At 44.3% G+C, this 57671-nt stretch carries 53 protein-coding genes (2 of these 53 cut by a window edge); 22 read left to right on the forward strand and 31 right to left on the reverse strand.

The features are described from left to right. On the reverse strand, positions 1-994 hold the 5' portion of the coding sequence (locus tag PHEP_RS14375) for an HD family phosphohydrolase (protein ID WP_086003148.1). It extends 1016 nt beyond the left edge of the window; 994 of the gene's 2010 nt are visible here — the first part of the coding sequence; the start codon lies at positions 992-994; its stop codon lies off the left edge, out of view. A gap of 450 nt (positions 995-1444) precedes the next feature. Between PHEP_RS14375 and PHEP_RS14380 the strand changes: the two genes are divergently transcribed. From PHEP_RS14380 to PHEP_RS14400, 5 genes are all read left to right on the forward strand, one after another. Then, positions 1445-2632, forward strand: a complete 1188-nt coding sequence (locus PHEP_RS14380) for an acetyl-CoA C-acyltransferase (RefSeq protein ID WP_015808709.1) — start codon at positions 1445-1447, stop codon at positions 2630-2632. Next, positions 2625-3551, forward strand: a complete 927-nt coding sequence (locus tag PHEP_RS14385) for a hypothetical protein (RefSeq protein ID WP_015808710.1) — start codon at positions 2625-2627, stop codon at positions 3549-3551. The genes PHEP_RS14380 and PHEP_RS14385 overlap by 8 nt, the downstream gene beginning before the upstream one ends. 128 nt (positions 3552-3679) lie before the next feature. After that, positions 3680-5434, forward strand: a complete 1755-nt coding sequence (locus PHEP_RS14390; RefSeq protein ID WP_015808711.1) for a peptide MFS transporter — start codon at positions 3680-3682, stop codon at positions 5432-5434. Between the two features lie 12 nt (positions 5435-5446). Beyond that, a complete protein-coding gene (locus PHEP_RS14395; RefSeq protein ID WP_015808712.1) occupies positions 5447-6940 on the forward strand; it encodes a peptide MFS transporter in 1494 nt (497 codons plus the stop codon). A 95-nt stretch (positions 6941-7035) separates the two neighbouring features. Then, positions 7036-7767 (forward strand): polyprenol monophosphomannose synthase, encoded by a 732-nt coding sequence (locus PHEP_RS14400; RefSeq protein ID WP_015808713.1) that lies wholly within the window; start codon positions 7036-7038, stop codon positions 7765-7767. A 1-nt stretch (position 7768) separates the two neighbouring features. On the opposite strand, the gene PHEP_RS14405 is transcribed toward PHEP_RS14400, so the two are convergent. From PHEP_RS14405 to proS, 5 genes are read right to left on the reverse strand one after another with little or no spacing between them, the layout of a single operon-like run. Continuing rightward, positions 7769-8284 carry a YdeI/OmpD-associated family protein gene (locus PHEP_RS14405; RefSeq protein ID WP_015808714.1) on the reverse strand — a complete coding sequence of 172 codons (516 nt, stop codon included), beginning with the start codon at positions 8282-8284 and terminating at the stop codon, positions 7769-7771. Between the two features lie 33 nt (positions 8285-8317). Further along, on the reverse strand, positions 8318-9187 hold the full coding sequence (locus PHEP_RS14410) for a TIGR02757 family protein (RefSeq protein ID WP_015808715.1): 870 nt from the start codon (positions 9185-9187) through the stop codon (positions 8318-8320). 32 nt (positions 9188-9219) lie between these two features. Beyond that, complete coding sequence (locus PHEP_RS14415) at positions 9220-10359, reverse strand: cystathionine gamma-synthase (protein ID WP_015808716.1); 1140 nt, start codon at positions 10357-10359, stop codon at positions 9220-9222. Next, positions 10343-11050, reverse strand: a complete 708-nt coding sequence (locus tag PHEP_RS14420) for a hypothetical protein (RefSeq protein ID WP_015808717.1) — start codon at positions 11048-11050, stop codon at positions 10343-10345. The genes PHEP_RS14415 and PHEP_RS14420 overlap by 17 nt, the downstream gene beginning before the upstream one ends. A gap of 18 nt (positions 11051-11068) precedes the next feature. Beyond that, positions 11069-12541 carry a proline--tRNA ligase gene (proS, locus tag PHEP_RS14425; protein ID WP_015808718.1) on the reverse strand — a complete coding sequence of 491 codons (1473 nt, stop codon included), beginning with the start codon at positions 12539-12541 and terminating at the stop codon, positions 11069-11071. A gap of 104 nt (positions 12542-12645) precedes the next feature. Here proS and PHEP_RS14430 point away from each other — a divergent pair, with 104 nt between their 5' ends. Further along, positions 12646-13527: a hypothetical protein gene (locus PHEP_RS14430; protein WP_015808719.1), complete on the forward strand. Its 882-nt coding sequence runs from the start codon at positions 12646-12648 to the stop codon at positions 13525-13527. 18 nt (positions 13528-13545) lie between these two features. After that, entirely contained in the window at positions 13546-15060 is a 1515-nt protein-coding gene (locus PHEP_RS14435; RefSeq protein WP_015808720.1) for an OmpP1/FadL family transporter, read from the forward strand. 51 nt (positions 15061-15111) lie between these two features. Here PHEP_RS14435 and PHEP_RS14440 read toward each other — a convergent pair whose 3' ends face one another. Next, positions 15112-16944, reverse strand: coding sequence for a UbiD family decarboxylase (locus tag PHEP_RS14440; protein ID WP_015808721.1), 1833 nt, complete (start codon positions 16942-16944; stop codon positions 15112-15114). Positions 16945-17037: 93 nt separating this feature from the next. Then, positions 17038-17517 carry a Dps family protein gene (locus tag PHEP_RS14445; protein WP_015808722.1) on the reverse strand — a complete coding sequence of 160 codons (480 nt, stop codon included), beginning with the start codon at positions 17515-17517 and terminating at the stop codon, positions 17038-17040. Between the two features lie 184 nt (positions 17518-17701). Here PHEP_RS14445 and PHEP_RS14450 point away from each other — a divergent pair, with 184 nt between their 5' ends. Beyond that, positions 17702-18883, forward strand: a complete 1182-nt coding sequence (locus tag PHEP_RS14450; RefSeq protein ID WP_015808723.1) for a LysM peptidoglycan-binding domain-containing protein — start codon at positions 17702-17704, stop codon at positions 18881-18883. Next, positions 18873-19514 carry a uridine kinase family protein gene (locus tag PHEP_RS14455; protein ID WP_015808724.1) on the forward strand — a complete coding sequence of 214 codons (642 nt, stop codon included), beginning with the start codon at positions 18873-18875 and terminating at the stop codon, positions 19512-19514. The genes PHEP_RS14450 and PHEP_RS14455 overlap by 11 nt, the downstream gene beginning before the upstream one ends. On the opposite strand, the gene PHEP_RS14460 is transcribed toward PHEP_RS14455, so the two are convergent. The 5 genes from PHEP_RS14460 to PHEP_RS14480 form a co-directional block, all read right to left on the reverse strand. Next, positions 19511-20170: a CoA transferase subunit B gene (locus PHEP_RS14460; RefSeq protein ID WP_015808725.1), complete on the reverse strand. Its 660-nt coding sequence runs from the start codon at positions 20168-20170 to the stop codon at positions 19511-19513. The two genes, PHEP_RS14455 and PHEP_RS14460, sit on opposite strands and share 4 nt — an antisense overlap. 11 nt (positions 20171-20181) lie before the next feature. Next, the gene (locus PHEP_RS14465; protein ID WP_015808726.1) at positions 20182-20883 is read right to left on the reverse strand and encodes a CoA transferase subunit A; all 702 of its coding nucleotides are present in this window, start codon (positions 20881-20883) and stop codon (positions 20182-20184) included. Between the two features lie 53 nt (positions 20884-20936). Beyond that, positions 20937-22034: a PQQ-dependent sugar dehydrogenase gene (locus PHEP_RS14470; protein WP_015808727.1), complete on the reverse strand. Its 1098-nt coding sequence runs from the start codon at positions 22032-22034 to the stop codon at positions 20937-20939. Between the two features lie 63 nt (positions 22035-22097). Next, positions 22098-24476: an endonuclease MutS2 gene (locus tag PHEP_RS14475; protein ID WP_015808728.1), complete on the reverse strand. Its 2379-nt coding sequence runs from the start codon at positions 24474-24476 to the stop codon at positions 22098-22100. A gap of 2 nt (positions 24477-24478) precedes the next feature. Continuing rightward, positions 24479-25006, reverse strand: a complete 528-nt coding sequence (locus tag PHEP_RS14480) for a DUF4296 domain-containing protein (protein ID WP_015808729.1) — start codon at positions 25004-25006, stop codon at positions 24479-24481. A gap of 70 nt (positions 25007-25076) precedes the next feature. Between PHEP_RS14480 and PHEP_RS14485 the strand changes: the two genes are divergently transcribed. From PHEP_RS14485 to PHEP_RS14510, 6 genes are all read left to right on the forward strand, one after another. Further along, complete coding sequence (locus tag PHEP_RS14485) at positions 25077-25766, forward strand: YggS family pyridoxal phosphate-dependent enzyme (RefSeq protein WP_015808730.1); 690 nt, start codon at positions 25077-25079, stop codon at positions 25764-25766. After that, positions 25763-26239: a GNAT family N-acetyltransferase gene (locus tag PHEP_RS14490; protein ID WP_015808731.1), complete on the forward strand. Its 477-nt coding sequence runs from the start codon at positions 25763-25765 to the stop codon at positions 26237-26239. The genes PHEP_RS14485 and PHEP_RS14490 overlap by 4 nt, the downstream gene beginning before the upstream one ends. A gap of 11 nt (positions 26240-26250) precedes the next feature. Continuing rightward, on the forward strand, positions 26251-27054 hold the full coding sequence (locus PHEP_RS14495; protein WP_238326484.1) for a DUF3298 and DUF4163 domain-containing protein: 804 nt from the start codon (positions 26251-26253) through the stop codon (positions 27052-27054). Between the two features lie 3 nt (positions 27055-27057). Further along, entirely contained in the window at positions 27058-28332 is a 1275-nt protein-coding gene (locus PHEP_RS14500) for an aspartate kinase (RefSeq protein ID WP_015808733.1), read from the forward strand. 8 nt (positions 28333-28340) lie between these two features. Next, positions 28341-29525: a THUMP-like domain-containing protein gene (locus PHEP_RS14505; RefSeq protein ID WP_015808734.1), complete on the forward strand. Its 1185-nt coding sequence runs from the start codon at positions 28341-28343 to the stop codon at positions 29523-29525. Positions 29526-29675: 150 nt separating this feature from the next. After that, on the forward strand, positions 29676-32681 hold the full coding sequence (locus tag PHEP_RS14510) for a glycosyltransferase family 117 protein (RefSeq protein ID WP_015808735.1): 3006 nt from the start codon (positions 29676-29678) through the stop codon (positions 32679-32681). Between the two features lie 52 nt (positions 32682-32733). Here PHEP_RS14510 and PHEP_RS14515 read toward each other — a convergent pair whose 3' ends face one another. The 4 genes from PHEP_RS14515 to PHEP_RS14530 all read right to left on the reverse strand — a co-directional run bounded on the left by PHEP_RS14515 (position 32734) and on the right by PHEP_RS14530 (position 36132). Continuing rightward, positions 32734-33369 (reverse strand): peroxiredoxin, encoded by a 636-nt coding sequence (locus PHEP_RS14515; RefSeq protein WP_015808736.1) that lies wholly within the window; start codon positions 33367-33369, stop codon positions 32734-32736. A gap of 74 nt (positions 33370-33443) precedes the next feature. Continuing rightward, positions 33444-34388 carry a DUF72 domain-containing protein gene (locus PHEP_RS14520; RefSeq protein WP_015808737.1) on the reverse strand — a complete coding sequence of 315 codons (945 nt, stop codon included), beginning with the start codon at positions 34386-34388 and terminating at the stop codon, positions 33444-33446. Between the two features lie 79 nt (positions 34389-34467). Continuing rightward, positions 34468-35559: a S1C family serine protease gene (locus tag PHEP_RS14525; RefSeq protein ID WP_015808738.1), complete on the reverse strand. Its 1092-nt coding sequence runs from the start codon at positions 35557-35559 to the stop codon at positions 34468-34470. Between the two features lie 6 nt (positions 35560-35565). Further along, positions 35566-36132: an RNA polymerase sigma factor gene (locus tag PHEP_RS14530; RefSeq protein ID WP_015808739.1), complete on the reverse strand. Its 567-nt coding sequence runs from the start codon at positions 36130-36132 to the stop codon at positions 35566-35568. 545 nt (positions 36133-36677) lie between these two features. Between PHEP_RS14530 and PHEP_RS14535 the strand changes: the two genes are divergently transcribed. The 3 genes from PHEP_RS14535 (at position 36678) to PHEP_RS14545 (ending at position 38984) form a co-directional block, all read left to right on the forward strand. Continuing rightward, the gene (locus PHEP_RS14535) at positions 36678-36890 is read left to right on the forward strand and encodes a hypothetical protein (RefSeq protein ID WP_015808740.1); all 213 of its coding nucleotides are present in this window, start codon (positions 36678-36680) and stop codon (positions 36888-36890) included. Positions 36891-36985: 95 nt separating this feature from the next. After that, positions 36986-38332, forward strand: coding sequence for an adenylosuccinate lyase (gene purB / locus PHEP_RS14540; RefSeq protein ID WP_015808741.1), 1347 nt, complete (start codon positions 36986-36988; stop codon positions 38330-38332). 100 nt (positions 38333-38432) lie between these two features. Next, positions 38433-38984: a NifU family protein gene (locus PHEP_RS14545; protein ID WP_015808742.1), complete on the forward strand. Its 552-nt coding sequence runs from the start codon at positions 38433-38435 to the stop codon at positions 38982-38984. Between the two features lie 59 nt (positions 38985-39043). Here the strand turns inward: PHEP_RS14545 and PHEP_RS14550 are convergent, their stop codons facing one another. The 4 genes from PHEP_RS14550 to PHEP_RS14565 form a co-directional block, all read right to left on the reverse strand. Beyond that, positions 39044-39835, reverse strand: a complete 792-nt coding sequence (locus PHEP_RS14550) for an inositol monophosphatase family protein (RefSeq protein WP_015808743.1) — start codon at positions 39833-39835, stop codon at positions 39044-39046. A 12-nt stretch (positions 39836-39847) separates the two neighbouring features. Further along, positions 39848-41002, reverse strand: coding sequence for a prolipoprotein diacylglyceryl transferase (locus PHEP_RS14555; protein ID WP_015808744.1), 1155 nt, complete (start codon positions 41000-41002; stop codon positions 39848-39850). A gap of 31 nt (positions 41003-41033) precedes the next feature. After that, positions 41034-42353, reverse strand: coding sequence for a tRNA (N(6)-L-threonylcarbamoyladenosine(37)-C(2))-methylthiotransferase MtaB (mtaB, locus tag PHEP_RS14560; protein WP_015808745.1), 1320 nt, complete (start codon positions 42351-42353; stop codon positions 41034-41036). Positions 42354-42419: 66 nt separating this feature from the next. Continuing rightward, entirely contained in the window at positions 42420-42986 is a 567-nt protein-coding gene (locus PHEP_RS14565) for a UbiX family flavin prenyltransferase (RefSeq protein WP_015808746.1), read from the reverse strand. Between the two features lie 380 nt (positions 42987-43366). Here PHEP_RS14565 and PHEP_RS14570 point away from each other — a divergent pair, with 380 nt between their 5' ends. Continuing rightward, the gene (locus PHEP_RS14570; RefSeq protein ID WP_015808747.1) at positions 43367-44236 is read left to right on the forward strand and encodes an AraC family transcriptional regulator; all 870 of its coding nucleotides are present in this window, start codon (positions 43367-43369) and stop codon (positions 44234-44236) included. A gap of 2 nt (positions 44237-44238) precedes the next feature. On the opposite strand, the gene PHEP_RS14575 is transcribed toward PHEP_RS14570, so the two are convergent. The 6 genes from PHEP_RS14575 to PHEP_RS14600 all read right to left on the reverse strand — a co-directional run bounded on the left by PHEP_RS14575 (position 44239) and on the right by PHEP_RS14600 (position 50708). After that, positions 44239-45345, reverse strand: coding sequence for an SGNH/GDSL hydrolase family protein (locus PHEP_RS14575; protein WP_015808748.1), 1107 nt, complete (start codon positions 45343-45345; stop codon positions 44239-44241). A 21-nt stretch (positions 45346-45366) separates the two neighbouring features. Further along, positions 45367-46809 (reverse strand): sulfatase family protein, encoded by a 1443-nt coding sequence (locus tag PHEP_RS14580; protein ID WP_015808749.1) that lies wholly within the window; start codon positions 46807-46809, stop codon positions 45367-45369. 2 nt (positions 46810-46811) lie between these two features. Beyond that, positions 46812-47582, reverse strand: coding sequence for an SDR family NAD(P)-dependent oxidoreductase (locus PHEP_RS14585; protein ID WP_015808750.1), 771 nt, complete (start codon positions 47580-47582; stop codon positions 46812-46814). A 17-nt stretch (positions 47583-47599) separates the two neighbouring features. Further along, positions 47600-48736, reverse strand: a complete 1137-nt coding sequence (locus tag PHEP_RS14590; RefSeq protein WP_015808751.1) for a DUF4861 family protein — start codon at positions 48734-48736, stop codon at positions 47600-47602. An 18-nt stretch (positions 48737-48754) separates the two neighbouring features. Further along, entirely contained in the window at positions 48755-49597 is an 843-nt protein-coding gene (gene kduI / locus PHEP_RS14595; protein ID WP_015808752.1) for a 5-dehydro-4-deoxy-D-glucuronate isomerase, read from the reverse strand. A 67-nt stretch (positions 49598-49664) separates the two neighbouring features. After that, positions 49665-50708 carry a LacI family DNA-binding transcriptional regulator gene (locus PHEP_RS14600; protein ID WP_015808753.1) on the reverse strand — a complete coding sequence of 348 codons (1044 nt, stop codon included), beginning with the start codon at positions 50706-50708 and terminating at the stop codon, positions 49665-49667. Between the two features lie 148 nt (positions 50709-50856). Here PHEP_RS14600 and PHEP_RS14605 point away from each other — a divergent pair, with 148 nt between their 5' ends. From PHEP_RS14605 to PHEP_RS14615, 3 genes are read left to right on the forward strand one after another with little or no spacing between them, the layout of a single operon-like run. Further along, positions 50857-51591: a (Fe-S)-binding protein gene (locus PHEP_RS14605; protein WP_015808754.1), complete on the forward strand. Its 735-nt coding sequence runs from the start codon at positions 50857-50859 to the stop codon at positions 51589-51591. Between the two features lie 11 nt (positions 51592-51602). Then, complete coding sequence (locus PHEP_RS14610) at positions 51603-52979, forward strand: lactate utilization protein B (RefSeq protein ID WP_015808755.1); 1377 nt, start codon at positions 51603-51605, stop codon at positions 52977-52979. Beyond that, positions 52976-53557, forward strand: coding sequence for a LutC/YkgG family protein (locus PHEP_RS14615; protein ID WP_015808756.1), 582 nt, complete (start codon positions 52976-52978; stop codon positions 53555-53557). Before PHEP_RS14610 ends, PHEP_RS14615 begins: the two co-directional genes overlap by 4 nt. A gap of 3 nt (positions 53558-53560) precedes the next feature. On the opposite strand, the gene PHEP_RS14620 is transcribed toward PHEP_RS14615, so the two are convergent. The 4 genes from PHEP_RS14620 to PHEP_RS14635 all read right to left on the reverse strand — a co-directional run. Continuing rightward, positions 53561-54802 carry an MFS transporter gene (locus tag PHEP_RS14620; RefSeq protein WP_015808757.1) on the reverse strand — a complete coding sequence of 414 codons (1242 nt, stop codon included), beginning with the start codon at positions 54800-54802 and terminating at the stop codon, positions 53561-53563. A 209-nt stretch (positions 54803-55011) separates the two neighbouring features. After that, a complete protein-coding gene (locus tag PHEP_RS14625) occupies positions 55012-55899 on the reverse strand; it encodes a dienelactone hydrolase family protein (protein WP_015808758.1) in 888 nt (295 codons plus the stop codon). A 58-nt stretch (positions 55900-55957) separates the two neighbouring features. Further along, positions 55958-57391, reverse strand: coding sequence for a TolC family protein (locus tag PHEP_RS14630; RefSeq protein WP_015808759.1), 1434 nt, complete (start codon positions 57389-57391; stop codon positions 55958-55960). Further along, positions 57384-57671, reverse strand: partial view of an efflux RND transporter permease subunit gene (locus tag PHEP_RS14635; protein WP_015808760.1) — the final stretch only. 2880 nt of this gene lie beyond the right edge of the window; 288 of the gene's 3168 nt are visible here — the last part of the coding sequence; its start codon lies beyond the right edge, outside the window — the gene reads right to left on this strand; it ends in the stop codon at positions 57384-57386. The genes PHEP_RS14630 and PHEP_RS14635 overlap by 8 nt, the downstream gene beginning before the upstream one ends.

The following is a 57671-nucleotide window of genomic DNA, read 5'->3' on the forward strand; positions in this document are numbered from 1 at the left end:
GGTAAAGCGCAAGCCGGGTATCAAACAGGATACGGATAATGATGGGGACAATACAGAACGGTATATAATAAATACTCGGCAGATTGAGTTTAATGGCCCAGGTTAAGGCCAAAAGCATCGTGGTAATCACCAGCAGGATCAGTGACAGCTGCCGGTTATCGGCAAAAATATCCTTTCTGAACAGCTTAAGAAACACCATCAGCAGGCTCACGATAAAGCCCACCAGCAAGATCTGGCCCAGATAAACCAGTTTACTGTCGCCTATAGTTTTGGTCTGGGCCTCATAGGCCTCTTTAAAGGAAAGCAGTTTTTGATATACCTCATCGTCAATCACATTGTCCTTGGAAATGATCAGCTCGCCCTTTTGCACCATCCCCCTGGTGGTAGACAGGCTGCTTACCGTGTTGTTCTGCACCACAGCAGTCAGCTTTTCATCAAAAACAATATTGGGCTGTAAATGATCCTCCGCCAGGTTCTCTACCACTTCCTCAATTTTCAGGTTAACCGATTTAAAGTTATTTTTAAAATAGGCCAGCGCGCTCTGTACCGTAAAAACGTCCTGGGTGTTTACCGTCTTGCTGATGTTGTTGTTCAGCAAAGAAAAATCGTAATTGGGGTTATTGCTTTTCTGGTGTTTTATGTTGATGGCAATAATCCCTTTGTTATAAATATCCTGTAACAGCTTCAAAGCGCTTTGCCTGTAGCCTGGTCTTTCATTTTCAGGGAAGGCATTGGTCCTCCATTTCACATCAAATTCATTCAGATACGCCTCTTCTACCGCGTTAAAAAGTTCTCTGTTTAACTTATAAATTGGCAAAACATTGTCCAATGCATCCTGTTTATCAATGGTAACCTGTGGATTTGTTTTTAAAATGGCAAAACTAAAGGGCGATACCAGGTCTTTGTTCTTCCAGATCGTACCTTTCTCAAACTCATACCTGAAACGCGGTTGTTTAGGCAAAAAAACCGTTATGATGAGCACTGAAAGCACCATCATAATGTATTTTATGTTAGATGAATACTTGCGGTACAATACCTTATGGGAATTCTTTCTGATTTTAGCCAAAGCGATATAAATTGATTATTACTCAAAAATAACACAAATATTCGTCGTAATGTAATTGTTTTTAAATAGCCGGGTCATGATCATGCGTTTTGATAACGTAAAGCACCGGATTTGCTTTTCATATGCTCCATTTATTTTTAAAATTTTTTTTAAACATTTTTAGATCATTTAAATCTTATATAGGTCAAATCGACCTAGCAAGGTTCCAGTAAGGTCCTAATAAGGTTCTAATAAAATATAGCGCAGTTTTAACACATTTCATCAGGACCAGGCCCTGCGCTTGGCCCCCGGACATTGTAAAAGTTAAATTACCTGGTATTTAACCACCGATAGCCGGTAAATACTTAACTTTGTTCATAACTAACTTAAAAACATTAAATGAAAGAAGTAGTCATTGTTTCTGCTGTAAGAACCCCGATTGGAAGTTTTGGAGGCTCATTATCGGGCTTTTCTGCTACCCAGCTGGGTGCTTTTGCCATTAAAGCAGCTGTTGAAAGGGCAGGGATTAAGCCGGGAGACATCCAGGAGGTTTATATGGGCAATGTGTTATCTGCCGGACTGGGACAGGCGCCCGCCACGCAGGCAGCTAAATTTGCCGGTTTGCCGGATGTACCTTCAACAACAATCAATAAAGTATGTGCATCGGGTACCAAGGCCATTATGCTGGCCGCCCAAAGCATAGCCCTGGGCCAGAACGATATCGTTGTGGCGGGTGGTATGGAAAGCATGAGCAATGTGCCCTATTACCTGGACAAAGCCAGAAATGGTTACCGGCTGGGGCACGGACAAATTACAGACGGACTGGTAAAAGATGGGCTGTGGGACGTATATAACGATTATCACATGGGCGCTGCTGCTGAACTTTGTGCTGCTGAATGTGGCTTTAGCCGCGAAGAGCAAGATGCTTTTGCGATCGGTTCCTACAAAAAATCGCAGGCCGCACAAACAGAGGGCAGGTTTAACCAGGAAATTATTGCTGTAGAAGTGAAAGACCGCAAAGGCGATACTACAATGGTAGATAAGGACGAAGAGCCATTTGCCGTAAAATTTGATAAGATACCTGGCCTTAAACCTGTATTTAAAAAAGATGGTACTGTAACAGCGGCAAATGCGTCGACCTTAAATGATGGCGCTGCTGCACTGGTTTTAATGAGTGCCGATAAAGCTGCAGCACTGGGTTTAAAGCCCCTGGCTAAAATTTTAGCTTATGCCGATGCCCAGCAGGCACCGGAATGGTTTACCACCGCACCGGCAAAAGCCATCCCCCTGGCCTTAAAAAAAGCCGGAAAAAGCATCGCTGATGTTGATTATTTTGAAATCAATGAAGCTTTTTCTGTAGTTTCGTTAGCAAACAATAAAGAAATGGGTTTAAATGCAGAAAAAGTGAACATTAATGGTGGTGCGGTTTCAATGGGACATCCCCTTGGTGCGTCCGGTGCCAGGATTGTGGTTACCCTGCTTTCCGTTTTAGCGCAGCAACATGGCAAAATAGGCGTTGCCGGTATTTGTAATGGCGGCGGCGGTGCCAGTGCCCCTGGTAATAGAAAACATGAACTAAATGATTAAGGCTTTAAAACCTTTACTGTTATTTTTTATACTATGCTGTGCCGCAACCCCGGTTTGGGCGCAGCATAGCTTCGACCTCAGCAATGTTCCGGCATTAAAAAAATACCAGGACTCGCTCATCAGCATTTCCGAGGCGATGTACAATGCCGGGAACAACCAGGACCGCTTTGCGGCAAATGCAACATTTATTAAAACCCTGGTCAATGCATTAAAAACCCAGGCCTCCTTTAATTTCCCCTTCGACTCTTTAAAAAAGGTTACCGTTTTAAAATCGCCCGATAATGCCTTAAGGCTGATCTCCTGGTATGTACCCAATGATGATGGCACTTACCGCTTTTTTGGGACCATACAAATGGCTACCAAAGACGGTAAACTAAAAATGTTCCCTTTAATTGACGGCACAGATAAAATTAAGGATGTAAACCAGGTAACAGACAATAAGAACTGGTATGGTGCACGCTATTATCAGATTGTGCCTGTTAAGATAAACGGACAGCAACCTTATTATGTGCTGATAGGCTGGAAAGGGAATAACGCCAAAACTTCAAAAAAAGTGATCGAAATCCTTTCTTTTGACAGGGCCGGGCAACCTGTATTTGGCAAGACCGTATTTGATGGCGTAAAAGGGAGCAGTCAGAAAAACAGGGTGGTTTTTGAATACAACAAGTTAAATTCAATGACCCTTACGATGGACAGGTCGGTAAACATGATCGTATTTGACCACCTCGCCCCTTTTACCCCTGATCTGGAAGGAAACTTTGAATTCTATGCATCCGATTTGAGCTTTGATGCGTATAGAGTTGCAGGCGGCAGGTTAAAGCTGGTTGAAAATGTAGAGATGAAGAATGAGCCCAATGCAATGGACGATTTTTATGCTGATCCGAAAGATAAAAGTACCAAAGCCCCAAAAAAACTTTAAACAACAGTATGAGGCAATTCAATCCATGTTAAAAATTTGTCAGTTTGACCACATGTAACTATCTTGCGCGATTAAAAAACAAACATTCATATCATAAACTAACTAAACTTATTACATAAAAAACTAACATGAATACACAAAATTTGGACACACCAAATAACTTTTTCGAGAATAAGGTACTCGGACATCCGGCTGGATTGTTTGTCCTTTTCTTTACCGAGATGTGGGAACGGTTTTCTTATTATGGCATGCGGGCCTTGCTGGTGCTGTTCTTAATTTCAAACCTGGATAAAGGTGGCTGGCACTGGCCGGAAGAGAATGCACTGGCTTTATATGGCACTTATACCTCACTGGTGTACCTGACCACCATTATGGGTGGCTACCTGGCCGACAAATACCTGGGCTACCGCTGGGCTGTAGTTATTGGTGCCTGTCTGATGACCATGGGCCATGCCAGTATGGCGGTAGAAACACCGACGTTCTTGTACCTGGGCATCGGTTTCCTGATTTTTGGAAACGGCTTTTTCAAGCCCAACATGACCTCTATTGTTTCTTATATCTATAAAGACCATCCTGAAAAGAAAGATGGTGCCTATACCATTTTTTATATGGGTGTAAATGCAGGTGCATTTCTGGGCATTATGCTGTGTGGTTACATCGGCGAAACGGTGAGCTGGAGCTGGGGATTTGGTCTTGCGGGTATTTTCATGTTTTTTGGTATGCTGCAGTTCTATTTTACCCAGGGTATTTTTGGCGATGTGGGTAAAAGACCTACAGCTGAAGATAACCTTAAAAAGGCCAGCAACGATGATGGCGACAAAAGGGTACCTTTCACTAATCTTGACCTGACTTTAATTGTGGTTTCTTTGTTACTGGGCCTGGTATGGATCCTGAACGATCCTTATTCTAAGATCAGCGGCAACAATTTACTTGATTTTACGGCACTGGGCTTATCCGGACCAAGCTTTACCATTATCAGTGGTGTAATCATATTTTTAGTTTTACTGATCAGCAGGATCCTGCGTTACACTAAAGTAACCAGGGACCGTTTAATTGCCGTAACCATATTTGCTTTCTTTACGGTATTCTTCTGGGCCTCTTTTGAGCAGGCTGGTGGTTCTATGACCATCTTTGCCGATAAATATACACAGCGTGATTTTTCCGGCAGCGCAGCTGCCACCTTTAAGATCATCAATACCCTGCTAACAGTAGTACCGCTTGGCATCATCACGTTTGTACTGTGGAAACTGTTTACCCAGACTTTTAAAAAGTTTGCTGTTGGAAATATGATCCTGGGAACCAGTTTTGTGGTGATCTGGGCTGTAGTGATCTGGATGCTGAACAATGAGTTCCAGAAAGAGACCACTACTGTAGCCGCTTCCTGGTTTGGTATTTTAAACTCCTTTTTTATCATTTCTTTTGCACCCCTGGTCTCAAAGATCTGGGAAAGCAAATACAATCCGCCTGCAGCATTTAAATACGGACTGGGCATGACCCTGCTGGGTCTGGGCTTTGCCTCTCTGGCCTATGGTGCGTCGGCCATTACAGGTCCCGATGCCTCTATAAAAGTGAGCATGGTCTGGCTTATCTTTGCTTATCTTTTCCATACACTGGGCGAATTGTGCCTGTCACCTGTGGGCTTATCTTATGTCAGTAAACTGGTGCCTGCAAGGATGATCGGTGTGATGTTCGGCATCTGGTACCTGGCCATTGCCATTGGCAATAAAACGGCAGGTGCAATGGGTGGTATGATCAATGAAATTACCCATAAATATTCGCTTTCCACATTTTTCCTGATCTTTACCCTGGTGCCGGTTGGCCTGGGTATCCTGGTGATGTTGTTACATCCCCTGCTTAAACGGTTAATGCACGGTGTCAGATAATAAAAAAGGAATATGGCCGAACAATTGACATTAGAAGAAATCCAGGATTTTAAGGGCAAATACCCTAAACAACTCTGGGCGCTGTTCCTTGTAGAAATGTGGGAACGTTTCTGCTTTTACGGGATGCGGGGAATGCTGGTCATATTTATGATCGACAAGGTGCTTGGCCTGGCACTTACAGACAAGAGTGCCAACCTGCAATATGCGGCCATACAGGCCTTTGTGTATACCTTTACCTTTCTGGGTGGTATTTTTGCCGACAAAGTGCTTGGCTTCAGAAAATCACTGTTCTTTGGTGGAATGGTGATGGTGCTTGGCAACCTGATCATCGCCACATCGCCTAAAGAGCTTTTCTATATCGGCATTACGCTTTCCATTATCGGGACCGGCTTTTTTAAGCCCAATGTTTCTTCAATGGTAGGCGAATTGTATAAAGATGGTGATGGCCGCAGGGATGCCGGTTATGGTTTGTTCTATGCTGGCATAAATGTAGGCGGTTTACTGGGTGGTGCTTTATGTGTATACCTGGGTAAGTACGTTTCCTGGAATTATGCTTTCCTGGCAGCGGCCGTTGTCATGGCGCTGGGACTGGTTACCTTTATTTTTACCCAGAAAACCCTGGGCCCTATCGGTGATTCTCCTTTAAAGCATATGCCGCTAAATAAAAGAAGGATGCGTGAAATCGGTGTTTACCTTCTTTCGCTGATCTCTATACCACTGATCCTGATCATGGTGCAAAACACCAGGTACACGGATTATTTCATGTATACCATTGCACCTGTTGCGATTATTTATTTTTTGTACGAAACCTATACGGTTAAAGACCATAAGTTCAGGCTAAAACTCTTTGCAGCCTTTATATTTATCTTCTTTTACTTTCTGTTCAATGCCATTTTTGAGCAAAGTGGTGGTTCTTTATCGCTTTTTGCGGCCGAGAATTTAAACCATAGCCTCCTTTTCTTTAACATCGACCCCAATGTGGTCAACAACAGCTCCAATTCTTTTTTTGTGATCCTGTTTAGTCCTTTAATTGGTTTGTTATGGTTATGGCTGGCCAAAAAGAAGATAGAGCCCAACTCGATCATCAAATTTGGTATTGGCTTTCTGTTTCTGGGTGCTTCTTTCTATATTTTCTTTTATACCCGTTTCTTTGCCGATTCAAATGGCATAACTTCCTTAAACCTGTTTACTTTTGGTTACCTGGTAACCACACTGGGCGAGCTGTGTTTAGGGCCTATCGGCATGTCGCTGGTTACCCAGCTTTCACCCAAGCGCTTAACAGGGATGATGATGGGCATGTGGTTCCTGGCCAGTGCATTCGGACAGTTTGCTGCTGGTAAACTGGGTGCCGATATGTCGGTAAGTGACGAGCATGCCTCTTTGGTTACCAAACTGCAATCGTACACGGATGGATACTACCAGCTGGCCATTTATGCTGCTGTTGCCGGTGTATTTTTAATTGTATTCTCACCTTTGATCAAAAAACTGATGCAGGGCGTCAGTTAATCGGATCATATTTAACATATTTTAACCCGTAACCGGTCACTGGCTACGGGTTTTTTCATTTAGATTCCATAATTTCGTGGATTAATTTATTTTACGTGTCAGACAGCCTGGTTATTATTCCCACTTTCAACGAAAAAGAAAACATCGAGAAGATCATCAGAAAGGTTTTTTCATTGAATTACTTTTTTGAGATCTTAATTATCGACGATGGTTCTCCCGATGGTACGGCTGATATTGTAAAAAAACTACAGCTGGAATATCCTGCACTTCACCTGGAACAGCGTACCGGAAAGTTGGGGCTGGGCACAGCCTATATCCATGGTTTTAAATGGGCTTTGGCGCGGCCGCAATATGCCTATATTTTTGAAATGGACGCTGATTTTTCGCATAGCCCGGAAGACCTGGTCCGTTTAAGAAATGCTTGTGTAAATGGGGCTGATGTGGCCATAGGCTCCCGCTATATCAACGGTGTTAACGTAGTGAACTGGCCAATGAGCAGGGTACTGATGTCGTATTTTGCTTCTATGTATGTCCGGATGATCACCCGTATCAACATACAGGATGCCACTGCGGGCTTTAAATGCTATACGCGTAAAGTTCTGGCTACCATACCATTGGACAAAATCAGGTTTGTAGGCTATGCCTTTCAGATAGAGATGAAATTTACTGCTTTAAAATATGGTTTTAAAGTAGTAGAGGTTCCTATCATCTTTACTGACCGTACCGAGGGGGTCTCAAAAATGAGTACCAGGATATTCAGGGAAGCATTTTTGGGGGTGATCCAGATGAAGGTCTCGAGCTGGTTCAGAAAGTACGACCGCTCCTGACTTATTTTTCTTCGCGCGGTTTACCATCGCGCATCATGGTACCGAAGTCCCAGTCTTTATCCATTGCTGAAACGATCTTTACAATACGCTTGGTACGAGTAGCTTCGGTTTTGGCTGTATTTAACCAGTTGATGTACCAGTTTTGATGTGATTTGGGCTGCTTTAAAAAGTTTTTGAGCAGGTGCGGTTCATCAGCCAGGCAAAGCTCAAGGTCTTCCGGCATTTCAATTTTAAAGGTCTTATCTTCCTCCAGGCTCAGTTCAATTACGGCGCCCTTCTCTTTCCTCAGTTTTTTGCGCAATGCCGCATTTAGGGCCATGATAAAATTGCCTTCGCCCATCGGCACAAAGGACAGGCCTTCAATGTCCACGTTATCCAGCTTACCTTTTACCCGAAAACTTTTTCTGCAATCCGGTTTAAGTTGATTTGCTATAGCCTGTGGAATAAAAACATAGGTCCAGCCAGATTTCTCCCCCATTTCGTTAAAACGTTCTATTTCTGCTTTAAAGGTGATCATACAAGTTAAAGTTATAAAGAATATCTTTTTTTTTTAAAACTTCTCTTCAACCCCTAAGCCAAACAAAGCAAAATCATACTTAACCGGGTCTGAAGGATCAAACTCCAGCAGGCGTGCCGTCAGCTCCACTGCCGTTTTCCAATCTGTCTGTTTACGTTCAATAAGTCCAAGCTTCCGCGCCACCCTGTCTACATGCACATCACAGGGGCAGATCAGGTCGGCAGGTTTCAACCGGTTCCATATCCCAAAATCAACCCCCTTATGATCCTGACGCACCATCCATCTCAGAAACATATTCAGCCGCTTGCAGGTAGATTTCTGCAAAGGGGAAGACACATGCTTGATCGTTCTGCGCGGGTAATCTGCCAAAGAGAAAAAATAAGAACGGAAATAATTGAGTGATTTTTCTATTCGCGGCACAGCACTGCTCAATTCCGGCAGCAGGCAGGCTGCAGAAGCACTGCCGCTAACCAGGGGTACTGTTCCTGATGTCATATCTGCTGTATATTCCGTCCTGAACTCATCTGCAGGCGATAGAAAGGCGGTTTCCAGGCTATCCGATTGCTGATAGTGCTGGTTAAAGAAGGACACAAAATACAGCAGGTCGGTATCGTTAAAAGTCCGGTGCTTAAAGCCCAGAAGCCCTTTCAGATCAGCATTGCCATGATGGCGCATAAAGTCGTAAGGCGCATGGTCCATTCTTGCAAAGAGTTCATTGCATTTATTGATGATGGTTTTGCGCTGTCCCCAAGCCAAAATTGCCGCAAAAAATGCGGCAATTTCTATATCCTGTTTTTTAGTGAACTGGTGCGGAATGCAGATCGGATCGTTTTGAATAAAGTTAGGGCGGTTGTACTGCGCCACCTTCATGTCCAAAAAATCTTTAAGTTCTAAAAATTCCAATATTTCATGTATTTATTTTAACTGTCTGCCTTTTATTTAAGTGCCTGTTCCAGATCCTGAATAAGATCGTCAATATCTTCAATACCAACGCTCAAACGCAACAGGTTATCCGTTACACCAACCTTCTCACGCTCTTCCTTTGGAATAGAGCCATGTGTCATAGATACCGGATGGTTGATCAGCGACTCTACTCCGCCCAAAGATTCAGCAAGTGCAAAAACTTTAAAAGAACCTGCTACGCGGAAAGTTTCCTGCAGATCGGCATTTTTTAAAGTAAAGGATACCATGCCCCCAAAATCGCGCATTTGCTGTTTGGCAATAGCATGGTTCGGATGATCTTCAAAGCCCGGCCAGTAGATCCGATCAACTTTAGGGTGTTTTTTAAGGAAATGCGCTACTTTAGCCCCATTTTCGCAATGTGCTTTCATGCGCAGGTGCAGGGTTTTAATGCCCCTTAAAACCAAAAATGCGTCTTGCGGACCAGGAGTGGCTCCGCAGGCATTGTAAATAAACCAAAGGTCTTTATACAATTGTTCGTCATTTACCATTAAAGCACCCATTACCACGTCAGAGTGGCCGCCCAGGTATTTGGTAACTGAGTGCATCACAATATCAGCACCCAGGTCTATCGGGTTTTGCAGGTAAGGGGAAGCAAAAGTATTGTCAACCGCCAGCAACAGGTTATGCGCTTTGGCCAGTTTGGAAATACCGGCGATATCTACAATCTGCATAGTCGGGTTGGTAGGTGTCTCTATCCATACCAGCTTTGTTTTATCGTTTACAAAAGGCAAAATATTTTCCGGTCTGGAAAGATCAAGAAAATGGAATTTAATCCCATATTTTGCATAGATCTTGGTAAAGATGCGGTAAGAGCCCCCGTAAAGATCGTTGCCTGTGATCACCTCATCACCAGGCTGCAGCAATTTCATCACTGCATCGGTAGCACCCATTCCGCTCGAGAAAGCCAGGCCATGTTTGGCATTTTCCAGGGCCGCCAGGCAATCTTCCAAAGCTTTACGCGTAGGGTTGGTACCTCTGGAATATTCAAAACCCTTATGATCGCCGGGCGATTTCTGCCAGTACGTAGAGGTTTGGTATATGGGGGTCATTACGGCCCCTGTGGTTGGATCAGGCTCCTGACCCGCGTGGATAGCTTTAGTCGCGAACTTCATATGTCTTATTTTGCTCTGTTTCTGCCTTAAACTGATAACCCAGGTGTTTACCAGTAGGATAACCACTGGCTACCAGCATAGATTGTTTTTGATTTAATGTGACGTCTTTTACCTGTGCAAAAGGCGGGATAACCAGGTCGGAGTCCAGACAGAACAGGATCGATCTTTCGATAATGTCTGTCAGCTTTTCTTCAGTTACTGTATTGTTGGCAAAATCCTGGTACAGGAAATCGAGTGCCCCCTCCCCTTCCACTATAAAGTGTTTTTCTTTATTGATCAGGATCCTTGCAATCAGCGAACCTTCATCTGCCAAACGGTTGTACTTAATAGAATCTGCCAGAAAATTATGGATGTAAATAATGCCACAATAGCTTAAAGAATCATCATCCTTAATGTATTTGGTCTGATATATGGAGTGTGAAGGATCGAAGGTGAAGATATTGGTATGCATAGATACCATCAGCATATCGCCGGAAAACTTTAGCTGCCCTTCAAATTTACTGTTCTCATTGAAATGAACCTCAACAGAAGGGTCTTTGGAGGTATAATCATGCTGTAATTTAATGGCAATCGTTGCCAGCTGTTTTTTCAACAGGGCAAATACCTCGGCCGTACTTCTGTAGATGGCCTGTTTTAAAGAAGCTTTATTTTCAAACTCGGTTAATATTTTCTGATAGTTTTCTGTCTCCATAATCAAAAATTAGCAGGCTTAATATGCCCTTGCAAATAATACACGCTGTTTAGAAGGTTTGCCCGAATAAATACAAACACCATCTTCCAGCTTATTGTTTAGCGGAACGCACCTGATGGTTGCTTTGGTCTCTTCTTTGATTTTTTGTTCCGTTTCGGGTGTTCCGTCCCAATGCGCTGCAATAAAACCAGCCTTGGTATCCAGCAGTTCTTTCAGCTCATCATAAGAATTGGCCTCGGTAATGTGCGTATCCCTGAAGTTTAAAGCTTTATTATAGATGTTTTCCTGGATTTCTTCCAGCAGCTGGGCAATAAAGATCTCGAGCCCATCCTGCAATACAGTCTGTTTTTCCCTGGTATCCCTGCGGGCCAGTTCCACGGTTCCGTTTTCCATATCGCGGCCACCAATGGCCAGACGTACAGGAACACCCTTTAACTCATATTCTGCAAATTTAAAGCCCGGACGCTGCGTGTCACGGTCGTCATATTTTACCGAAATGCCCATTCTTTTCAGTTTTGCGATCAGCTCGTCTACAAAACCGGTTATATTTTTCAACTCTTCCTCATGCTTATAGATCGGAACGATCACCACCTGTATAGGTGCCAGTTTTGGCGGCAATACCAGACCTGCATCGTCGCTGTGCGCCATGATCAAAGCCCCCATTAAACGGGTAGACACCCCCCAGGAACTGGCCCATACATGTTCAATTTTACCTTCTTTATTGGTAAATTTCACATCAAAAGCTTTGGCAAAGTTCTGGCCCAGGAAATGGGAAGTACCGGCCTGCAATGCTTTTCCATCCTGCATTAAAGCCTCAATACAATACGTATCCAATGCACCGGCGAAGCGTTCATTAGGGGTTTTTACCCCTTTTACGACAGGCACAGCCATCCATTGCTCGGCAAAGTCGGCATATACATCCAGCATTTTCCGTGTTTCTTCAACGGCCTCATCGGCTGTGGCATGCGCAGTATGGCCTTCCTGCCACAAAAACTCGGTAGTACGCAAAAACAGGCGAGTACGCATTTCCCAGCGTACCACATTGGCCCATTGGTTGACCAGGATAGGCAGGTCACGGTACGACTGGATCCAGCCTTTATAAGTGTTCCAGATAATAGTTTCAGAGGTTGGCCTCACAATCAGTTCTTCTTCTAATTTTGCCGTCTCATCTACGATGATGTTTCCATTTCCATCATTTTTCAGCCGGTAATGTGTCACAACGGCACATTCGGTGGCAAAACCCTCAACATGTGAAGCTTCTTTTGAAAAAAATGACTTAGGGATGAATAAAGGAAAATAAGCATTGCTATGGCCTGTATCTTTAAATTTCTGGTCTAAAACCGCCTGCATCTTCTCCCAAATGGAATATCCATAGGGTTTTATGACCATACATCCCTTAACAGAGGAATGCTCTGCCAGGTCGGCTTTTATAACAATGTCGTTATACCACTGTGAATAATCTTCGTTTTTACTAGTAATACCTTTGCTCATAGCTGTTTGGAACGTTTTTTGTGTTAAATGACTTGTAAAGTAGGCTACAAATCTATAAATTTATACCTACAAAAAAACACAACACACAAAGAAGGGATATAGTTATGAAAGCAATTAATTTATTCACCGGCATGGCACTCACAGCGATAGTTGTGGCGTCGTGTTCTGCGCCCAGGTTAGCGCAGCAAAATTCGAATGATGATGTTTATAACTCAGTGGCGAAGGCTAAGGAATATAGACAGCAGGTACCGGTAAAAGAATCGGAGTACAATGCTCAGGATGATTATTATGGCACCAGTGATCCTTATTATGATATGGATTACTCTTCACGTATCAACAGATTTTCTTATGCCAACCCTTCATGGAGAAGCTATTACGATCCCTATTTTGATGGCGGATGGTATGGCAACTACGGTATGTCGTTGGGCTTAGGCTTTGGTTTAAGTCCTTTCTGGGGCTCTATGTGGAGCTCGCCATATTACGGCTGGGGCAATTATTATTCTCCTTTTTATGGTTATAACGGCTGGGGCTACAACAATTTCATAGGTGGCGGCTATTATGGCGGTGGCTACTGGGGTGGCGGTTATTATACAGGCAGAACCACTAATGTACCGGATTACAGGGCAAGACCCGCCAGAGGGGGCAGCAATGGCTACAATGGCACCAGGGGGAATGCAGAATACCTTTCTCCAAGATCAAGCGCAAGGGGACAAAACAATGCCGGCAATACAGCAGTAAGTTCAGGCCGTCCATCAAGGGGCAGCAGTGGTACTACACAACGTACTACCGAAAGTTCAAGACCGGGCAGCTCAGAAATGTCCAGACCAAGCAGGACTGAAACCTCGAGACCCGCTCCTACCTACACTCCTCCGTCAAGGGGCAGCGAAGGCAGCTCATCAGGCGGAAGCTATGGTGGTGGTTCATCGGGTGGCGGTGCAGGTGGTGCAGGCGGCGGTGGCAGACCATCAAGAGGTGGTGGCAGATAATTTTAGCGAAATACACAGATGAAGAAATTTACACAAATGCTAATGGTAGCTATGGTAGCTACCACTGGCACAACATACGCGCAGTACGCAGGCGATGCCATACGGTTTTCCAATGGAAATTATGGCAGTTCGGCAAGGTTTAAAGGAATGGGAAATGCCCAGATTGGGGTGGGTGGCGACATGAGTTCCTTAGGTGGCAACCCTGCAGGCCTGGGTCTTTTTACACGGTCGGAGTTCAGCTTTACACCAGAATTTAACAGTGCGGGTTCAAAATCTGACTTTCTGGGCAACAGGACAAACGATTCAGGCAATAAATTAAATGTAAACCAGGCCGGTGTGGTATGGTACAACCCTACCTATAGGATACAGGGAGAAAACACCAATAAAGGTGTGCTCAGCACTGTATTTGGCATAGGGTTTAACAGAAATGCTGATTTTACCCAGCATTATACTTATGGTGGCGACAATACAGCCAATTCCATGCGGAATTATTTTGCCGAGCTGGCCAATGGTTCGAAAAACCAGCAGGGCGACCTTGCTGCAAAATCATTGGAAAATTATGCTTTTGAAGATTATCTGATCAATTTCAATACGCCGGGCAACGCCAATAACTATACCACAAACGGTGTAACCGGGGCCAATCAGGTTAAAAAACAGATCTCATCCGGAGGTACTTCTGAACTGAACTTTTCAGGGGCACTGAACATCTCTAACCAGTTGTACATTGGGGCAAGCATTGGGATGGTGAATGCACGTTATACCAGCGATGCAGAATTTACAGAAAAGGGTACCGTAAACCCTTACGACCCTACAGACGGTTTTACAGGAAACGAGAATTATAGTTTTACATATGCGCAAAACCAGGAAACCAAAGCTTCCGGGGTTAACGGACGTTTGGGGATGATTTTCAGGCCGGCAGGCAATTTCAGGATCGGTGCCACTTTTCAGACCCCAACCTGGCTATATGTAGAAGACATCTATGCTGAAAATTTGTATACTACACTGTCGGGCGAGCGTTTCCCTAGCCGGAACGCACTCAATTACAGTTACAACTACCGTTTAAAAACCCCTTTAAAAGGGTCTTTGGGCGCAAGTTATGTAATTGGGGGCCAGGCCATACTTTCTGCTGATGTAGACTTTATTGATTATGCCAGTACCCGTTTTTCTCAGGATGGTGGTGGTACTCCTGACCAGACCATTATGGACAACAATGCAGATATAAAAAGACTGTATACTTCGGCAGTAAACTACAGGGTTGGTGGCGAGTATAAGCTCAATAACCTAAGCTTAAGAGCAGGTTATGGCTTAAATGGCAGTCCATTAAAGGATGATACCCAGAACATATTTGACACCAAATATTACAGTGCTGGTTTAGGCTACCGCGTAAACGAGTATTATATAGATCTGGCCTACCAGCGTGTAGAGTCTCAGGACAGGGTAAGTCCTTACAGCCTTAACAATGGTACAGAACCTGTAGCCAGTCTGAAAAATGCAAACAACAATGTATTCCTTACTTTCGGAATCCGTTTTTAACAGCTTTATCCTATTGTCATAAAGGCCGGGGTTTTCCAACTCCGGCTTTTTTTATAGTATACCGTATAAAGAGGCCCCTTTAAGCCCCAGCCGTTCTATGTGTTTTTCTACCCTTTCATCCCTGATCAGCTCGGGTGCATGGTGCGGTTTTTTACGGGCATCAATAATCAGCGGCCCGCTGCAGCCCCAGTGCTTATTGTGGATAAAGCTGCCCAGTCCATGTACATCTGCTGCCGGATTGCTCCGTGTAAAGGTAACCCAGACCAGGTTGCTGATATTTCTGGCTGTAAATTCCTGATCGTCACAAAGTACAATTAAAGCCAGACCATCAAGCTGCTGACCTTTTAAATGCTGTTCCAGTAATACCAGTTCCTGCTCGGTATGCCCCTGATCTGTATAAGGCCTGGCCTTAAGGGCCAGCACGCCAGGAATGGCCATCTGGTAGTGGTTAAAGGGTTCAGGCAGGCTAAAGCCTTTGGGCAGCTCATTTGCCAGTATTCTTTTTTGTGCCCCTGCGGCGGCAAAAACAACTTTTGAACCACTGTTAAGTCCATCTCCACTGTAATCCAGCGTATCTATAGTGGTGTTGGTATGGAAATGAAGATCAGTCCTGAAATCCATCCTCGAAAGCACATGCTGCATAAAGGCAGAAAGATCGTGCGTATCCAGGTGTTCATCATCTTCCCTGGCAGCAATAAATAGATATTTAGCCAGACTAAGCTGATTTTTTCCTAGAATATGATTGGCAATGGTCAGGATCTCCTGTGGCCTGCGGTCTTTCAGAAAAGGAGTATACCTTTCGCTGCCTATGGCAAAAAGCAAAGGATGTACACCTGCTGCATCCACTGCATTAACTTCTTTTAAGCCATGGATCTCTTTGGGCAGGGCCGATCCGGCAATTTCATGGATCAGTGCGCCAAAGCTGGTATCTTCCTGGGGTGGCCTGCCCACTACGGTAAACGACCAGACCGCATCTTTGCGGTGGTATACATTGTGCACCTTCATCAAGGGAAAAGGATGCGTAAGGCTGTAATAACCCAGGTGATCACCAAAAGGCCCTTCCGGTTTATTTTCCTGCGGATAGACCATACCGGTGATGACAAAGTCGGCATCGGCCGAAAGGCAAAAACCTTCTTCGTCGTAAAAATAGCGGAACCTTCTGTTGCCCAGTGCACCGGCAAAGGTCATTTCCGAAAGTCCTTCAGGTAAAGGCATTACCGCAGCCAGCGGATGTGAAGGTGGCCCGCCCACAAAAATGCTGACCTTTAAAGGCTGGCCTTTGGCATTGGCTTTACTCTGGTGTACCCCTATTCCACGATGGATCTGGTAGTGGAGCCCAATTTCTTTGTCCCGGATATAATCATTGCCGGCCAGCTGGATCCGGTACATGCCCAGATTGGCATTCAGGATACCAGGCTTGTCTATATCTTCTGTATACACCTGCGGCATGGTGATAAAAGGCCCGCCATCCATAGGCCAGTTTACGATCTGCGGGAGGGCGCTGATGCTTGTTTTACTGAATACCGACTTAAAACTCAGCTTTAAAGGGAGGGCCGTAAGGGCAGTAAACCCGATACCCGGTAATTTTAAAGGATTTTTAAGTGCCTTAATCGGATCGGCACGCAGGTTTACCAGCTGTTCTACTTTGGGCAGACTGTCCCTGAACATGAATTTAGCACGTTCAAGCGTTCCGAACAGATTGGAAACCGCCGGAAATTTACTGCCCTTAATGTTTTCAAAAAACAATGCGGGGCCATTTTGTTCATAAACACGAAGGTGGATCTGAGCCATTTCCAGGTAAGGATCTACCTCTTCTTTGATCCGGATTAAATGACCATGTTTTTCCAGGTCTGCAACACAATCTGCTAAACTTTGATATCCCATTACAGCCAAAGGTATTAAAGAATTATGGTTTTATGTAGCTGTTAAACAGAAAAGCCCCGCTTGCAGGCAGGGCTTTTCTGTTTAATGTCAGTATTATTTCTTACCGGCAAAGGAGCGCAGCATCCAGGTATTTTTTTCTTTAAACTGCATAAACCTGTTTACCATATCGTTGGTGCCATCGTCGCTGGCCTTATCTGTAGCTTCCAGCAGCTCACGTTCCATTTCAATCAGTTTGGCCATATCGTCCAGAATGGCATCTACCATATCCAGGTCTTTCATGCCTATCGTATCGATCTCTTTGATGGCCGATTCTTTAATGTAATCTGCAAAGCGGCTGTGTGGCGGCTTGCCCAAAGTAAGTACTCTTTCGGCTATCTCATCAATAGTTAGCTGTGCATTGGTATATAACTCTTCAAATTTGATGTGTAAAGTAAAAAAATTCTGGCCTTTGATGTTCCAGTGACACCCTCTTAATTTCTGGTAATGGATATGATAATTAGCCAGGTAATCATTTAACATATCTACTACTGGTTTTACTTGTTTTTCGTTTAAACTGATTTCTTTTGCGTCCATGGTATTTATTTTAGATTTATTCCTGAGATCAGGGTCCTGGAGGTATAACAGTCAACTTAAAAAATGGTTTTCAAAAATCTGCATTTACAGGCAATAGGACAATAAAAAGAACGTTTAATAATCGAATTCGACGCTTTATTTATATTATTCGTATAATTGCCCTTTAAAATTTATAAAGACATTAATGCACAAATATTATATAGTATCCGTATTCGCCCTGCTTTTAAACCTGTCGACATTCTCGGCAAGCGCCGAGAGCACCAGAGATTCGATAGGGGTAGAAAACCACAATGGAAAAAAACTAATTGTACACCAGGTTGTTGCCAAGGACACCTATTACTCCATAGCCAGGCGCTACAATGTATCCCCTAAAGACATCATGACCTATAACGACAGCAAATTTTTACAAATTGGCGTCATCGTTAAAGTACCTACCAATGTTCCTTTTAACAGTACCGTAACCCCTCCGGGTAAAACAGGTAAAGCCCAGGTTACAACACCTGCAGCTGCTGTTGCCACTGAAGGCGGGCTGACGGAGCATATCGTACAGAAAAAGGAAAACCTGAACATGCTGGCCGAGAAATACGGTACCACAGTAAATGAGATTAAGCGGGTAAACAACCTGAATTCCATCAACCTGCAAATTGGCCAGGTGCTCAAAATCCCCGGAAAACCAGCAGAACAGGAACCTGTTCAAACGGCCCAGGTACCAGTTGTACAACCCAGAAAAGAAGAAACACCGGTAAAAACGTCTATCCCTCCTGAAAACAGGTATAAAAAACCGGAGCAGCAGCCTGCAAAAAAAGAAGCCGCCCAGGAAAAGCCCGAAGAACTTGTGGTACATACCGTAGCTTCTAACGAAACCATTTATTCTATTGCTACCACCTATAAAATGACTATGGACCAGCTAAAGGCCAAAAACAACCTGACAGACAATGCGCTGCATGTTGGCCAGAAGCTGCTGATCAGGGGACAATATCCGGTAAAAGGTGCTTATACGCCGGCCGAAAGCAGTGCAGATACGCTGAAATCTATAAAAGATCCGGCATTAAGGTATCCTGCAAGCCGGTACGGATTGAACCAGGTGGATGAAAAAGGAACAGGGATCTGGATTGCAGATGCAGACCTTGACCCTTCAAAAATGCTGGTGCTGCACCGCACTGCCCCAATAGGTACGGTGATGAAAATCACCAATCCCATGACCAACAGGTCTACCTTCGCTAAAGTTGTTGGTAAATTCACAGAAAATGAATCGACAAAGGATGTGATCATTGTAATGACTAAAGCTGTTGCTGATGCACTGGGTGCTTTGGACAAACGATTTTATTGCAATTTAACCTACGGCGGACAAGACAATGAACAATAAGCCTTTCCTGATTGGTATTGCCGGTGGCAGCGGTTCTGGCAAAACCTTTTTTTTAAATTCCTTTTTACATCATTTTAAGCAGGATGAAGTTACCCTGGTCTCGCAGGATGATTATTACTTTCCGGCCGGCGAAATGACGCAGGAAGAGAACAAATTATACAACTTTGACCTGCCCTCAACCATAGACCATGAACAGTTTTTGCTCGACATTAAAAAACTGATGAAAGGTGAGGTTATCTACAAAAAGGAATATAATTTTAACAACCCCCTGGCGGTTACAAAGATCCTGGAGATCAACCCGGCACCAATCATTATTGTAGAAGGACTTTTCATTTTACATTTTAAGGAAATAGCCGGCCTGCTGGACCACAGGATTTTTGTGGAAGCAGAAGACGGAGTAGCGTTGCAGCGCCGCATTAAACGCGATGGCATGGAACGCGGCTATCCTGAAGAGGATGTTTTATACAAATGGCACAACCATGTTGTACCCGCCTACAGGGAGTTTTTGCTGCCTTACAAGGAAAGCTGCGACACCATTGTGGTCAATAACCAGGATACCCCCGACGACATCATCCGGATCACAGAAGAAATTTCTGCAGACCTGAAAAAAGAATATTGCAACAAAGACTAAGTCAGCACCATTTCCGGCACATGGTCAGCAGCAAACAGCTTACCGGTGGTAGATTGCTTAATAAAATCGACGCTCACACCCGGGGCCCTTTCAATTAATTTAAAACCACCTTCAGGCAATACATCCAGTACTGCCAGTTCTGTTACTATTTTTTTAATGCACCTTACCCCTGTTAAGGGCAGGGTACACTGGGGCAGCAATTTGCTTTCGCCGGCCTTGTTTACATGCTGCATGGCCACAATAATATTTTTGGCAGAGGCCACCAGGTCCATAGCACCGCCCATGCCCTTCACCATTTTACCCGGGATTTTCCAGTTGGCAATGTCGCCATTCTCCGACACTTCCATAGCACCCAGAATGGTCAAATCTATTTTCTGGCTCCTGATCATTCCGAAACTCAGGGCAGAATCAAATATGGACGATCCCGGCAAAGTAGTAATGGTCTGTTTACCGGCATTGATCAGGTCGGCATCTTCTTCACCTTCAAAAGGAAAAGGCCCCATGCCCAGCAAGCCGTTTTCCGACTGCAGGACGACATTTATTCCCTCGGGAATATAATTGGCCACCAGTGTTGGAATACCAATGCCTAAGTTCACATAATATCCGTCGCGTATTTCTTTTGCGATACGCTGCGCAATTCCGTTCTTATCCAGCATATTTTATGGGCTTATCCTTTGGTCCTTACTGTACGTTGTTCTATTCTTTTTTCATAAGCCGGGCCCTGAAAAATACGGTGTACAAATACACCTGGGGTATGTACCTGGTCGGGATCAAGCCCGCCAGCTTCCACCAGCTCTTCCACCTCGGCAATGGTAACTTTACCCGCCATGGCCATTACCGGGTTAAAGTTCCTGCTGGTCGACCTGTAGATCAGGTTTCCCGCAGTATCCCCTTTCCAGGCTTTTACGATAGCAAAATCTGCCTCAAAGGCATATTCCATCAGGTAATCCTTACCTTTAAAATTTCTGATCTCTTTACCTTCCGCTACTTCTGTACCCACCCCTGCCGGAGTAAAAATGGCCGGCATACCATAACCCGCAGCCATACATCGGGTAGCCAGTGTGCCCTGAGGGATCAGCTCTACTTCCAGCTCAGCACTCAGCAGCTGACGTTCAAATTCTGCATTTTCACCTACATAAGAAGAGATCATCTTTTTTACCTGGCGCTGCTGCAGCATTAAACCTATTCCAAAATCATCTACACCGGCATTATTAGAAATACAGGTTAAACCTTTAACCCCCTTTTTTACCAGTGCAGCAATACAGTTTTCGGGAATACCGCATAAACCAAAGCCACCAAGCATCAGGGTGCTGCCATCTTCGATGTCTTTTATCGCTTCTTCAGCACCTGAAACAACTTTATTGATCATATCATTAGATTTTGCTGCTAAATTATACTATATCCGGCGTACCGGCCAAATGTTTAGTTGATTTCTATGATCTTATCGTTGCTGCCATTGCTGCTGCCTATGTATATTTTGCCGTCGGGCGACTGGCATATGGCCCTTAAGCGGCCAAATTCATTGACAAAAAAATCTTTGCTGCCCAATATTTTATCACCCGCCTCATTCAGTTTAAGCTGGGTAAATTTAGAGGCCTTTAAACTGAGCAGCAGCAATGAATTTTTAAACTGGGGAATCAGATCGGAATTGTAATAGGTTAATCCGGATGTGGCAATAGTAGGTGTCCAGGCCATCAGCGGCTCTACCACATTGTTGGCGCTGCAAAAAGTCTGCTCGGCAGGTTTATCGCAAAAACCTTCCACATTTGGCCAGCCATAGTTACGGCCCTTCAGGATCAGGTTTACTTCATCATCATTGTTTGGCCCATGTTCCGATGCATAGAGCTTAGCGCCCACCTGCACCAGTCCCTGCGGATTGCGGTGCCCGTAAGTCCATATCCTGTTGTTCGCTATCGGATTATCCACAGGAATGCTGCCATCCATATTTACGCGTAATATTTTACCTGATAAAGAAGCGGTATTTTGCGCATTTGCAGCTTCACTGGCATCACCAGTGCTGATGAAAAGCTTTTGGTCATTGCTGATCAGCAACCTGGACCCGTTATGGATGGAGGATGCGGGGATAAGGTCGAGAATGGTTAATGGCGAGGTTAAGGCAGTACCCGAATAGGTATAGCGCACTACCTTTTCTTTATAGCCCGAAGCAGAATTGTAATTGTATACCACATATACCCATGGATTGGTGCTAAACTGTGGGTTTATAGCCATACCCAGCAGGCCACCTTCACCATTGGACACCACATCGGGCACATTCAGCAGCAGGCTCACTGCACCTGTCTGCGGGTTAACGCGACTGATCTTACCAGCCCTTTCGGTGATCCACAACTGCTGATCGGGGCCATAAACCATTTCCCATACATGCGACAGGCCGGAACTTACCGTTCTGGTCTTTAATTCCACATCGGGCAGCTGTTCGCCGTCAGGGGTATTGGATTTGTTCTTTTTACAGGCAAAAAAAGCCATTAAAAGGGCAAACATACTTATAGCGAGGATTTTCATGAGCAATGGATTTGATGAATAAATTGGGTTACCTTAAATATAACACACTCATTTTAAATATGTTTAATTAAAATAAACATAAGTAATCCCATCGCCACCCCTGTCGGCATGCTCATCCTCTACCCTGTTCACCTGGCTGTACTTTTTCAGGTAATCCCTGATCAGCTTTCTCAAAATACCATCCCCCTTACCATGGATGAGCTTTACAAAAGGAAAACCAAGCATAATGGATTTGTCCAGGTACTTTTCTACCTCGTGCAAAGCATTTTCACCCCGCATGCCCCTAAGGTCCAGTTCGGCATTAAAATTACTGATGGCCTCAGCAACGCTGCCGGTATAAGAATTCCGCTGTGCGGCTTTTTTAGCCTCCCTGTTGCTGATCTTAAATACCCTGTTCTTTTTGAGCACCGAACGCAGGTCGCCCAGCGCAAGCACCAGGTTGTCCCTGTTGATCTCCAGTACCTGGCCTGTGGTTTCACTGTCCTTCAGCTGCACCCAATCGCCTACTTCTATTGGTGTATTTAAGTTTAAAGGGCTAACCGGCTCGGGCTTTTTGTCTTCCCGTACCTGGTTTTGCACCAGCACCTGTTGCAGGTTTTGCCGCAGCTGTTTGGTTACCGCTTTATCGGCCTGCTTTTCCTTAATTTCGGCAATGGTATTTTCAACCAGCTTATTGGCATTTTTAATGATGTTCTGTGCTTCCAGCTTGGCCTCTTTGATCAGTATCTTTTTATTGTCGTCCAGAAAAGCCTTCAGCTTTTCATTCTCGGCCACCAGGTTTTTTACCTTGTTCTGCTGGTTAGATAAATTCAGTTTGGTATCGTAGATCTGTTTTTTCTCGCGTTCCAGGTCTACCAGCAAACTGTCTATCCTGTTCTGGTTGGTGCCTGTTTTGGCCCTTGCCAAATCCAGCACTTCCTTTTGCAGGCCTATATTCTGGGCTATCTCAAAAGCATAAGAACTACCGGGCTTGCCAATCTCCAATATATACAGGGGCTTCATCCGGTCGTTGTCAAACAACATAGAGGCATTTTCCAGTCCGGGTGTATTGCCAGCAAACAACTTTAAATTGGAATAGTGGGTAGTGATTACCCCCCTTGCCTTTTTATTGTTCAGCACTTCCAGCACCGCCTCGGCCATTGGTCCGCCAAACTGCGGATCAGTACCTGTACCAAACTCATCGATCAGTACCAGCGATTTTGGTGTGGCATGGGCCACAAAATAGCGCATTTTGGTTAAATGAGCACTGTAGGTACTCAAATCACTTTCTATCGACTGGTCGTCACCAATATCTGCAAATATATTGTCGAATATTCCTACCTCACTGGATTCATGAACGGGGATCAGTAAGCCCGACTGTACCATTAACTGCAACAGGCCCACCGTTTTCATGCATACCGATTTACCTCCGGCATTGGGGCCGGATACCAGTACAATTCTCAGTTCCTCGTTGATGTGGATGTTCAAAGGCACCACCGTTTTTTTGTCTTCCTTAAAGGAAAGATACAATAAAGGGTGCCTGGCATTGACCAGCCTGGTTTTTGCCGCATTGATCAGTACCGGCATATCGGCCTCTACATCAATGGCAAACAAGGCTTTTGCCCTTACAAAATCAAGTTTCGTTAAAAAACCATGGTACGACAGCAGCAAAGGTGTATAAGGCCTCAGTTCAGTGGTCAGCGCAATCAGTATCCTGATGATCTCCCTGCGCTTGTCAAACTCCAGGTCCCTGAGCTTATTGTTTAAGGTAAAAACCTCTTCCGGTTCAATGTAAACCGTTTGTCCGCTTGCCGATTCGTCGTGTACAAAGCCTTTTAGCTTACGCTTGTTTTCGGCCAGCACAGGGATACACATCCTGCCATCGCGGATGGTCAGACTGCCATCGGCCACCCAGTTGTTGCTTACCGCCTGCTTATAGATCGAGTCCATCCGCTTACGCACATCCTGTTCTGCTTTGGCAATATCGCCAATAATGTTTTGCAGTGCCGGCGAAGCATTTGGTTTTATTTTACCCTTTGGGTCAAGTACGGTTTCAATCTTTTTAAGGATATTTTTTTCTACCGGAAGGTGTTCAAACAAAGCTTCCAGATTGGGATAAACAGCGGCACGTTCTTCAAAGAAGCGCAATACCGAAAACACCGTTTGCAAAGAGGCGTACATCTGGTGCAGCTCTTCTTCTACCAGGTAAGTGCCTTCTACCCTGATCTTATCGGCCAGACTTTTAATGTCAAAAAAGGTACTGATCTGCAAAGGTTCCTGGTTTTCAAGAATACTTTTGAACTCCTGCGTTTGCCGCAAAAATTTGTTGATCTGGTCAAACTTGGCCATCACCTGCATTTTTGCCACCATTTGCTGCCCCATCGGGCTTAAACAATGTTTGTGGATAAGCTGTTTTACCTCATTAAAACCCAAACGCTCCAAACAATTCTCCGGATATAACATACTTATTTTAAATCTTTTGGCCCCTTGTAGCCCATCTTTAATTTGATCACCTCCCTGCTTTCAACCGGCAAATCGCGGCTCCTGGCAGAATCTCTTAACAAAAAGTTGGCCCAAAAAAGAGAATCTGCCTTTCTTGTAGAGTCCTGCAATGCCTTTCGTCTTATCTTTAATACCTCATTTGCATTCAGCAGTGAATCGGCTTTTTCAATGACATTCATTTCTTTTTTCAGCTCGCCCACTACCTTACCGTAAATTGCGCTTAAGACTTTAGGATCATCGTAATAATAGGCCATACTGCGACTGTACAATGCCGAGTCTATATTGTATTTTTTATAAATCCCCTTGTAATAGGCGGCTGCAATCATTTTGGCCGAATCGGGGCGGCCCACATTGTTAACAACTGCATCTGTCAGATGGATATCGTGCAATACCATAGCCATCTCATCCGGCTGTATGATATCCTTGGGTATACCCGGTTTACAGCCAGAAACAGAAAAAATAACAACTATGCTATACAGAATTTTCCTCATTATGTTAAAACATCATTATTTCTTAGACAAAGTTCGCTAAGGTTATTAATTTTACCAAAAATACTGATAAATGAGTATAGCAGATAACTTATTAAAATATAAAAGCGAACTGGACCCGGCAGGTGTTAAATTAATTGCAGTTTCCAAGTACCAGGAAGCCGATGCAGTTTTAGAAGCCTATAATGCCGGACAAAGGATATTTGGAGAAAACATTGTACAGGAACTGGTTGATAAACAAGCTAAACTACCGCAGGATATTGAATGGCACCTGATCGGTCATTTGCAGACCAATAAGGTGAAATACATAGCACCATTTATCAGCCTGATCCAATCTGTTGACAGTTTAAAATTACTGGCCGAGATCAATAAGCAGGCGGCAAAAAACAAAAGGGTGATCGATTGCCTGCTGCAGATCTATATTGCAGATGAGGATACCAAGTTTGGGCTGGGCTTTGACGAAGCGATAGAACTGCTGCGTTCGGAAGAATTTGAAGCCATGAAAAACGTGCGCATTACCGGGGTAATGGGCATAGCCAGTAACCATGCTTTGGAAAAACAAACATCAGATGAGTTTCATGAACTTAAAGTGCTGTTTGACGGGATTAAACTAAGCTTTTTTAGAAAGACTGCTCATTTTAAGGAGATTTCTATGGGCATGTCGGGCGATTATAAACTGGCCGTTGAACAGGGCAGCACCATGGTACGCATAGGCAGCAGTATTTTTGGAAAAAGACGGATTAAACATTATACAGTAGAATGAGCATAAATATAAGAGTAGCAGTAAAAGAAGATTGTGCCAGATTGCTGGAACTGGTAAATGAACTGGCCGTTTATGAAAAGGCACCGGAAGAAGTAACCGTAACACTGGACGAATTTATTGATGCGGGTTTTGGCAAAACCAAGGTTTGGGACGCTTTTATAGCAGAAGAAGATGGCTTTATTGCAGGGTTTGCCATTTATTATACGCGGTATTCGACCTGGAAAGGCCGCCGCCTGTACCTGGAAGATTTTATTGTAACAGAAGCCTACAGGGGCAAAGGGATCGGAAAACTGCTTTTTGAAGCCGTCATTAAAGAGGCCGGAGAAAAGGGCTTTAAAGGCATGAGCTGGCAGGTGCTGGACTGGAACCAGCCGGCCATTAATTTTTACAATAAATACAATGCACAGCTTGAAGCAGGTTGGTTAAATGCCGCTTTTTCGACAGAAAAATTGGCCGAACTGCAAAATACATGAAACATATGCCAATGAAAAAACTATATATATTGCTGGTGGCGGCCAGTTTTGCGGCATGCCAGAGCGAACAAAAAGCTGGCAGCAATACAGATTCGACCATCATTGCCGCTGCAGAACAGCTCTCTTTTAAGTACGACTCCGTAAAAGTTTACAGTCAGCACCCCATCAGCAGCGAAAATGTAAAGGACACTACAAAAGCAGTGCTCTCTTACCCTGTATTTGCCGATCAGAAAATAAACCAGTTTATTGAACAAAAAGTAATGAACTCCGCCAATGAAGGTGAACATTACAGTTCTTATCAGGATTTTAGTGAAGCCTTTGTGAAGAACTTTGATGATTTCAGTAAGGAAAACAAGGATTATGCACAAACCTGGTTTATGAATGGCAAGGTAGAAGTTGCTGCCCGGCAGCCCCGTTACCTGTCCTTTTTATACACCTTTATCAATTACGAAGGCGGGGCACATCCCAACACTGTTTTTACCTACCTGAACTATGATCCGGTAAGTCACCAGGAAATTGTGCTCGACACGCTGATCAAGCCCGGAAGTATGCCCGCTTTAACGGCAGTAGCAGAAAAGATCTTCAGAAAAAATGAAAAGATTCCGCCCTCAGCAAGCCTGAAAGACAATTATTTTTTTGAAAACGATAAGTTCAGTCTGAACCAGAATTTCACCATCACCAAAGAAGGATTAAAGTTTCTTTACAATCCGTACGAGATCAAAGCCTATGCTTATGGCACAACTGAACTGCTGATCCCCTTTGCCGAACTGAAAGAAATTGCAAGACCCAACAGCTTATTAAACCCTAGAGATTAACAGATGAAAGTATTTAAATTTGGTGGCGCATCTGTAAAAGATGCCGAAGGAATAAAAAACGTTTCATCTATTATCAACAGTCATAGCGGCAATGAACTGCTGGTGGTGGTTTCTGCCATGGGCAAAATAACCAACCAGCTGGAAGACCTGTACAGGGCATATCTGAATGGCCAGGACGACATGCAGCAAATATTTGAAAACATTAAACTGTATCATTTCAATGTGCTGCACCAATTGTTTGCCGACCATAACCATCCGGTATATGACGAGGTGATGAACACCTTTGTAGAAATAGACTGGCTGATTGAAGAAGAACCCGATGATGCGGCCGATTACATTTACGACCAGATCGTATCTATCGGCGAGATTGTCTCTTCTAAAATACTGGCCGCATGGCTGGCCACCTTACGCAGTGATGTAAAATGGCTGGATGCCCGCAACTATGTGCATACCGACAATACCTACCGCGAGGGATTGGTAAACTGGGACAAGACTGAAGCGGAGATCAGCAAGAACCTGGTGCCATTGCTGCAGCAAAACATAGCGGTTACCCAGGGTTTTATTGGCAGTACCAGTGAAAATTTTACCACTACGCTGGGCCGTGATGGCTCTGATTATTCGGCGGCCATATTTTCTGCCTGCTTAAATGCAACATCACTTACCATATGGAAAGATGTACCGGGCGTATTAAATGCCGACCCAAAATGGTTTGATGAGACAGAAAGGATCCCGCAGCTTTCTTATCATGATGCAATAGAGCTGGCCTATTATGGGGCAACCATTATCCATCCCAAGACCATCAAGCCTATCCAGAACAAAAGCATTCCTTTATACGTACGCTCTTTTTTGCATCCTGAAGCCGAGGGTACCGACATTACAGACCTGAAGAACCACCTGCCTGTCCCTTCCTTTATATTTAAGGTAAACCAGGCGCTGATCTCTATTTTTCCAAAAGATTTTTCTTTCATCATTGAAGAGAACCTGAGCGATATTTTCAGCCTTTTCCATAAACACCGGGTTAAAATCAATACCATGCTCAACTCGGCCATCAGTTTCTCCATCAGCTTTGACCATGATGCACTGAAACTGGAGCATTTAATGGCCGACCTGTCCAGGCACTATAAGGTAAAATACAATACCGGTGTAGAGCTGGTGACCATCAGGTATTACAACCAGGAAACCATAGATCGGGTTACGGTAAATAAAAACATACTTCTGGAAGTGAAAAGCAGGAATACCTGCCAGATTGTAATGCGCGACAAAGTAAAAACGGAATAAACAGGCTATTGAACAAGCACATTTTAGATAAAGCCGTTCAGGAATACATCAGCAAACACCTAACTGAGGATGTACATAAAATGGCTATGGCCAAAAGTCCCTTTAAGGAAGTGGATGCCCGGGAACTGGCCGGGCAGATTGCCGCAAAAAACAAATCCTTTAAAAAATTACCTTCCTGGTACAGGCAGGAGGGCATTTATTACCCCCCAGTCCTTTCTGTTGAACAATGTTCTTCTGAAACTACAGCTGCTTATAAAGCGGGACTGGCGGTTGGCGATAACCTGATTGACCTTACCGGGGGTTTTGGGGTAGACAGCTGTTATTTTGCCAGGGTACTGAAAACGGTAACCCATTGCGAGATCAATACTGAACTGTCTGAAATAGCGGCACACAATGCCCAGGTACTGGGACTGACGAACATACAGTTTCTGGCCATCGATGGCATTGCATTTCTTAAAACCAGTGGAAAGCCATACGATTCCATTTATATCGATCCTGCCAGAAGAAGCACAGCCGGAAAAGTTTTTATGCTGAAGGACTGTACACCCAATGTGGTGGAACACCTGGATTTACTGCTGTCCTGCGCTCAACGCATTATTGTTAAAACCGCTCCCCTGCTTGACCTTACTGCCGGTTTAAAGGAACTCAAAAACGTAGCAGAAATTCACATCGTAAGTCTGCGGAATGAACTGAAGGAATTGCTTTGGGTGATGGAAAAAAAAGCCACGCCGCCGGTTAAAATTGTTTGCCGCATGCTGAACGGGCCCCATAAAGGTTTCAGTTTTTACAGGGGGGATGAAGAAAGCAGCCATGCACAGCTGCTTGCGGGAAATCCGTCGGGCTATCTGTACGAGCCCGATGTTGCCTTGCTGAAAAGCGGGGCCTTTAACCTGATCGCACAGGCCTATGGCCTGAAAAAATTAGATACCCAAACCCAGCTTTATACTTGCGAACTGGTAAATGACCGTTTCCCGGGAAGGATATTTAAGATCAACCGCTGCATCAGTCCGGGCGAGCTCAAAAAAGAAAAGCAGCTGTACGGAAATGTCATCGTCAGAAATTACCGGGACAAGGCCGAAAACCTGGTCAAAAAGTATAAGATCAAAGCCGACAATGAGCAGTTCCTTATTTTTACCCGCAGCAAGAGCGAAGGTTATGTGGTCATTGATGCCAGCATTGTACAACATTATTAGTCGGCCAAAACCAGGATCTCCCCTACTTTTAATCAACAAAAGCTTTGCAACACCATTTTTTAACATTCTTTAACAAACTTTAACACTTGCAAAGAATTGTATCCTAATGATTTAATTATTTTTGATTAACCCTAAATCAAAAATCAAATCATGATCTCCTACCAACGCCTGAATAACCTTACCGGATTTATACTGTTTGGCATAGCCGCCGTAGTTTACTGGCTTACCATGGAGCCTACACTGAGTTTCTGGGACTGCGGTGAATTTATTGCCGCTTCCAGCAAATTAGAAGTGGGCCATCAGCCCGGTGCGCCTTTGTTCCTGATGATTGGCAAACTCTTTTCTTTGCTGGCAATGGGCAATACCACTAAAATTGCTTATTGGATCAACTTCAGCTCAGTACTGTTTAGCGCCGCAACCATTATGTTCCTGTACTGGACCATTACTGCACTTGCCACCAAACTTTACCCTGAAAAGAAAAGCAATACCCAGATCCTGAGCATCATAGCGGCGGGTGCCATTGGTGCGCTGGCCTATACCTTTTCAGATACCTTTTGGTTCTCGGCCGTAGAGGCCGAAGTGTATGCCCTGTCTACCCTGTTTACGGCCATAGTATTCTGGGCCATACTAAAATGGGAAAATGAGCCCGACAACCGCTGGCTGGTGTTTATCGCCTTCATGGTGGGCCTGTCGATAGGTGTGCACCTGTTGAGTCTGCTTGCCATTCCGGCCATAGTACTGGTACACTATTTTAAAACAACGGCAAAGCCTGGCCTGAAGGGAACGTTTAAGGCATTGTTATTTGGCTGCTTGCTGGTAGGCCTGGTACAGTTTGCCATTGTACAATATCTGGTGCTGAGTGCCGCACAGGCCGATCTTTTCTTTGTCAACACCCTGGGCCTTGGTTTTGGTACCGGCGCCATGAGTTTTATACTTCTGATAGTTCTATTGATTGCCTATGGCATTTACTATTCTGTTAAACACAAAAAATATCAGCTTAACCTGGCATTGGTATGCCTTGCCTTTGTGCTTTTTGGCTTCAGTTCCTATTTCATGATCGTGATCAGGGCAAATGCCAAACCGAACATCAACCTGTCCAATCCCGACAATCCTTTTTCCCTGTATGGCTACCTTGGGCGCACCAATTACGGAGATACGCCATTGCTGTATGGCCGTACTTTTGACGCCGGGCAAACCGGCATTAAAGAAACGGGTACCGAATATAGAAAGGGAGCTGATAAATATGAAGAATCGGGTAAAACATATAAGGCCGAATACGATAAAAACCTGATCTTCCCGCGCACCTATAGCCAGAAACCCAATCACATCGCCTTTTACCGGCAATGGCTGGGGCTTGGGGAAAATGAAAGCCCGAACCTGGCGCAAAACCTGAGCTTCTTTAGCACCTACCAGGTAGGTTTCATGTACATGCGCTATTTTTTATGGAACTTTGTAGGACGGCAGAACGATATCCATAGCCAGGGTAATTTTACCGACGGCAACTGGATCACCGGGATCAAAAGTATGGATGCCCTGCGCCTGGGCAATCAGGCCAAACTCCCGCCCTCCATTACAAAAAATGAAGGCAACAATGTATATTATGGCCTGCCCCTGCTGCTGGGACTGGCAGGAATGATCTATGTATACCGTAAAAACAAACAGGCTACACTCATTATAGCCACCCTGTTCTTTTGCACCGGACTGGCCATTATCTGTTACCTGAACCAGGACCCGATGCAGGTTCGGGAACGCGATTATGCTTATGTAGGTTCATTTTATGCCTTTGCTATTTTTATTGGTTTTGGTGTGCTGGCCATTCAGGAACTGTTTCAGCGTTTTGCAGCAGCTAAACTCAGCCTGGCCATTGCTGTGCTGACGGGCCTGCTTGCCGCACCAGCAATTATGGGCATACAGGGCTGGGACGACCACAACCGTTCGGGCAAGCAAACGGCGCTCGATTTCGCCAGCAATTACCTGAACTCCTGCGCCCCCAATGCCATCCTCTTTACCAATGCGGATAACGATACCTATCCCTTATGGTATGCACAGGAGGTTGAAGGCATCAGAACTGACGTAAGGGTGGTGAACCTGCAATTTCTGGCCGACAGCGATTACATCAACCAGATGAAAAAACAAGCCTACCAATCGGCAGCACTGCCCATTGCCATGCGGCCTGATCAATACCAGAAAGGGGTACGCGATTATTTTCCTTATATCGATTACGGCTTTAAGGATAGTGTAGAGCTAAAAGACCTGCTGGCGGTACTTACATCAGACAGCAAGGAAGATAAGGTAGAAATGCAGGGTGGCTCTTTTGAAAACTTCCTGCCCACCAAAAGGTTAAAGCTCAGTATAGATGCCGCTCAGCTGGTCAGGACAAATACCGTAGCTGCCAAAGACCTGGATAAAGTAGTGTCACAGATGGAATGGGACTTCAAGAAAGATTTTGCTACCAAGGCCGACCTGGCCATCTTAGATATCCTGGCGCATAACAACTGGGAAAGGCCGGTTTACTTTGGTTCTTCGTTGTCTGATGACACCTATATCGGCCTGGACAAATACCTGCACCTGGAAGGTTATGCCTACCGGCTGCTGCCCTATAAAAAGGGGGCGGATGATCAACGCGATAAATCGCAGGTAACGAATTCTGAGGTCATGTACCACAATACCATGCAGAAAATGAACTTTAAAGGTTTCCATACAGCCAGGTACCTGGATCCTGAAACCCGAAGAGTAGCCAATGACACCTGGGTTTTTCAGAACGCACTGGCGGGCAACCTCATCAATGAGGGTAAAAAGGCCATGGCACAGCAGGTGATGACCAAAAGTGTAAGGGAACTGCCTTTAAAACTTTATTCTATCCACGACACGCTAAACAGACTGGAAACCATCAGTAACCTGAACCATTTAAACGACCGGAAAACCGCAAGCTTACTGGGCCAACAAACCTTGTCATTTTTAGATGCGGAGCTGGGTTATATCGCTTCCCTGTCGCCCGCCCTGCAGCGTGCCTCAATTGGCGACATACAGCTGGGTATGTATGTTTTAAGCGGACTGGATGAGTTAACCGCGAAAGGAATTGACCCAAAGCTGAACCAGCAGATCAAAGCGAAATTTAAAGAGCTGGAAGGTATTTTTAGCCGGAACTTAGGCTAAAAACTTAAAAAGGGGTATATCATTGATGATACACCCCTTTTTTATTGGGTTTTTACTTATTTGGCTGAGGGGTTGTCCTCAGGTAAGGTTTGATCACTTTATGCCCTTTAGGGAATTTTGCAGGAATATCCTCAGTTTTAATGCTGTTCATGACCACCACATCCTGGCCATCTTCCCAGTCGGCCGGTGTAGCCACGCTATACTTGGCGGTAAGCTGCAGGGAATCGATTACCCTGAGTACTTCATTGAAATTACGTCCTGTAGAAGCAGGGTAAGTCAGCATCAGTTTTACTTTCTTATCCGGTGATATGATGAACAAAGAACGCACGGTTAAGGTCTCGGATGCATTAGGGTGGATCATGTCATACAGATCAGCCACTTTTTTATCCTCATCAGCGATGATCGGAAAATCGACCTCGGTATTTTGGGTTTCGTTGATGTCCTTGATCCATCCTTTATGCGATTCTGCTGAATCTACGCTTAAGGCCAGTACTTTAACATTTCTTTTTTCAAATTCCGATTTCAAAGCCGAGGTACGGCCAAGCTCAGTTGTACATACCGGTGTATAATCTGCCGGGTGGGAAAACAAAACACCCCAGCTGTCCCCTAAGAATTCATAGAAATCAATTTCACCGATAGAAGTGTCTGCTTTAAAATTGGGAGCGGTGTCCCCTATTCTTAAACTCATAATTTTATATTTTTAGGTGTAAATAATGTAGGTATACAAGGTACCCAATAATGTCTACAAATTAAGTATAGTATTTAAAATAATTCTCTTTGTTTTGTAATTTCTTTAGGTTTGTCAATAAAATTGATTGCCGCTACTTTAGCGCCTAAATGCTGGTTAAATTGTTGTATGGTATAATCGGCCAGGATCGGGGTATCTTTCTCGTCATGCTGGTGCAGAAAAAAATACACCTTTTTTAGGCCTTTATCCAGCCAGGTCTTTATCCGGGCCGTCCAATCATCAATCCTCGCAAAGTCGGACGCTGCAAATTCCTGTCCGTTGCCCACAAAGCGTATAAATATTTCAGGGATGGTCAGCTCCATGTGCACACAGTCGCGACGCCCGCTTGCATCTGTAATTACCGCACCTTTTTTTAAGCCGGCCAGCATGTCAAAAAGCCTGGCACGCATTTCAGCGTCCGAGAACCACTCTTCATGTCTCAGTTCCACAAAAACTTCCAGGTCTTTGGGCAGTTGTTTCAGGTAATTTTCAAGTACCTCAAAGTTTTTGGGGCCAAAATTATCGCCCAGCTGCAGAAAGCAGGGTCCCAGGAACTTACCAAATTCAGAGATGCCCGACAGGTAAAGGTCGGTAGGTACTTCAGCATCCTTTAACCTTTTGATATGGCTGATGGTCCTGGAAAACTTGGGACAGAAAACAAAGCCATTGCCTGAATTTTCTTCTGCTTTGATCCGCCATTTGCGGATCAGTTCGGCATTGGGGATACTGTAAAAAACAGCGTTCAGTTCTATAGAATTGAAATGTTTTACATATTCATCCAAAAAATCAGCTTCTTTTGTTTTGGGTGGATAAATCATATTTACCCATTCCTTGCGGCCCCATTTGGCGCAGCCGATATAAAAATCAGGGCTTTTAACCGGCTTCAGCCCTTTCAGGGTCATGGCTGTTTGTTTACCATCGGGGGGCAATGCAAAATCGACACCAGCAATTGCGGTTGCAGCTACCTTTCCAAAATCCATATCTAAAAATCTATATAAAAAATAAAACCCCGAAACTTAGTTAAAGTTTCGGGGTCTTCAAATTTATATTTATTTAATGCTAATTATAAACTTTAATCATAAATACAAAGTCCTGCATCTTTTCAATTTGTTTGGTCAGTTTAAGGCCCTGCAACTGGTTGGTCTTACCAGATACAATCCGTTTCACAAGTGAATCCTGCGGGATGGCGTTTAATGCTTCGGCAATGTATTTGGATTTTACTGCAAAAGCCGCCCCATCGGTATTGCTTTCTTTTGCATTGATGATACCAATTACATTTCCGTTATTGTCTAGCAAGGGGCCACCGCTATTGCCCGGATTAACGGTAATGGCTACCTGGTAAGCCAGTGTATCTCCATTGAAACCCGTTTTAGAGCTCAGGTATCCCTTTCCAAATACCACATCGTCTTTAGGGTAGCCCAGCGTATAAACCTGTTCTCCCATACCTGCAATGCTCTTTTTCAACGAATAAGGCAAAGCTGAAAGATGAGAAAAATTCTTGTCGGTAATTTTCAGGATGGCGATATCGTTTACAGGGTCACTGTAAACCATTTTCACTTTATAAGAATCGCCTTTATAGTTTTGAACATATACTGAATCTGACTTTTCAATCACATGGTGACTGGTTAAGATGTAACCATTTGAAGAAAGGGCAAAGCCGGTACCGCCAAACTTACCGGGGTTTACATTCGGTTTTGCAGGTGCATTGGATTTTACATTTCTGATCAGGTTATTTGTTGAACTTCTCAGGTTATTTACTTCCTTATTCAGTTTTTCATAAGAACCTGTTTGTTGCGTGGTTTGCTGTATAGAATAAATGGTAACCACTGTTAGCAGGATAAAGGATGCGGCCACAGCAATGGCAGCTTTATTTTTACGCCACAGGTTAACAATAAAAGAAGGATGAGGACCCAGTTTTCTGCTCAGGGCATTTACATCCATCTGCTCATGTATCAGGTTCATCGTATTTTTCAGGTCAGAAACCCTTGCATAATCGTTTAATGACTCCATAAAAACCTTATGGGCAACTACCTTATGATCAACAGCAGGATCATTTAAGCGCAATTGTTCAAAAGCTTTTGCTTCATCCTCATTCAGTTTACCATTCAGGTAATCCTCAATTATACCTTCTAACTCTAACTCGTTCCTCATATCAATTTAAGATTGAAAAAATAACTTTTTTAACCTTTGCAGGCATTTATACTTCTGTGTTTTGGCATTATCGGTATTGGTATACCCAAACTTTTCACAGATCTCCTGCATGGAAAGGTTATTTATATAAAAATCCTGAATAATGGTTTTACAGGGTTCGCCAAGATGAAGAAGTGCGGACTGCATTTTTTCAAATTGCTGATCTTTTTCTTCATGCTGTTCCACATCTGTTTCTACAGCAATTACATCTTCAAAGTCTGAAAGGTCATTTGATTTCCTGCTCTGCTGTGAAAGCTTTTTCAACCAAATCCTCCGGCAAACCGAGTAGATGTATGTTTTGAGTTTACTGCTTAATTCAAAATTACCGCCTTTAATTTTATTGTACAAAACGATGATGCCTTCCTGATACACGTCTTTTGCATCATCCTCATTACCGTTGTTATTTAAAATAAACTGTAAAATCATCGGGAAATATCCCGTGTACAATTTATTTAGCGCTTCTTCCGAGTTATTTAGAATCCCTAAAACAACCTCTCTATCTGTTGGAACTGAACTGCTTAACTTATTACTCACCAATTAATACCTTTATACGTGAATGGTAACCCAATGTTAGCTAAAAAAATTATTTTTTTTGTGTATTTCACTTTAATACCTGAATAATGCCCGGGTAACCCATTGAACGCTTATCTTTTTTGTTACTAAAATACAGGCGGGGAAAGCCCTGGTTCTTCACAAAGAAAGCCATTCTTCACACCTGGTTCACCTATCCTTCACACCAAACCCACAAACAGGTACCTTTTTGTGAAGAAAGTGTGTAGGATGTGTGGACGATGTGAGGACTTGTTATCCGGAAAGGTTAAATTGAGCTTTAACTTGTGCGCAGGCAGGGCCGCGACCTCAACAAAAATAAAAAAATATACTTTAATGTATACATAAGTTATATCTTTGCGCCGTCGGATGGCTACTCACAAAATTTATCTAGCTATAAAACAGCTTGTTAACACATAAAAGTAAGGTTATTAAAAATAATTTTACTTTTTTTTGAAACAGCTGGGTTACCTTTTAAGTTTTGGGGTATTAATCTGTAAAATTAATTAATTATTTAAAATAGAATTAGAATGAAAAACGCATTTAAATTTGGCTTTTTAGCTTTAGCAATCTCTTTATCAGTAGCAGCTTGTCAATCATCTGAAAAAACTGGCGAATCTACAGATACTACTTTAACTGATACTTCTGCTGTTGTAACTACAGTTGATACTACAGTTACTGATTCAACTGTAAAAGATACTACAGTTAAAACTACAACTGAAGAAGTTAAACCAGCTCACTAAGCTAAATGAATTTATAAAAAGGCCTTGGGTATCCCAAGGCCTTTTTTTATGCCGTCAGGATTGCTACCTTTGCGCTTGTAAAAAACCTTTCATTCATGAATTTATCTCCACTACAAGCAATTTCTCCGGTAGACGGCCGTTACAGAAACACCACACAAAGCCTTTCTAAATATTTTTCAGAGTCTGCATTGATCAAATACCGTGTCTATGTAGAAATTGAATATTTTATTGCGCTATGTGAGGCTGGCTTACCCGGACTGGATCAGTTTGATAAAGGTAATTACCCGAAATTACGCCTCATCCATGAACAGTTTAATGACCAGCATGCCCAGGAGATCAAAGACACAGAAAAGATTACCAATCATGATGTAAAAGCGGTAGAATATTTCATCAAGAAACAATTTGACCTGCTGGGGCTGGCAGATTATAAAGAGTTTATCCATTTTGGCCTAACCTCGCAGGACATCAACAATACCGCTATCCCCTTTACCTTTAAACTTGCCCTTAACGAGGTCTATTATCCTGGAATTACTGAGTTGATCAGTAAAATAAAAAACCTGGCCAATGAATGGAAAAATGTGCCTTTACTGGCCCATACCCACGGACAGCCTGCCTCGCCTACTAAACTGGGCAAAGAGTTCCTGGTATTTGCCGAACGCCTGGAAATACAGCTGAACAACTTAAAGAATATACCCAACAGCGCTAAATTTGGTGGTGCTACCGGGAATTTTAATGCACACCATATTGCTTATCCGAATATAGACTGGGTCCACTTTTCGAATCGCTTTGTGAATGAGGCCCTGGGCCTGACCCGTGCACAGCATACCACGCAAATAGAACACTACGACCAGTTTGCGGCACAATGTGATGCTTTGAAACGGATCAACAACATCATTATAGATCTGGACAGGGATATATGGGCCTATATCTCTAAAAACTATTTTAAACAAAAGATCAAAGAAGGAGAAGTGGGCTCTTCGGCTATGCCGCATAAGGTGAACCCTATTGATTTTGAAAATGCAGAGGGGAATGCTGGAATAGCCAATGCCCTGTTTGAGTTTTTTGCTGCCAAACTTCCCATTTCACGTTTACAAAGAGACCTTACAGATTCGACTGTACTGAGGAATGTTGGGGTGCCCATGGCGCATACCAGCATTGCCATTGCCTCTACTTTAAGGGGATTAAACAAATTGCTGCTGAACCAGGAAGCCATTGATGCCGACCTGGAAAACAACTGGGCTGTGGTTGCCGAGGCCATACAAACTGTTTTGAGAAGGGAGGCCTATCCTAACCCTTATGAAGCTTTGAAAGACCTGACACGCACCAACCAAAAGATTACAGCACTGACTATGGCCGACTTTATAGATGGCTTAAATGTAACTGAAGCGGTTAAAACAGAACTGAAACAGATTACGCCATTTAATTATACAGGCATCTTTTAAGGGCATTAAAAGGGCTGTTTAAGATATATGACCTAAAACAGACACCTGCAAAGGGAATTGCATCAATGAATTATTTATTTTTGTATAAAAAATTAAGACAATGACGATCAACGTATATACAGAACAGACCCCAAACCCTGCTACAATGAAGTTCATGGTCAATAAATTATTGATCAATGGCAGTGAAGATTTTGCGACCAAAGAAAGTGCAGAACATTCTCCTTTTGCGAAAGAACTGTTTAAGTTCAGCTTTGTTAACGGTGTTTTTTTTGCCAGTAACTTTGTAACCGTTACTAAAACAGAGGATGCTGAATGGGCGGATATTGAACCTATCCTGAAAGAGTTTGTAAAAGGCGCGGTTGAATCAGAATATAAGATCAAGGAAGATACATCGGCCGAAGCACCAGCTTTTGAAGGATCCGACCTGGAAATTAAGATCCAGCAGATTTTACACGATTATGTACGTCCGGCAGTTGAACAGGATGGCGGGGCAATCAGCTATAAATCGTTCGACGATGGTGTGGTTACCGTAGAGTTAAGGGGTTCATGCAGCGGCTGCCCTTCTTCTACCATCACGTTAAAATCGGGTATACAAAACTTATTGCAGCGTATGGTACCGGAAGTGAAAGAAGTGGTATCTGAAGCCTTATAAGATTTACAAACACATAAAAAAAGGGGATCATTTATCATGACCCCCTTTTTTTATGTGTTTTATTTAAAGTGTTTCTGCATCAGCAAGAGCAGCTCTTCATCCAGCAAAGCATTGCTGGCCAGTATTTCTCTTTTTTCAATGAATTCATCCCCTCCTTCAAAATTCAGGATATGCCCGCCTGCCTGTTGTACAAGGTAAGCCCCGGCTGCCACATCCCAGGAGTTGAGGTTATATTCAAAAAAGGCATCAAACCTGCCACAGGCTACATAGGCAAGGTCTACCGCCGCCGCCCCTATTCTTCTTAAACCATGACAGCTGCGCATCATTTCGGCTAAAAGCTCCATGTACTGCAACTGTTTGTCGAACTGATAATAAGGGAAACCGGTAGCCAGCAGGCAATCTGCCAGTCTGGTTCTGGATGAAACAGCAATAGGTTTGTTATTTAGAAAAGCCTGTCCCCCTTTAAAGGTATAGAACATCTCTCCGCGGTTGATCTCGTATACTACCCCAATAACAGGCTTAGCCTCTTCATAAAGGGCAATGCTGATGGCATAGGTAGGGATGCCGTGGATAAAGTTGGTTGTCCCGTCGAGCGGATCAATGATCCAGTTATAGGTAGAGCCTTTTCGGTCAACCGTCTTTTCTTCGGTAATGAAGCCGGCCCCAGGCAATAGTTTGGTCAAATTCCTGACCAGTTGCTTTTCAGCATTTTTATCTACATAAGAAACCAGATCATTCAGTCCTTTGAACTCAATGGCCGTAGCATCGAAGTTCATGGATTCTTTCCTGATAAAATTACCTGTAAGTCGGGCTATAGCAATAACCTTTGCGCACAATATTTCGTAGTTCAAACCCTGCAGATATTAATAATTAGCTAATTTTTCTTTATTTCTGACCGAATAGGTGACCAGCAGCAGACCGGCAATGAACAACATACTGGAGATCATTTCTGCCTGTGTAAACCTTAAACCCGCCACTTCATATTTTGTATTTACCCTGATCAGTTCTATGAAGAAGCGCTCCAGTCCGTTTAACATCAGATAGATACCGAACATCATTCCTGGCAACTTAATACGGTGACGGATGCGCCAAAGGAACAAAAACAGGATAAAACATACGACTACCTCGTAGATTGGTGTAGGATAAACCGGTAAAGGCAGTTCATTACAGAATTTGCCTACACAGCCAGCTATGCGTTCACCTTCGTTGGCCACGTTGTTTGGATAGGTATATGCCCAGAGCCAGTCGGGCAGCCAGCCGAAAGGTTTTGGGTTTACATTTACGACACCCCAGTCGCCATCGCCGGACATGTGGCAGCCTATACGGCCTACACTGTAGGCCAGCATCATACCAGGCCCACCAATATCGAGCATATGCAATGGCTTGATACCATTTTTCCGGGCAATGTACAATACCGCAGCACCACCACAGATGAGCCCTCCATAAAAGGTTAAGCCGCTGAACGACAGCAAACTGTTGATCGGATCCTGCACAAAGGTGTTCCAATGCTCCAGGTTATCGAATATTTTAGCACCTAAAAAGCCCCATACTGCAGCCCATACAATCAGGTTGCCCATCAGTTCATACGGGTGCTGGGTTACTTCAACAGTTTTAGGTTTAGGCAGTTTTGCTTTATTTTTTTCATGGTAGTCCCACCAGGCAAACAGGCCGGCAAAGCATAAGCCGCCCAATATATTTCCCTTCATGGATAAGAGTACGGTTTGCGCATCGCTTACAAACAACCTATAATTTAAAAGTGCGTAAACCAGCTTATACCCTATCAAAAAGCCAAAAACTGCATTGGAAGCCAGTTCAATGGTACTGGCAGGCTTGCCTATAGTTATTGTTTTTTTTACCGCATGTAAAATGCCCAGTGCCTCTTTGCGTTTAAACTCTTTGGTAAAGGCCCAATAACCTGCAATAAAGGCCAGCGCCACAAAAACACCAAATGTATTGAAGGGAAGCGGAACCTGTATACCGAAAAGGTATTCTATGAAATGAGATACGGTAGGAAACATACGCGAATATAAGTTTTATGCGAATATAGGATTAATGCGCTAATACTTCTGCTGTTTCTGCAACTTCTACCTCTCCGTCGGCAGTTAGTTCTACCAGTTTAACCGTTTTGATTTCATTCACCATTACCGGATCGTATTTTGCCTTTACTTTTACATAGTTTTTGGTAAATCCATGCATAAAGCCATTTTTCTGATCGTCTTCAAAAAGCACTTCGCCCACTGTTCCGATCTGCGACTGATAGAAGGCCCTGCGTTTCTTGTCTGATAAGATGTGCAGCATTTTACTGCGCTCGGCACGGGTGCTGCCTGCTACACGGCCTTTCATTTCGGCAGCCGCTGTTTGTTCCCGTTCGGAATAGGTAAACACGTGCAGGTATGAAATGTCCAGTTCATTTAAAAACTGGTAAGTATCCAGGAAGTCTTCCTGCGTTTCGCCCGGGAATCCGACAATGACATCTACACCAATGCAGCAGTTGGGCATTACAGCCTTTATTTTAGCTACGCGCTCGGTATACAGTTCCCTTTGGTAGCGCCTGCGCATCAGGCCCAGTATTTTATTGGAACCCGACTGCAAAGGAATGTGAAAATGGGGTACAAACCTTTTAGAAGTTGCCACAAATTCGACGATCTCGTTGCTGAGCAGGTTGGGCTCTATAGAAGAGATCCTGATCCTTTCTATGCCTTCAACTTCATCAAGTGCTTTTACCAGGTCGAAAAACTTGTCTTCACGTTCGCCGTTCCTGATGCCAAAATCGCCGAGGTTTACCCCTGTTAAAACAATTTCCTTTACCCCACTTTCGGCAATCTGCCGGGCCCGGTTGATTACATTTTCGATGGTATCGCTCCTGCTCCCCCCCCTGGCCAGCGGGATGGTGCAATAAGTGCATGGATAATCGCAGCCATCCTGTACTTTTAAAAAAGTACGGGTACGGTCGCCAATAGAATAGGCTGCAATGAAATTATGGTTTACTTTTTCTATATTTTGCTGATGGACAACCGCTTTGGGCTGTTTGGTAAGATCGGAGATGAATTCTACAATACGGAATTTTTCGGCTGCACCGAGTACCATATCTACCCCCTCTATCTCTGCTATTTCAGCTGGTTTTAGCTGGGCATAACAGCCCACAATCGTAACATAGGCATGAGGGGCATATTTTAGGGCTTCTTTAACTACCTTCCGGCATTTTTTATCGGCATGTTCTGTTACAGAACAGGTATTGATCACGTATACGTCAGCGCCGTCGGTAAAATCTACAACGGCATAGCCTGCATCGGTAAATAAGCGGCCAATTGTTGATGTTTCAGAGAAATTCAACTTACAGCCCAGTGTATAAAATGCAACTTTCTTCATCCTTTTCTATTGATGCTTTTGGCCTGCAGGTCAAAAGCATTTGCAAAGGTAAGGTTTTAGCTGATATTATTCTTCATTCCAGCGGTAACTATCCTGCTCCAGTCCGGCCAGATCGATCACGCGGCTTACTACAGTTTGCGCCAGCTCTTCAATGGTTTTGGGGATACTGTAAAAGGAAGGACTTGCAGGACAGATGATTCCACCGGCTTCAGTAAGGGTTTTCATGTTATTGATGTGGATGAGGCTAAAGGGGGTATCGCGCACTACGGCGATCAGTTTCCGGCGTTCTTTTAAGATCACATCAGCCGCCCTGGAGATCAGGTCATTTGAAATTCCCTGTGCGATGCGCCCTAAGGTTCCCATTGAACAGGGAATAATAATCATGGTGTCATATTTTGCAGAACCAGAAGCAAAGGGCGCATTGAAATCCATTTTTGGATAAAAAGTAAAGGGATAATGGTTATAATCCTGGTTGCCCAGCTCAAAACGCCATACCTCTTTTGCATTGTCTGACATGACTACCCCCACTTTTTCGATCTGATCAGCTAACCTTAACAAGCTATCCAGCAACAGTTTGGCATAAACAGATCCGCTGGCACCGGTAATTGCAACAATTAATTTCCTCTTATTCATAAGGGTATAAAGATACGGGAAGCCTGCCCAACAAAAAAGGGCCGAATATAAATATTCGACCCTACATCTACCTATGAAAAACATACCCTCGAAAGGGTAAGCTCAAATGTAACTATCTTTTTTAATAAATGAAAGTTTAAACATACTTTTTTCAACTCTTTTTCTTCCATACAAATTTGGTATCCTGCTGAAAAAAGAAGGGGTCAGGAGCATTTGCCTGAATTAACAAAGTTATTGGCGCAATACATGAGCCCAGGCTGAGCACAGTTTTTTAAAAAATACATTCAGCGTATTTGGCATAATTGATTGCAATTTTGTCGCTTACTAGGTATTTATAAAACATTTTTCTATTTTTAAAACCGTAGCTAACCAAATATGTAATGAAACCTCAACTGCTCAAAGTTTCCAATACGCTGGTCAACTCATTTAGTGCCAGAAGAGATAAAGTACCTTATATCAACAACCGCTGGCATTACCATGCTGAAGTGGAGCTGATCTATTTCAAAAAAGGCAATGGCACCCAGTTTATCGGCGATAGCATCAAGCGTTTCAATTCGGGGGATATTGTATTGGTAGGTGCCCATTTACCGCATTACTGGAAATTTGACGACATTTATTTTGATGAAGGTGAGCAGAACAATGCCGATGTGGTGGTGGTCCATTTTTGTGAAAATTTCTGGGGCAACCATTTTCTTTCGCTGCCCGAAAATAAAGGCATCAGGCTGACCCTGGAAAAAGCCCAGCGCGGGATACAGATCAGGGATAACAGCAAGCGGCAGATTGGGGGCCTGATGGAAGACATATTGCAGGCAACGGGCCCATCAAGGATTATTTTATTGATGGAAGCCTTACTGGCCATAGAGGGCAGTACGCAGGACAAACCTTTATCTTCTATGGGTTTCCGCAACAATTTCGAAGAAACGGAAAATGACAGGATCAATGCCATCTACAACCATTCGCTGATGAACTTTAAGCGGAAGATCCCGATGGAAGAGATGGCTGCAGTGGCGAACATCAGTCCGAATTCCTTTTGCAGGTATTTTAAATCCAGGACACGGAAAACCTATACCCAGTTTATCAGCGAGATCAGGGTTGGTCATGCCTGCAAACTGCTGATTGAAGACAGCATGAACGTAAAACAGATCTGTTATGAAAGCGGCTTTCATAATTTTGCCAGCTTTCATAAACATTTTAAGATCATTACCGGGCAAAGCCCGCTCAACTACCAGAAGTCATACCTCAGCAAATAAAGCTATTTTATTTTCCGGATTACCTTTTCATAGGCATCGGCATAACGCATCATGCCGATATCATTCGGATGGGTACCATCCACCATTGTGTCGATGTCCTGGTTAATTTCTGCTTTAGACAGGTAATAAATGTTTTTTATACCTTTTGCTTTTAAAGCTGCAAAAGTGGCTTTTAACACGGCATTTACCCGTTCATAAGCCTTTGTCCGCTCCTGGTTGATGCCACCGTCGGTATAGCCGTCATGTTCTGTCAGCAAAATGGGAACACCAGGTTTTTTCGATTGCAGGTGTGCCACTGCATCTTCAATTTTTTGTTTGATGATCTCGTTGGTAAAGGCCTCACCTGTCAGATTGGGCAGGCAGTCCAGCACATACAGGCGGGCATCAATTTCAGGCAGCAGTTCTACAATCTCTTTTTCCATGCGCCCGTTGCCGGAAAAAGCAAGGTTGATGACGGGTGCATCCAGTTTACGGCTCAGGATGTTTGTCCAGCCCATGCCGGGGCGGCTGGCGCATGCCCCCTGTGCAATAGAGGTTCCATAAACCACAATGGGTTTTTGCGCAACCGGTGCTAAAGGCGTAAAAGCGCTTTGCTTAGGCACGCTTATTTCCATCCATTTTACAGCATTGTATAAAGGAAGAAAAAGGGTATAAGTTCTTTCTTTAAGGTCAGCACTTTCCAGGCCCGTAAAGCGGTAAACCAAGGTATCGCCAAAGCTATATTTGCCTGCCGACCAAAGCCACTGGCCATCTGGGCCTTTGGCATACAGGTCCAGCCCGCTTACCCCTGTTGCCGGCATGTGCGACATTTGTACAGGCCCTGTAACCTGATACCTGACTACAATTTCTGCTGCATTCGATTTAAACCGGAGGTTAAGTCCTGTACTGTTTTTAGAAAGGTTCCAAACCACTTTTCTGGCTGTTTGCTCTGCTTTTGCGGGCAAACGGTCGTAATAGTCCTTTAGTCCGCTATGCCAACCTTGTCCGCCCACAACACTGGTCTTTTCATTGACGGGGTTCCATGTTTTATATTCTATTACCTTCTGGGCAATACAGAAATGCCCTGTTGCCGACAGCAGCAGCATTAAAAAAATGAGTTTCTTATACATATAGTAAATATAGTAAAATAGTTAATTGACAATGGCAGGCTGACGCAGATTTTTACCTTTTCTGCCGGTAAGGTCATCTCCCATGTCCGCTCTTGCCTCTTCCACAAAAACAAGCATTTTTTGTACAAGTTCGGGATACTGTTGCTGAACATCATAAGCCTCGCCGGGATCATGGGCCAGGTCGTATAAAGCCATTTTTACTTCCGCCCGCGTTGCGGCTCCCGGAAAACCATCTTTGCCATGGATGTCGCTGGTATAGGATACAGAAGTATGTGGCAACACCAGTTTCCAGTTTTTATACCTTACGGCCTTGAGGCTGTTTTCATTATAGTAATAATAAAAAACCTGGCGGGGGGCTTTATCAGATCTGCCCAGCAGCAAATCTGCAAAACTTATCCCGTCTATCTTCTTTTCGGGTGGGGCGGCATGGCTAAGCTGCAGCAAAGTTGGCAGGATATCCATATTGGTAATCAGGTTGCTGTTTACACTTCCGGCTTCCACTTTGCCCGGCCATCTGATGATGCAGGGAACACGGGTCCCTCCATCCCATATGGTCATTTTTCCTCCGCGAAACCCACCTGAAGAGCCTGCATGGTTACCGAACCTTAACCAGGGGCCATTGTCGCTCATAATTATAAGAATGGTATTTGAAGCAATTTTATTCCGGTCCAGCGATTTCATGATCTCCCCTACAGACCAGTCCAGTTCCATAATAACGTCGCCAAACAGTCCCAGCTCACTTTTACCCCTGAATGCTGCCGAGGCAGCCAGCGGCACATGGGGCATGGGATGGGCCAGGTAAAGAAAAAAAGGTGCGCTTTTATTATTTTCAATAAAGCGTACCGCTTTACGGGTAAATGTTCCGGTAAGCATGGCCTGATCATCAGGTGTACGCACATAGTCAGCAGGCTTGTCGCCATCCAGCAAGGGCAGTTCGGGATAGCTTTTTTTCCCGGCAACAGCCGCCTGGGGCTTTCCTTCATAATCCACCGGCCACATATCGTTCGAATAGGGAAGCCCGTAGAAGCTGTCGAAACCATAATGAAGCGGAAGGTTGGGGGCCTTGCTGCCCAAATGCCATTTACCCAGCATGGCAGTTTTATACCCTGCCTTTTTGAGCAGGGAGGCGATGGTTTCTTCTGCAGTGTCCAAAGCTATTTTTGAATCGGGGGACAATGCCCCCCGCAATCCGATCCGGTTTGGATAACAGCCGGTCAATAATGCTGCCCTGGACGGGCTGCAAATTGCCTGAGCAGCATTAAAGTGTGTAAACCGCATGCCTTCCTTAGCCGCTTTATTAAAATTAGGCGTTGGTATTCCAGTCATCCCATAGGGTTCGGTATCCCCGTACCCCATATCGTCCATGTTGATAATGATCACATTCGGACGTTGCGTTTTGGTGGTCTGGGCCCTGCCAGCAGCAAAAAAACAGCAAAATGATAGTATAAAAAGCCCGGTTTTCATAATTATCTGCCCATCCAGCCACCATCGACTGTCATCACTGTACCGTGCATGTAATCTGATGCTGCCGATGCCAGGAATACCACAGGCCCTTTGAAATCTTCGGCTTCACCCCAGCGGCCTGCAGGGATGCGTTCCATGATAGAGCGGCTCCGGTTTTCATCGGCCCTTAATGCCGTAGTATTGTCGGTAGAGATATAGCCGGGTGCAATGGCATTTACATTTACGCCTTTTGCGGCCCATTCATTGGCAAAAGCCTTGGTTAACTGACCAATGGCACCTTTACTGGCAGCATAACCCGGTACGGTAATGCCCCCCTGGAAGGTAAGCAAAGAGGCTGTAAAGATCACTTTACCGCTTCCCCTGGCTATCATGTCCCTTCCAATTTCCCTGGTCAGGATAAAAGGGGCCGTCTGGTTTACTGCGATCACTTCATCCCAGAACTCGTCGGGATGCTCGGCAATAGGTTTTCTCAGAATGGTGCCCGCATTGTTCACCAGGATATCGATTACCGGATGATCTGCCTTTACCTGTGCACAAAATGAATTGATCGCTTCGCGCTCGTTAAAGTTACACTGATAAGCATAAAATTTTCTTCCCAATGCAGTTACAGCTCCGGCAACTTCGCTGCCTTCAAGTTCCAGATTGGCCGACACCCCAATGATGTCTGCCCCGGCTTCAGCCAATGCTTCGGCCATTGCCTTGCCAATACCGCGTTTACAACCGGTAACCAAAGCTATTTTTCCTTTTAAATTAAATAAATCAAGTACTGCCATTTTTATTGCTTTATAAATTATTGCACACTTACCTTTAAAGGCTGCTGCAATTGCTGTTTAAAATTATTCAGATAATTAAACCAGGCCTGGGCCGTGGTTATTTCATTTCCCTTGCTCCATGCAGAGCCATTATAATATACTACAGGCTCGCCATTTTTGGCAGTAGCATGGCTAAGTAAATGGGTCTTATCGGTATCCATTGTTACAGGCTGACCTGTAACAATGGTGGCTACGCCAGTGGTACCATCAACACCGTGCTGAGGTTCCCAGTATCCTAAAATACCTTGCTGCTCATCCATTAAAATGGTTCCGGGTTCTTTTCTTTTCACGATACCTACGACTACCGGCAGCATATCACCGTTATAAGTATACACTGCCTCCACCCTGTTCAGGTGCGAACCGGCATCCAGACTGATGGTTTTAAGCACTTTCACAGATTTTCCGGCTACATCCCAGGCATCATAACCGAGCTGGAACGTGGTGCGCAGCGGTCCATTGTCGAGCACCTTCCAGTTGTGGTAATTTAAAGGAAAATAAACAGAATCTTTTACATAAGGAGCAATATCACCAGCACCCAGGGTCAGGCCTACACTGTAATAATCCATTCCATCACCGTGGTCCGTATGGTAATCACCTGTCTTGTACCAGTCGTTGATCACCAGTTTACTTGTCCTTTTTACCCATACATCGGTTCCAAAAGCATTGTCTTTTCTTCCTTCCAGGGCTTTGCCATACATGCGGAAAGCTACTTTATCGTTTTCCCAGGCAAAATCGTCAAAACGTTCAGGCACATAGCGGCCATAAGCTTTTTTTGCAACCGGCGCTGGTTTTCCAGCAACGATCAAAAGTTTGGCAGTGCCATTTGCTTTCAGGCTAAGCTGCACCAACAGGTTTTGTATCGATGCCTGTCCGCGGTGTTCCAGCTGAAAAGGAACTTCTTTTTTGGTAAGCGCATTGAGCACCTTAAAATTCGCCGTATCAATACGCGGATATTTAGCCGTTATCTGAGCCCAGCTAAGGCTTACAACTGCATTTATCCGCTCTATTTTTGCAGGATTACTTACTGTTAGGATTGCTTTGGCACCGGTTTGCTGTGCCATCAGAGCTGAAGACAGTGCAGGGAACAACAGTAAAAAACCAATTATTCTTTTCATCTTATTCTTGTTTAATCCTTATTTTAAATCATTAATTGCACAATGGTCCATATCCCCATAGTCCAGGTTTTCGCCGGCCATACCCCAGATAAAGGTATAATTGCTGGTTCCTGCACCAGAATGGATAGACCAGTTTGGCGAAATTACGGCCTGCTCGTTCTGCATCCAGATGTGCCTGGTTTCCTGAGGTTCGCCCATAAAATGACACACACTCTGTCCTTTTGGCACTTCAAAATAGAAATAGACTTCCATCCTTCTGTCGTGCGTATGTGCCGGCATGGTATTCCATACACTTCCGCTTTTCAATTCGGTCATTCCCATTTGCAGCTGGCAGGTTGGCAATACACTGTTTACCAGCAATTTATTGATCACCCTGTGATTTGCAGTTTCCGGCGTACCGAGTTCAACAATTTCAGCATCCGCTTTTGAAACCTTTTTGTTTGGATAAGTATGGTGCGCAGGGGCAGAATTGATGTAGAATTTTGCCGGGTTACTTTTATCATCTGAGGCAAAAGTTACTTCTTTAGTACCTTTGCCCAGGTATAGGGCTTCTTTAAATTCCAGTTCGTAAGTGATGCCATCGGCAACAATTTTACCTTTTGCACCGACGTTAATGATGCCCAGTTCCCTTCTTTCCAGGAAATAAGCAGCTTTAAGATTTTCAGGATTAGACAACGCTACGGCTTCATTTACAGGCATTACCCCGCCTGTGATGTAACGGTCAAAATGAGACAGTGTCAAATTAACAGCATCAGCTTCAAACAAGCTTTCCATTAAAAAATTCTTACGCAGAGCGGCGGTATCAAATTGCTTTGCTTCACCGGGACTAACTGCATAGCGGCTTTCAAAAGATGTTTTCATGTATATATATTATTTGTTCTTATTTATTTCTGCAATTCAAAGAATCGCTTTTGTGTTTAATTAAAATCTAAATTGTACTGGTCGACATTCTGCTGATCAGTTTTACAGGGATAATGATGGGTTCGGTCTTATATACAGCCCCTTCCTGTTCGGCAGCCAGCAAGTCGACCAGTGTTTCCACAATCCGCCTGCCTACCAGGTTCGGAAACTGCTCAACAGAAGTAACCGCGGGGCTAATGATTGCGGTTCGGGGATCGTTAGAGTACCCGGCAATTTTTAAGCTTTCCGGTACGGCTATGCCCCTGGCTTTGGCAAATTCAATGGCCGCAATGGCCGTAGTATCGTTATCGGCAAACAAGGCATCGGGCACTGCAGTAGTTTCAAACAATTTATGCATGGCCTTAAAGGCATTTTCATGGCTCAGTTCCTGATGAAATACCCAGTCCTGGTTTACCGATAAACCATGCGCTTCCATCGCTTTTAAAAAACCTGCGGCCCGGTCCTGGTACAGGTTAGAGGTTAAGGGCCCAGAAACATGGGCAATTCTTTTGCAGCCTGCTGCAATCAGGTGACTGGTAGCGGCATAGGCCCCCTGGAAATCATCTCCCTTAATCAATGTGGCCCTATAGGCCTTTACCGGCACCCTATCGTAAAAAATGACCGGGGTACCATGTTCCACGAATTTATCAAAGTGCGCAAAATCTATGGTCTGCAAAGTACAGGCGGCAATCAATGCGTCCACCCTTGAAGCGTAAAGTGTTTCGGCCAGTTCCCGTTCCATACTTACTGAGTCGTTAGACTGGCAAATGATGAGGTTATAACCATGTTTGTGCAGGTCGTTCTGAATGGTCGTGATCACTTCGGCATGAAAAAACATGGAAACCCTCGGAATAATCAGTCCTACTGTGCGTGTCTTATTACTCCTTAATCCTGAAGCCATGTGATTTCTTCTATAGCCCAGTTTAGTAGCCATTTCTACCACATCGTTCCTGGTCTTTTCTTTCACATAGGGATGGTTGTTTAAAGCCCTTGAAATGGTTGCAGGTGAAAGCTTTAAAGCTTCAGCAATATCCAGTATGGTATTTTGATAAGTCTTTTTTCCAGTTGCCATAAACCTGTAATAATTGGCAAGCTAGCATTTTTTTTAATTATCTGAAAACGTTTTCATAATTTATCGGTATTGTTACCGGGGGTATGACAGCACAGGATGGTCTGATGAGTTAAAAACGCTATCTTTAACCCCATAACCCTATATATACATGAACGTAGGCCTTTTCATACCTTGTTATATCGATCAGTTTTATCCAAATGCCGCTATTGCCACATTAAATCTATTAAGCAAACTTGGCATAACAGTAAAATATCCTGTCAACCAGACCTGTTGCGGACAACCCATGGCCAATTCGGGATTTGAGCATTTAACCCAGGGCTGCAATGAGTTGTTTATAGATAATTTTGCTGAATTTGACTATATCGTTTCTCCGTCGGGAAGCTGTGTGCTGCATATAAAAGACCATTTACACTCGCCAACAGCGGAGGAAAAGGCGTCAGGGATCAGGAAAAAAGTTTATGAGCTTACAGAGTTTTTAACGGATGTACTTAAGGTAGATAAACTGAGTGCAAGGTTTCCGCATAAGGTGGGCGTACACCAAAGCTGCCACGGCCAAAGGGGATTGATGCTGGCACAAATGACAGAGCTGGTTGCTGCCCCATTTTCGAAACCTTTGCAGCTGTTAAAAATGGTAGAGGGACTGGAGCTGGTGGAGCTGAGCAGGCCGGATGAATGCTGTGGTTTTGGGGGTACGTTTTGTGTGGCCGAGGAGGCCGTATCTGTAAAAATGGGCAAAGACCGGGTGGCAGATCATGTAAACCATGGTGCGGAATACATTACGGCAGCAGATATGTCGTGCTTAATGCATATGGAGGGGATCCTGCGCCGACAAAACAGCAAGGTAAAGGTACTGCACATTGCAGAAATATTAAATGCAGAATAGTAAGAAAACAGATGAGTTCAGCAACAAAAGACCATGCCGGATTATCGGACATTTTTAATAAAGACGAAGCAAGGGTAGACTGGCACGATGAAACCTTATGGTTTGTGCGCGCCAAACGTGATAAAGCCGCCCATAACCTTCCGGAATGGGAATCCCTGAGAGAGACAGCCTCACTGATCAAGAACAATGTACTTTCCAACCTGTACAATTACCTGGTTGAATTTGAAACTCAGGCCCAAAAAAACGGGATAACCGTACACTGGGCAGCCAATGCCGAAGAACACAACCGGATTGTGCATGGCATATTGAAAGCGCATAGTGTAAACAGGCTGATCAAGAGCAAATCTATGCTTACCGAGGAGTGCCATTTAAATGAGTACCTTAAAAACAACGGGATCGATGTGATTGATACCGATCTGGGAGAGCGGATTGTACAGCTTGCACAGGAACCGCCGAGCCATATTGTATTGCCCTGCATCCATAAGAAGAAAGAAGAAATAGGCGAACTGTTCCATGAACACCTGGGCACTCCAAAGGGGATGGCCGATCCTTTGTTTTTAACGGCAGCGGCCAGGGAACACCTTAGGGAGACCTTTTTAACACGCAAAGCAGCTATTACAGGCGTAAATTTTGCCGTTGCAGAAACCGGGGAATTTGTGGTTTGCACCAATGAGGGCAATGCCGACATGGGCGCACATCTGGCTGATGTACATATTGCCTGCATGGGGATTGAAAAGATCATCCCAAAACGGACAAACCTGGGGGTGTTTTTAAGGTTGCTGACCAGGAGTGCTACTGGCCAGCCTATCACCACTTATTCCAGTCATTTTAAAAAACCGAGACCTGGACAGGAAATGCACATTGTGCTGGTAGACAATGGCCGGACCACACAACTGAGCCGCCCAGATTTCAGAAACTCGCTGAAGTGTATCCGCTGTGCGGCCTGTATGAACACCTGCCCGGTTTACCGCAGAAGCGGGGGCCATAGCTATCATACTGCAGTAGCCGGCCCTATTGGCTCTATACTTGCCCCTAACCTGGACATGCGTGAATATGCAGACCTGCCATTTGCCTCTACCCTATGCGGTTCCTGCAGCAATGTTTGTCCGGTTAAGATCAATATCCACGAACAGCTGTACAAATGGCGGCAGGTTATTGTTAAAGAGGGTTATGCAGACCCCAAAAAGAAACTGGCGATGAAAGCCATGGAATTTACCTTATCCAGCCCTTTTGTTTACAAAAACGCAGGTAAAGCAGGCCGATGGTTTATGAAACATGCCCCATTTACGGTAAATAACAAGCTAAACCTTTGGTACCAGCAGCGTGAAATGCCGGAAGTACCTCAGCAATCGTTTGGAGAATGGTATAAAAAGAACAAAAAAGCATGAGTAGCAGAGCACAGATATTAGCCAGCGTATTACAAAACCAGCCTGAACTGCAGGCCTTACCGGAAGATTTACAGACCAGCTTTCCTGCAGCAGATCCTGTGGAAGCTTTTAAAAATGTACTGACAACCATTGGAGGTGCATTTATTGAAGTTTCAGATTATCTGGCTATACAAAACTATATATCAGAACATTTTGCCGGACAGCGTGTGGTTTCTACTTTACCGGAACTGGCAGCAATAAGCGAAAAGGGCTGGGAAAACCAGGACCCGCACAGCTACGCAAATGTAGACCTGGCCATCATTACCGCCCATTTCGGGGTAGCAGAAAATGCGGCCTTATGGATTACAGAAGACCTGATGCAGCAAAGGGCTGTACCTTTTATTTGTCAGCAACTGGCTGTTGTGATCAGCAAAAAGTACATTGTACAAACCATGCATGATGCCTATTTAAAAATAGGTACCGCGGATTATGGTTTCGGGAGTTTCATAGCCGGCCCTTCTAAAACGGCAGATATAGAGCAATCGCTGGTGCTTGGCGCACATGGGCCAAAAAGCATGACGGTGTTTGCGCTGGATTAATGATTAATCCTCTACAAAATCGAGGTCTTTATGATGGGTCTCGGGAATGGTCCTGATACAGTAGAAGCCTATACCAAAGCATAGCAGTCCGACTACCGCTGCAGCATTGAGTGCCAGCAGGCCCGGTTTTAAAGCTGCATATAAAGTGGTCATCAATACCACTGTACCCCTTACCATATTCGGTATGGTTGTGGCGGCAGTTGCCCTTACATTGGTGCCAAACTGTTCTGCCCCTATGGTTACAAACATGGCCCAGTAGCCGATTCCAAAACCTATCCAAAGGCACATTGCATAAAGCCCAGTAGCGGTATGGATTCCTCCATACAGGTATATGATACTGCCAATTGCAGTAAAAGTCATTAAATAAGTAACGGCCCTGATCCTCGATTGGAGCCAGTAACTCAGCAAGCCGCTCACCAGATCGCCGGCCGATAAGCCTACATAGCACCACATTACCGCCAGTCCGGGTTTTATGGCTTCTGTAATGCCCAGCGCTTTGCCAAACTCGTTGCTGAACGTGGCCAGTATCCCGATGACATACCAGGTGGGCAGACCTATTCCGATACATTTAAGGTACAGCAGCAAGCGACTCTTTTTGGTAAAAAAAGAAAGAAAATTACCTTTGGCCACATGGTGTTTTTCTTTCATGGCATGGAACATCCCCGATTCAAATACACCTATTCTTAAAAACAACAATAAAATACCCATACCCCCACCAATAAAATAAGCATTCCTCCAGCTAAACAGCTCTACTGTAAAATAGCCAACCACAGCACCAAGCAGGCCTACTCCTGCCACTACCGAAGTGCCTATTGCCCTTAATTTTTTGGGCAGACTTTCCGATACCAGGGTAATCCCTGCCCCCAGCTCACCGGCCAGACCAATACCCGCAATAAAGCGCAATACTTTGTAAATGGTTACATCGTGTACAAAACCGCAGGCGAAGTTTGCAATAGAATAGGTAATGATAGAGCCAAAAAGCACCGACAGACGCCCTTTTTTATCTCCCAGAATGCCCCATAGTATCCCACCTAGCAATAAGCCGGTCATTTGCCAGTTCAAAATACTTGCCCCCTCAATGGATACCGCCGCCTCATCAAGTCCCAGTTCGGTTAAACTGGGAATCCTTACGATCCCAAATAAAAGCAGGTCGTATATATCTACAAAATAGCCCAAAGAAGCTACAATAACAGGGGCACTGAACAGGTAAGCTGCTGCACTTTTCTCTTTTGTGAGGTTGGTCATGTGGTGGTTTATATTTGGTTTAGTTTATTATCAGGCTAAGATATTTATTTTTATAAATAACTATAAGATTCATCTTAAAATTATTTTATAATTAAAACTGCCGGGTTTTTATGCAGTGCCTACCTGCCAGGTATTTCCTGCAATTGCACAATTTTATTCCAGTCAATATCCCTTTGGGCGGCAATGGGCCACCCAAAGGGATAAGGCCCTTATTTTAACTTCTTTTTAAAAAAATCAATGCTGCGTTGCCAGGCCAGTTCTGCCGCAGCTTTGTCAAAGCGCGGAGTTGTATCGTTATGAAAGCCGTGGTTAACATCAGGATAAATATAAGCAGTATATTCTTTTTTATTTTCCTTTAAAGCAGCCTCATAGGCCGGCCAGCCCTTGTTGACATTGGTATCCAGGCCGGCATAATGCAAGAGCAACGGGGCTTTTATTTTTGGCACATCCTCATTTGCAGGTTGCCCCCCGTAAAATGGTACTGCAGCGGCCAGTTCCGGAATCCGCACCGCCATCATGTTCGAGATCCAGCCGCCAAAACAAAACCCTACCACCCCTACTTTACCATTGCAGTCCTTCTGGTTTTTGAGGTAATAATACGCTGCTATAAAATCTTCAAGCATTTCCTCCTTACTGCGTTTGCTTTGCAGCTCACGGCCTGCATCATCGTTACCAGGATAACCACCCAGCGGGCTCAGGGCATCTGGGGCAAGGGAAATAAATCCGGCCAGTGCTGCCCTCCGGGCTACGTCCTCAATATAAGGGTTTAAACCCCTGTTCTCATGCACCACTACAATACCACCCAGCTTCTGTTTTTCGGCAACAGGCTTACACCATAAGGCTTTGATGGTACCCCCACCTTTTTCAGACTGGTAATTGATGTATTTGGATACCAATCGCGGATCATCCGGCTGAATCTGAACACCTCCCTTGTAATCGGGCATGAGAAAGCTCATCAATGAGGTTACCGTAAGCCCTCCTACCGCGTACACGCTCAGCTTTTGCATAAAATCACGACGGTTAACCCTGTTATGGGCGTAATCGTCATAAAGGTCAAACACACCTTGCTGGATATCTTCTTTCCTGATTTCTTTCATAGCTTTATTTTTAATTTCACCGTTACAGGCTATCTGCCTGCGAATTAAATATACGGTTTTATTTCCAGCCTCCACCGAGGTCCCTATAGATATTGGTGACAGCATTGAGCTGTCCCTTTTTGGTTTCTATCAGTTCCAGTTTGGCTGCCAGCGCATCTCTTTGGGTCATTAAAACTTCCAGATAATCGGCACGTGCCGACTTAAACAGATCATTGGAAATATCTATTGAGCTGCTGAGTGCCTTTACTTCTTTCGATTTCAGGTCGTAACTTTTTTCCAGGTTACTGATTTTCGACAATTGGGCAGAAACCTCCAGATATGCATTTAGAATGGTCCGTTCATAATTGTACATGGCCTGAAGCTGGCGCGCATTGGCATTGTAAAACTCTGCCTTGATGCCCTTTCTGTTGATGAGTGGACCGGCAAGATCTCCGGCAAGCGAATAAAGCACTGATTCCGGAAATTTAACCAGGTAAGATGGCTTAAATGCCTGAAAGCCTAAAGCAGCAGAAATGCCGAAAGAAGGATAAAATTCGGCCCTTGCAACTTTAACATCCAGTTTGGCTGCAGCCAGCTCCAGTTCAGCCTTTTTGACATCAGGCCGGTTGGCCAGTAACTGGGACGGGATACCGGTACTTACTGCTGTCGGCATCAGGGTTAAAAAGCTGTTTTTATCCCTCTGTATGGGTTGCGGATACCTGCCCAGTAAAAAGTTGATCCTGTTCTCCGTTTCTGTGATCTTCTGAAGGATATCAAACTCCAGTCCCTGGGAATTCAGTACTTCTGCTTTAAATTTCTGGACTGCCAGCTCTGTTACCCGGGTTGCCTCTTTTTGAATCTTTACAATTTCCAGGGCATTTTTTTGCAGTTCGATATTTTGTTTAACAATCTCCAGCTGATTGTCGAGGGCCAGCAGCTCATAGTAAGAATTGGCCACTTCAGCAATCAGGTTGCTCAGCACAAAATTTTTACCTTCTATGGTCGACAAATACCGGCTGACCGCTGCTTTTTTTGCATTGTGCAGTTTTTTCCAGATGTCGGCCTCCCAATTGGCAGTCAGCACTGCCGTATAATCCATCAGCGGATCGGGCATTTCTTTTCCAGGAGCTATTTCTGTGCTGGCATCACCGGCACCCTGACTGGTATATCTTCCAACTTTTTCAATACCGGCACCAATTTTTCCATTTACCGCAGGCAACAGTTGCCCTTGTCTGCTCCTGATGTCATTTTTTGCAATCTCAATTTCCTGCAAAGTGATCAGCAGTTCCTGATTGCGCATCAATGCAGTATCTATCAGGTGCTGTAAGTCCTTATCCGTAAAAAAGTTCCGCCACGCGGCAGTGGCTACATTAACGGTATCCAGACTGTTACCATAAGATACCGGTACCGACCTGTTTTCGGCCCGCTGTGTGACGGCCGGAAGCTTACAGCTTGCAGCAGCCAGGCAAATGCCCAGCACTGCGATATATTTATATCTACCAAGTTTATACATTGTGATCAATTTCTTCGGTTAAAGGGTTTTCTTCTTCGTTTTTAACAAGCAGGTGTTTTTCGGATATTTTACCGAATATGTAATACAGCCCGGGTATAATGATTACGCCGAATACCGTTCCGAAAAGCATACCTCCGGCAGCGGCAGAACCGATTGTCCGGTTACCTGTTGCCCCCGGGCCCGAGGCAAAAACCAGTGGGATCAGTCCCGCTATAAATGCAAAAGAGGTCATCAGGATCGGGCGGAACCTAACCGATGCCCCCTCGATTGCCGCTTTGAG

The sequence above is a fragment of the Pedobacter heparinus DSM 2366 genome, from assembly GCF_000023825.1.
GTDB classification, from domain to species: Bacteria; Bacteroidota; Bacteroidia; order Sphingobacteriales; family Sphingobacteriaceae; genus Pedobacter; species Pedobacter heparinus.

Coding starts and splice junctions, on each gene's coding strand:
- PHEP_RS14380 (WP_015808709.1), top strand. CDS start 1,445: ATGAAAGAAGTAGTCATTGTTTCTGCTGTAAGAACCCCGATTGGAAGT.
- PHEP_RS14385 (WP_015808710.1), top strand. CDS start 2,625: ATGATTAAGGCTTTAAAACCTTTACTGTTATTTTTTATACTATGCTGT.
- PHEP_RS14390 (WP_015808711.1), top strand. CDS start 3,680: ATGAATACACAAAATTTGGACACACCAAATAACTTTTTCGAGAATAAG.
- PHEP_RS14395 (WP_015808712.1), top strand. CDS start 5,447: ATGGCCGAACAATTGACATTAGAAGAAATCCAGGATTTTAAGGGCAAA.
- PHEP_RS14405 (WP_015808714.1), bottom strand. CDS start 8,284: ATGATCACCTTTAAAGCAGAAATAGAACGTTTTAACGAAATGGGGGAG.
- PHEP_RS14415 (WP_015808716.1), bottom strand. CDS start 10,359: ATGAAGTTCGCGACTAAAGCTATCCACGCGGGTCAGGAGCCTGATCCA.
- PHEP_RS14420 (WP_015808717.1), bottom strand. CDS start 11,050: ATGGAGACAGAAAACTATCAGAAAATATTAACCGAGTTTGAAAATAAA.
- proS (WP_015808718.1), bottom strand. CDS start 12,541: ATGAGCAAAGGTATTACTAGTAAAAACGAAGATTATTCACAGTGGTAT.
- PHEP_RS14430 (WP_015808719.1), top strand. CDS start 12,646: ATGAAAGCAATTAATTTATTCACCGGCATGGCACTCACAGCGATAGTT.
- PHEP_RS14435 (WP_015808720.1), top strand. CDS start 13,546: ATGAAGAAATTTACACAAATGCTAATGGTAGCTATGGTAGCTACCACT.
- PHEP_RS14440 (WP_015808721.1), bottom strand. CDS start 16,944: ATGGGATATCAAAGTTTAGCAGATTGTGTTGCAGACCTGGAAAAACAT.
- PHEP_RS14445 (WP_015808722.1), bottom strand. CDS start 17,517: ATGGACGCAAAAGAAATCAGTTTAAACGAAAAACAAGTAAAACCAGTA.
- PHEP_RS14450 (WP_015808723.1), top strand. CDS start 17,702: ATGCACAAATATTATATAGTATCCGTATTCGCCCTGCTTTTAAACCTG.
- PHEP_RS14455 (WP_015808724.1), top strand. CDS start 18,873: ATGAACAATAAGCCTTTCCTGATTGGTATTGCCGGTGGCAGCGGTTCT.
- PHEP_RS14460 (WP_015808725.1), bottom strand. CDS start 20,170: ATGCTGGATAAGAACGGAATTGCGCAGCGTATCGCAAAAGAAATACGC.
- PHEP_RS14465 (WP_015808726.1), bottom strand. CDS start 20,883: ATGATCAATAAAGTTGTTTCAGGTGCTGAAGAAGCGATAAAAGACATC.
- PHEP_RS14470 (WP_015808727.1), bottom strand. CDS start 22,034: ATGAAAATCCTCGCTATAAGTATGTTTGCCCTTTTAATGGCTTTTTTT.
- PHEP_RS14475 (WP_015808728.1), bottom strand. CDS start 24,476: ATGTTATATCCGGAGAATTGTTTGGAGCGTTTGGGTTTTAATGAGGTA.
- PHEP_RS14480 (WP_015808729.1), bottom strand. CDS start 25,006: ATGAGGAAAATTCTGTATAGCATAGTTGTTATTTTTTCTGTTTCTGGC.
- PHEP_RS14485 (WP_015808730.1), top strand. CDS start 25,077: ATGAGTATAGCAGATAACTTATTAAAATATAAAAGCGAACTGGACCCG.
- PHEP_RS14490 (WP_015808731.1), top strand. CDS start 25,763: ATGAGCATAAATATAAGAGTAGCAGTAAAAGAAGATTGTGCCAGATTG.
- PHEP_RS14495 (WP_238326484.1), top strand. CDS start 26,251: ATGAAAAAACTATATATATTGCTGGTGGCGGCCAGTTTTGCGGCATGC.
- PHEP_RS14500 (WP_015808733.1), top strand. CDS start 27,058: ATGAAAGTATTTAAATTTGGTGGCGCATCTGTAAAAGATGCCGAAGGA.
- PHEP_RS14510 (WP_015808735.1), top strand. CDS start 29,676: ATGATCTCCTACCAACGCCTGAATAACCTTACCGGATTTATACTGTTT.
- PHEP_RS14515 (WP_015808736.1), bottom strand. CDS start 33,369: ATGAGTTTAAGAATAGGGGACACCGCTCCCAATTTTAAAGCAGACACT.
- PHEP_RS14520 (WP_015808737.1), bottom strand. CDS start 34,388: ATGGATTTTGGAAAGGTAGCTGCAACCGCAATTGCTGGTGTCGATTTT.
- PHEP_RS14525 (WP_015808738.1), bottom strand. CDS start 35,559: ATGAGGAACGAGTTAGAGTTAGAAGGTATAATTGAGGATTACCTGAAT.
- PHEP_RS14535 (WP_015808740.1), top strand. CDS start 36,678: ATGAAAAACGCATTTAAATTTGGCTTTTTAGCTTTAGCAATCTCTTTA.
- purB (WP_015808741.1), top strand. CDS start 36,986: ATGAATTTATCTCCACTACAAGCAATTTCTCCGGTAGACGGCCGTTAC.
- PHEP_RS14545 (WP_015808742.1), top strand. CDS start 38,433: ATGACGATCAACGTATATACAGAACAGACCCCAAACCCTGCTACAATG.
- PHEP_RS14555 (WP_015808744.1), bottom strand. CDS start 41,002: ATGTTTCCTACCGTATCTCATTTCATAGAATACCTTTTCGGTATACAG.
- mtaB (WP_015808745.1), bottom strand. CDS start 42,353: ATGAAGAAAGTTGCATTTTATACACTGGGCTGTAAGTTGAATTTCTCT.
- PHEP_RS14565 (WP_015808746.1), bottom strand. CDS start 42,986: ATGAATAAGAGGAAATTAATTGTTGCAATTACCGGTGCCAGCGGATCT.
- PHEP_RS14570 (WP_015808747.1), top strand. CDS start 43,367: ATGAAACCTCAACTGCTCAAAGTTTCCAATACGCTGGTCAACTCATTT.
- PHEP_RS14575 (WP_015808748.1), bottom strand. CDS start 45,345: ATGTATAAGAAACTCATTTTTTTAATGCTGCTGCTGTCGGCAACAGGG.
- PHEP_RS14580 (WP_015808749.1), bottom strand. CDS start 46,809: ATGAAAACCGGGCTTTTTATACTATCATTTTGCTGTTTTTTTGCTGCT.
- PHEP_RS14585 (WP_015808750.1), bottom strand. CDS start 47,582: ATGGCAGTACTTGATTTATTTAATTTAAAAGGAAAAATAGCTTTGGTT.
- PHEP_RS14590 (WP_015808751.1), bottom strand. CDS start 48,736: ATGAAAAGAATAATTGGTTTTTTACTGTTGTTCCCTGCACTGTCTTCA.
- kduI (WP_015808752.1), bottom strand. CDS start 49,597: ATGAAAACATCTTTTGAAAGCCGCTATGCAGTTAGTCCCGGTGAAGCA.
- PHEP_RS14600 (WP_015808753.1), bottom strand. CDS start 50,708: ATGGCAACTGGAAAAAAGACTTATCAAAATACCATACTGGATATTGCT.
- PHEP_RS14605 (WP_015808754.1), top strand. CDS start 50,857: ATGAACGTAGGCCTTTTCATACCTTGTTATATCGATCAGTTTTATCCA.
- PHEP_RS14610 (WP_015808755.1), top strand. CDS start 51,603: ATGAGTTCAGCAACAAAAGACCATGCCGGATTATCGGACATTTTTAAT.
- PHEP_RS14615 (WP_015808756.1), top strand. CDS start 52,976: ATGAGTAGCAGAGCACAGATATTAGCCAGCGTATTACAAAACCAGCCT.
- PHEP_RS14620 (WP_015808757.1), bottom strand. CDS start 54,802: ATGACCAACCTCACAAAAGAGAAAAGTGCAGCAGCTTACCTGTTCAGT.
- PHEP_RS14625 (WP_015808758.1), bottom strand. CDS start 55,899: ATGAAAGAAATCAGGAAAGAAGATATCCAGCAAGGTGTGTTTGACCTT.
- PHEP_RS14630 (WP_015808759.1), bottom strand. CDS start 57,391: ATGTATAAACTTGGTAGATATAAATATATCGCAGTGCTGGGCATTTGC.